Raw genomic sequence first — 57,671 nt, forward strand, 5'->3', positions numbered from 1 at the left:
TATCTTCATCAACGTTATACAATGCCAACAGGACAATCAATTGCAACTTTAACCGATATTGGTACCGAAGAATTAGCTCATCTTGAAATTGTGGCCTCTTTAATTTATCAGTTAACAGATGGTGCAAGTATTGAGGAAATTAAAGCTGCTGGTCTTGATACTAGCTATGCAGGACGAGGAACAGGGATTTTCCTAGCTGATCCAAATGGCGTTCCATGGAATGCAGGTTATGTCGCACTTAAAGCTGATCCAGTAGCAGATTTAACAGCTGATATGGCGGCTGAACAAAAAGCAAGAGCAAGTTATGAACATTTACTTGATTTAGCTACAGACGAAGATGTTCGTCAGGTACTAAGTTATTTAAGAGAACGAGAAGTTGTTCATTTCCAACGTTTTGGAGAAACATTAATGAATGTTCAAAATCATTTTGAACATGACCGTTATTTCTTTATGAATGATCAAGATTAACCTTTTCCTAGGTAATAAAAAAAAGCTTCCATCTAGGAAGCTTTTTTATTTTGTGATGAACTGAGACATATTTCTTTTATAAAATACCATTAAAAACTTAAGAAATTACGACAATATTCCTTAAGTTTTTCTTAACATAAAAAGGCCCCCAAAGAGAGGGACCTTTTTTTACTAAGCAATCAGTTGTTTTGCTCTTGTAATCGCATCTTCAAATCCGCGGCAAACATTTGCGCGACCGATGTGTTTGACTAAACCAACACGTTTGATAACTTGATATGGTCGATCTGCGACTTCAGACAAGACTAAAACCGTATTTGAACGTTCACAATTATCATATAATAAATCTAATGCATGAACAGCTGTAGCATCAATAACAGGTACATTTCGCAATCTTATAATTAATACTTTAGATGGCCCCTGTAACGACTGAATTGAATCTAAAAATTTATCAGCAGCTCCAAAGAAAAATGGGCCATTAATTTCATAAACTAAAATTTCATCTGATAATACCTCTTTTAATTCATCATCTAACAATTCACTGTCTTCATGATCATCCATTAAATCTAATCCATAAACATCCGTTACATCTGTCATACGTTTTAAGAATAAGAATGATGATAAAACCATCCCAACACTAATAGCAAGTGTTAAATCAAATAATACTGTTAAAAAGAAGGTCGTTAATAAAACTGCGACATCACTTTTTGGTGCATGCAATAATTTTTTAAACATACGCCACTCACTCATATTATAAGAAACCATAATTAAAATTGCAGCTAACGTAGCTAATGGAATTAACTTTACTAACGGCATTAACACTAATAAAATAAATAATAATGTTAACGCATGAATAATTCCAGCAATTGGAGTACGTCCTCCATTTTTAATGTTTGCAACTGTTCGTGCGATTGCCCCCGTTGCAGGCATTCCACCAAATAATCCTGATGCAATATTAGCAATCCCTTCTGCTACTAATTCCATATTTGATCGATGTTTACTCCCAATCATACCATCCGATACAACAGCTGATAATAATGATTCCATCGAACATAAAAATGCAATCGTAAATGCCGGTGCTAATAAAACTTGAATCTTAGCCCATGTAAAGTGAGGAATTGATGGCATTGGAAATGAAGAAGATAAATTTGCATACTGACTTCCGATAGTTTGCACATCTAACTTTAAGACAGATACCAGAAATGTTGTTACAACGATCGCAATTAAAGACCCTGGAATCTTTTTATTAATTTTAGGCCAAATAATTAAAATAGCTAAAGCTAACGAACCTATAATAAATGGTAACAACCTTGCTTTATCAAATGACTCAAAATAATAAATCCATTTCTCAATAAATTCTGTTGGCACAGTCCCGATATTCATTCCAAAGAAATCTTTAATCTGTGAACTAAAAATGGTAACTGCAATTCCACTTGTAAATCCTACCGTAATTGGATACGGGATATACTTAATCATACTACCTAATTTACAGAGTCCAAATAAAATCAATATAATTCCAGCTAAAATCGTAGTAATCAATAACCCCTCAGTTCCATGAGTAGCTACGACTCCATAAACCACCACCATGAACGTAGCACTCGGTCCCCCGATTTGGACACGACTACCTCCAAGTAAAGAAATAAAAAAACCAGCAATAATAGCAGTATATAACCCTTGTTCAGGTGAAACCCCCGAAGAAATTGCTAATGCAATTGAGAGTGGTAAAGCAATAATAGCAACAATTAATCCAGCTATTACGTCTTTAATAAACTGCTCCTTATTATAAGTTTTCATAACAGATAATAATTTAGGTTTTAGTCTTGTTGACACGGTAAAAATATCTCCCTTCCAATTCTCACATCTGGCACAATATATTTATTTTAACACCATAGCTCTTGTAGCGATAGGAAAAAATTAGTTATTTTGTTAATACTATTTCATAGAATTTAAAAACAGGAAAAAGCCTCCATAAAGATTATGAAGGCTTTTTTTATATAACATCAACGCTACTAATTAGCGATCTTTAGGCATTGCCGCACCAGGAGCTGTTTTTTCAGCACGAATTGGTTTACCATTAATTAATTTTGAGTTTAATTTACGGATAATGTTATTAGCGTGTGCTTTATCAACATTAATGAATGTGAATTTTTTATAAACGTCGATATCTCCGATTGCACGTGCAGGAATATCAGACTTTTTAGTTAACATTCCAACGAAGTCTTTAGCCTTAACTTTTTGCTTAGAACCAACGTTTACGAATAAACGAACTTCGTTTTTACGCATTCCTTTAGCTTTTGGATTACCTGCTGTAACTTCTTCGATATGAGCATATTTCTTAGTGCTTTGACCAATTTTCATTTGTAATAAACCAGCCGCAACTTGTTCAATTGTGAATCCTTTTTCTAAGATTGCAGCGATTAATTCGTTTTCTTTAGAGAAATCTTTTCCTTCTAAATTAGCAACGATTTCGTCAATAACATTAGTAGATTTTTTCGCTTGAATTTCTTCTACTGATGGAATTGGCATTTTAGACATTTTTGTTTTTGTGTAATCTTCAATACGACGGATACGGAACATATCTTTTCCGAATACAAACGTAATTGATAATCCAGTCATCCCCGCACGACCAGTACGTCCGATACGGTGAACATAGTTTTCTTCATTTAATGGGATATCGTAGTTGAATACTGCTTCAACGTTACTTACGTCGATACCACGAGCAGCGATATCAGTTGCAACTAAGATATTAACATTTTTACGACGGAAGCTGTTCATAACGCGGTCACGTTGAGCTTGTTTTAAGTCTCCGTGTAACCCTTCAGTTACGTAACCTTCTTCTTGTAATTTAGAAACTAATTCATCAACTTCACGTTTAGTATTAGTGAAGACGATAGAAGAAGTTAATCCCATCATATCGATACAACGAATCATCGCTTGAACACGGTCTTGGCGTTTAACTTCAACGTAGTATTGATCGATTTTTTTGTTTGATAATTCTTCTGAAACGACTTTAACCACTTCAGGATTTTTTTGATAAGTTTTAGCAATGTTCATGATTTCACGAGCCATTGTCGCTGAGAACATAACTGTTTGACGAGATTCAGGTGTTTTTTCTAAGATTTCTTCGATATCATCTTTGAATCCCATGTTTAACATTTCATCAGCTTCATCTAAAACTAACATTTTTAAGTTTTCTAGTTTTAAAGTGCCGCGGCGCATGTGGTCCATAACTCGTCCTGGAGTTCCGACAACGATTTGAACACCTTTTTTAAGTGCGCGGATTTGAGGATCATATGATTGTCCTCCATAAATTGATAAAATGTGAACATCACGGTTGTTACGTGAGAATTTTTTAGATTCTTCATGAACCTGTACCGCTAACTCACGAGTTGGACATAATACTAATGCCTGAACATTTTTATTTTTAGGATCAATTTTTTCAAGGATTGGTAACATAAATGCTGCCGTTTTCCCTGTTCCTGTTTGTGCTTGTCCGATAATATCTTTTCCAGCTAATACTACTGGGATTGCTTCTGCTTGGATTGGTGATGGTTTAACGTACCCGATCTCCTCAATTGCTTTTAATGTTGATGGTGATAAAGCAAGATCTTTAAATGTAATTTCTGTCATTCTTTGCTTCCTTTCTATTTAAACACAAAAAAAACGTAAATGAGCAGACGAACATCACTTACGATAGTGTCATGTTTACGAAGTGTCAATAAATTATACACTATTTTAAACCCCTTTGCAACCTAACACGTCGAATGATATCGTTTCCTAGCTAATATTCTGTGCTTATTCTCTCTTTATTTTTTTAACGTAACTACAATCTTATTTAGTATGGACCAATTACCTGATTTATTTTCATCAGAACATAAATAAAAACAAAAATCTTAACCATTTAATAATTCCAAAACAATGCTCCTATCAAGGATTGTATCTTATTAATCACATGTGACATCTATCAAAAATGTGATATAATGTTTCAAGATAAATTACACGGAGGTGTTTTAGCATGCTTACAGTATCAAACGTTGGTTTACGATATGGTGATAAAAAATTATTTGAAGAAGTTAACTTAAAATTCACTCCAGGAAATTGCTACGGAGTAATCGGTGCAAACGGAGCTGGAAAATCTACGTTTTTAAAAATTTTAGCGGGTGAAATCGAACCTAATACAGGTCATGTAAGTTACCCAAAAGATATTCGTATGTCAGTTTTAAAACAGGATCATTATCAATACGATGAATTACCAGTTTTAGAAACAGTAATTCGTGGTAATGAACGCCTATTTGAAATTACTCAACAAAAAAATGCGTTATATATGAAAGAAGATTTCTCTGAAGAAGATGGAATTTTAGCAGCTGAACTTGAAGGTGAATTTGCTGACTTAAACGGGTGGGAAGCAGAATCAGATGCTGCCTCTTTATTACAAGGTTTAGGTGTTCCAACAGAATTACATGATAAATTAATGAAAGAATTAACAGGGGCTGAAAAAGTCAAAGTATTATTAGCTCAAGCATTATTCGGAAACCCTGGAATCTTAGTACTCGATGAGCCTACCAACCACTTAGATATTCAATCAATTAACTGGTTAGAAGAATTCTTAATCAACTTCGAGGGAACAGTTATCGTTGTATCCCATGACCGTCACTTCTTAAATAAAGTGTGTACTCATATTTGTGACGTTGACTTTGGGAAAATCAAATTATTCGTTGGTAACTATGATTTCTGGTATGAATCAAGCCAATTATTAAATCGTATGGCTAAAGAACAAAATAAGAAAAAAGAAGAACAAATCAAAGAATTACAAGAATTCATTGCACGTTTCTCTGCTAATGCTTCTAAATCTAAACAAGCGACATCTCGTAAAAAATTATTAGATAAGATTACATTAGATGACCTTGAACCATCAAGTCGTCGTTATCCATACGTTGGATTCAAACCAGAACGTGAAGTTGGGAATGACATTTTATTCGTTGAAGGATTAACAAAAACAATCGATGGAGTTAAAGTTTTAGATAACGTAAGCTTCATGGTTAATAAAGATGACAAAATTGCATTTATCGGTGATGAAATTGCCGTTACAACATTATTCAAAATCTTAAACGGTGAAATGGAACCAGACAGTGGAAAATTCAAATTTGGTGTGACAATCAAAACAGCTTATTTCCCTAAAGACAACTCAGAATTCTTTAATGGATCTGACTTATCATTAGTTGACTGGCTACGTCAATATTCTGATGACCAAACAGAAAGCTATGTTCGCGGATTCTTAGGACGTATGTTATTCTCTGGTGAAGAAGCCCTTAAAAAAGCTTCAGTATTATCAGGGGGAGAAAAAGTACGCTGTATGTTATCACGCATGATGTTAACAAATGCTAACTTATTAATGCTTGATCAACCTACAAACCACTTAGACCTTGAATCAATCACAGCGGTTAATAATGGATTAAAAGACTTCTCAAGCAACGTCTTATTCGCATCACATGACCACCAATTTATTCAAACAATCGCTAACCGCATCATCGACATCAAAGAAGACGGAACAATCGTTGACAAACAAACAACATACGATGAATATTTAGCATTAGCATAAAAAACTAAGTGTTACACTTAATCTTCCAAATCCCATGTACAAAATGTACATGGGATTTTTTTCTTCTCAACATTAATTTCTAGACGTTAAAAGGGGCTATTTCATTATAGCCCCCCCTTAAAATTATCTTTATTTAAATGTTACCCTCACCATCACTGGATAATGGTCTGACAAATAAACACCATCAAAACAGTCTGCCCAAGCAACAGCTTTAGAGGCATTTACACTTTTAGTCGCAAAGATATAGTCAATTTTAATCTTTATTTTTCCATAGTCATGGAAGGTATAATCTAATTTATCAGTCAAATCATTCAATTCGATTATCTCATTATTGACGATAGCTTTAATTTCTTCGTCTTGTGGTTCAGAGTTCATATCTCCCATGATTAGGGTTGGCAGCGAGATATTTTGTTCACGTAAGTGTAAATCATTTAATAGTTGCTCACTACTTTGTACTCTTATGCTTGATTGCATGTGATCATAATGCGTGTTATATACACGGAAAATCTGATTTGTGAGTTGATTTTTAAACACGGCTACATTGCAAGGTCTTGCCAATGTCATCATCTCTTTTTTACTCCCTGGCTTATAGGGAGTATCAGAAAACCAAAAAATATCTAAACTCATTAAATCAAGTTTATTTTTATTGTAAGCAATCATCACCATTTCCCCACTCATCTGCTCATCTCGACCGCATCCAACAAAAACATAATCCGTTAACTGTCGTTTTAAATCCCTCAAACTAATTTCAGTTAACTCTTGAAATCCAATCAGATCCGGAGCTTCACTTTTAATTTTATGGACCACATGAGAAACACGATTTTCCCATACATTAAGTCCATCATCTACTGTAATTCTTAAATTAAATGTTACAATTTTCAATTCATTATCCATGATTATCCCCCACATTTTTATAAGTTCAAGTTTCCCCCTTATCATACTCTCCTCCCCTGTTTCTATCAATGAACTATTTATAGGATTTTATTGATTTTTATAGTTCATTTAACCATCATATTTTTAGAGATTTTGCCTTAATTCGCTTCACTGTATAAAATTTTTAATACTGCCATATAATGAATTAACAACTGATTACGTTTTATGGGGGAATATTTATGATTACATTGAAGGAGATAACAAAAGATAATTTTTGGGATTGCATTGAATTAACAGTTTCTAAAGATCAAGAAGATTTCGTTACTTCAAATGCGATTTCCATCGCTCAGTCTAAAGTGCAACCAGAATGCATCCCACTTGCCATTTATCATCATGATATCATGGTCGGATTTGTGATGTATTGTCTTGATGTGGATGATAATGAGTATTGGATTTATCGTTTCATGATTGATGAAAAATATCAAAATATGGGATATGGAACACAAGCATTAGAGCAGGTCATAGAACGAATTAAAGAAGATAAGACTCATCATAATATTTTCGTTGGAGCTCACCGTGACGGTGAAGTTGCAATTAACCTTTATAAAAATTTTGGTTTTGAATTTAATGGCCAAATCTTTGGTCATGAGCATGTGATGGTTTTAACTTACTAATGACGATTGCCTCCATAAATCCTTACCACTATCCAAAGAGAGGAGATAAATGATCTTCTATCTTTGGATTTTTTTAATTGTGGATAATCACAAAATATCCTATATTCATCAAAAGAAAAACTATATAGTAAAAATTCATTCTCTCTTATACTAGTTCTGTAAACGATTTATAGGAGGGGTAACTGATGTATTACATGGGGATTGATGGTGGTGGAACAAAAACAAGATATGTGATTGCCAATCAAGAGATGGATGTCTTAGTGGATTTTGAAAGTGAGACGATACATATTCATCAAATTGGGGCGGATGAACTAAGAAATCGTCTTGAATCTCATATTAAACTAGCTTGTAGCAAAATTGATATCCAACCAACAGATTTAAACTTTGTCTTTATTGGGGTTCCAGGTTATGGAGAAAGTCAAGCAGATAAAGAAGTCATTGATGATATCTTAGCAGAAGTAATGCAAGAGATTCCCTATCAAGTGGATAATGATGGCGTTGTGGGATGGGCAGCAGGATGCGGGTGTCAGCCTGGAATCAACATTGTAGCGGGAACCGGTAGTATCGCAAATGGTCGAAATAAGGAAGGCCTCTCTCTTCGGTGTGGAGGTTTTGGTCCAAATATCGGAGATGATGGAAGTGCACACTGGATTGGACTTCGTGTCATTAATGAGTATACGAAACAAAAAGACGGGCGCCATGAAAAGACATGTTTAGTCGATATCATTGAAGAAGCTTATGACATTACCTATTTATACGAAATTGTGGATATCGTCTTTAATCGACTTAAACTTTCAAGGCCTGACATTGCAAAATTCTCAGCAATTGGGGCAAAAGCCGCCCAAAGCGGATGCATCGCCTGTCAAAATCTATTCCACCAAGCGGCACATGAACTTGCCTTACACATCAAAACATTAGCTAAACAATTGAATTTAACGGATTCATTTGCCGTCTCATATTCAGGTGGAGTTTTCAAATCAGGCGATACTATCTTAGTACCACTCGCTAACGAATTACAAAACTTAGATTGCAAGATTCAAGCACCGCTTCTAGAACCTTGTCTTGGGGCTGTCTTACTTGCTTATCAACTTGAAGGTAATAATGTGACAGATGAATTAATTCAAAAACTACAAGCACACTAAAAGAGGTGGAGAAATCTCCATCCCTTTTAACGTTTAAAGAAATATTCTTCCTGCTCCTCAAGCTCTTTATCCGAATTTTGACGCCATTTTCCTCTTTAACCCCACGTATTAATCCTTACGAAAGAGTTTCACCTACTTTGAAAATTCCATCCTTTCATTTAATGCAGGTCTCCTACGGCAACATTTATGATACTCGTCCACTAGAAGAGAGCTCTCTTAAAAAGTAAGATCATCCCTCAACTACTAGGAAATTCGATAAAAGTTTTCAAATAAGGACCTTATGCATGTTATCATAATGATATGAGGGATTAATGCTGTTTTTTTGCGCAGTAATCACTAAGAAAGGAAAGTGATCAATATGAAACGAATGATTTTATTCATTTGTTTATTAACTCTAGTGGGGTGTGGAAAGTCTGATAGCTTATTAAATTATAAAAATTCTTATATTGGGGATAACTCAGCGGTTGGAAATATTCTAAGTTTATTACCTGTAAATCTTCAAGATTATACATTTAGTCTGCAAACCGCATCAGAGCCTTATGAATTAACAGTCAATTATTCTAATACTAAACTTACAAACGATGATTTAAATTATAGTGCTGATATATTATTTACACTGATTCAAAATGTTGAAATCATTCATTTTGAATCAGAAAATTCATCATCAACTTTCTTACGCCCATCTGATGAATTCTTACAAAAAATAGAAAAAGAACTAACTCAAGCGAGTTAGTTCTTTTTAAGTTACAACAGTAACCATAATAATCAATGCGATACTAAATAGTAGGTAAGCGAAAACTCCATGATTAAGCCATACAAGTTGCATTAACTTACTTTCTGGAATCGTTAAATCTCCTTGCACAAGCTCAACTTTTTTACGATTTTTGATGATTAATATCGTTCCAAACGTAATCAAAATAACAACAATAACGCTAGCTATCTGAGCCCTTAACAAGTCGCTTCCATCTCCGATTAACATGGGTAAGATGAGTGAACCCATGGCGTTGACAAACATATGAATTCCTATTGAATATTTAAGTTGATTTGTTTTTAAAACGATGTAGGCCAAAATGATACCGAGTCCAACGGCATAAAATAGTTGTGATAAGTTTCCATGGTAAAAACCGAATGCAATCGCAGTAAAGATAATAGCCACTTTATCTCCATAAATACGTACCCGATCAAGTAGTATTTTCCGAAATAAAAGTTCTTCAATAATTGGCGATAAAACGACAATACATAACAAGCTAAGCCACGGACTTCCAGTTAAAATCACCTGTTGAACGGGATTTACAATGGATTCTGTCTTAAACAATTCTATAAAGCTCAGCAAGAAGGTCGTTAAAAAATTCAAAAGAATCATCACAGCATAAGAAATTAATCCATATTCAACGAGTTGCCGTAGTGTTAATCGTTTCTTTTCTTGCGAAACAGCTGTCGGTATTTTTTTCATCATACAATAAGCTAATGGAAATCCAATTAAGTAAAAACTGACTGCGATTAAGAAAAAATTAGCCCAATCTGTCATTAATAAGTTTGGATCAACAGCTGACATAAATCCCGCTACAATGAGTTGAACAACATTCACAGATAAAATACTAAAAGTTAGGGCAAATCCAAGACGACTAAAAACTTTTCTAGTCTCAATATAAGAGTAATTCTCCACTACTCCCTCCCCCCTTCTAATAATCCTTATAATTTTTAAATTCTTCTTTCTCTTTTTTTATTTCTCGTCGACGCTCCACTATTTTATAAGCTAGTAATCCTACCACCCCAATGATACAAACTAAGTAAAATCCAAGCACCACACATACGAGAATTTCCATTTTTATTTCACCACCACTGCTGTTCCATAAGCCACCATTTCTGCAGCCCCTGCCATCACAGCTGATGACATTAAACGGACACCAACAATTGCATTAGCGCCTAGACTTTCAGCTTCATCAGCCATGCGACCGAATGCAATTTGACGCGCTTCAATTAACATCTCGTTGTACCCTTTTAATTCTCCTCCAACAATAGTTTTTAATCCCGCTCCAATATCTTTTCCAATATGTTTAGAACGGACAGTGCTCCCCTTTACTAATCCCTTTACTTCAATAATCTCTTTTCCGACAATCGTATCTGTTGTGACAATTAACATACAAATCCCCTCCTATCTACTAAATTATATGGTGAAAATCACTGCCTTATGTCACATCCTAAATGAAAAAAGAGAAATTCCCTTTATTCAGGAAACGTCTCTTCAGATTATCATTTAAAATAATTGATATTCTTCGATAAACTCCAAAATAGAAGCAAGATCTGCTTCAGTATGACAAAACACCTCCACACATTCAATAGCGCTGATTGGTGATTCCCATGTTAAATAATTTTGGAGTAAGACATTGCCACGCAAATCATGCAAATCTCCACCAGGAACCTGAATTTTAACTGGTGCCTGGCAACGGTCAACGAGTTCAAAGAAAGCCTCACTGTCTTTAATTCCCTTTAGCATTAAAGCTATATTTACATTATCCATAAAATCCCCTCACTTTTTAATTCACGTTATACTATAATGATAGCGACACTGTGATTTCCAAACAATAACAGTAAAGACCAATCCTATAACAAAAGCGACAAAGGGGAATTATTCCATGCCTATTCAAATATACGACCTAAATCTTGATAAAAAAAATCGCGAACTCGAAGTTCGCGGGACACCGTTATTTCCTTGCGGGGCCTATTTTTCAGATATCATAAGTAATGTAACAGGTGATATTCCCTGGCACTGGCACGATGAATTCGAAGTCATTGTCATTAAGAAAGGTCCAATTAAAATTAGCGTCAGCGGAACTGATTACTTACTTCAAACAGGTGAAGGACTATTTATTAACTCCAATGTTTTACACTCAGTCTATGTCTTTAATGATCAACCTTGTTTATTGAATTCACTCGTATTCCACAAAGAATTAATCTGTGACACAAATGAAAACATCTTTAAACAAAGATATATTCAACCTTTAGCAAATTGCAACGCTCTACCAAGTATCCCACTTTATCCTCATATCAAGTGGCAACGAATTGCAATCGATTGTATTCTTACCGCTTATGAAGCCTACGAATCGGAGAAGTTTGGTTACGAGCTATTTATAAGAAATCAACTCTCACACCTTTTTTATCTTCTTGTCAAACACCATCAAGAAGCACTCCAACAACCTCAAATCGAAAACCAAGAAATGAAGCGTCTGAAAAAAATGCTAAACTTTATTCACGAAAACTACTCCAAAGGAGTCGAAGTAGGACAAATTGCTGCTAGCGCCAACATCAGTATAAGAGAGTGTCAACGATGTTTTCAAAAACACGTCCAAATGTCCCCAATGCAATATCTTTTAAAATACCGTATTTCAGTTTCAGCAGGCCTATTGCTTCAAACGGATGCAACCATTACCGAAATCTGTAACAAAGTCGGATTCGATAGTCCAAGTTACTATACAAAAATCTTTAAACGCTTCATGAATACTTCACCAACTGCTTACCGTAAAAAAACTATAGTAAGATAACTCTTCTAGCTTTTACACATCTCATTCTCCCATCAACCTCAAACCCAACATCACCCATAGTTACCTATCTTCACAACTTAAAGAACTTGAAGCCGACCTAATTATTAAACGAACAGTATACAACGAAACTCCACTAAGAGTTGAATACTCCCTCACCGATATCGGACGACAATTCCTTGACGTTATGGAAAATCTGTGTGATTGGGGATTTGATTACATTAACTACACAACTAATCTTTAAAAGTAAATTCGTTGGTTAATCCTCTTTCATCTATTAAAATAAAGTTATACACAGTTTGATTTTTAATAATAAGGAGAGTCTAATCATGGATTTAAATAAAAAATTATGTTATTGCTTCAATATTACAGTTGGAGATATTAAAGAAGAGATTGAAACAGGATCAACAACATTACAAGAAATTCAAACCGAAACAAAAGCAGGTTTAGCTTGTAAAGGATGTGTTAAACGCGTTCAAGAAACAATTAACTTATTATTAGAAGAAAAATAAAAATGAGGGAGCCACAGCACGGCTTCCTCATTTTTATTTCACGTCTTGTACTCTAATCTCTATATCAAAAGAACCTAATACTTCATTTGCGTTATAGGCAATCACGTAATTTCCTGAATGATCAATAAGGAAACTTGGACTATCTTTTGTTCCAGAAAAACTTGCCTTCATTCCAGCTTCATCAAACATCCCAAAATCTAAAATTCCTTGTTTAATATTGGTACGATAATCAATCGTTACGGTCATGCCTTCTTCTAAATAAGCCTGATACAGAAAGACTTGTTCAGTCGTTGACTCTGAAAATGAATGATGAAGTAATGTTTTTTCAAACCTATTACTATTAAAAACAGGTGATGGGAGTTGCTCAGACGGTACAACGATATCAAAAGGTTGATAATCTATCGGATTTACATTTTCTACAACTGGACTTTCATATGCAATATTGACATTTGAGCTTCGCACTCCCATAAATGTAGCCATTCCAATTAGCGGTAAAATACTAATCAGTAATGAAATAATGACAATCACAATAAAAGTTTTCTTATGCTTTAAAATAATCTTCATCCTAAACTCCCCCTTATTTAATATGTGCCGAACAACTCGGACAATAGTGCCACTCTGACTCGACTGTTCTTCCACAATTTGGACATTTTTCTTTCAACGCTTGACCACAATGAGGACATGTACTAAAATCCTTATTCACCTTCTCATTACAAGTCGGACAAAGATATGAGAAACTACGACTAATCAACAAATAAATAATTAATGGCAACGGAAGTAATATCGGATATACAATCGGAAAAATTGCAAAAATTGCCCAAACAATTGCCAAACGATCACCTCGATCCTTTGCATCTAAATAAATCCACGCGACCTGACCAATTCCAAAACAAACGACTACAAATAAAACAACTGACATTAAAATACTCATCACAATCATATATTTCCACCCTCTCTATACCGAACAATTAACAAAATCAACGAGGCAAACAACACATAAATGCCACCAAGCATTATAAACTCTCGATTAAATCCTATAAATTTAAAAATCAACATTTGTGCAAGCACACAGAAAACTCCCGCTATCATCATCAGGATCTTAAGACGTTTTCTTTGCCTTTGAAGCTTCAACTCATTAGCAACTCGAATAATCTTTAATGTATCAATCTCAGTTATCAAACCTTGAGCCTCTAATTGCTCATCCTTTAAAACATCCATCATCTACCCTCCTAACTTCTTTCTTATCTTTTGAATCGCATTAAAAATTCGCGACTTTGTCGTTCCTGTTGCAACTCCAAATAAATTAGAAATCTCTTCAATACTATAGCCATAATAATGTCTTAAAATAAAACTCATCCGCTGTTCTTCACTCATGTCCTGTAAGGCATTCATCGCTTCCTTAAACTGAACCTGTATTAACGCGTCACACTCACCTTCACTAAACACCGATTGAATAATTTCGTCATCGTAAACAATGCGACTTTGCTTTCTTACCTCGTTTCGATATAAGTTAGTCGCAATTTGAATTAAGTAAGTCAAAAATTTACTTTCTCCACGAAACTTTTCAATATTTAGTGTCGCTTTAAGTAATGTTTCCTGAACTAAATCCTCCGACATTTGAATATCCCCAGTTAATTTAATGAGATAACCATAAACCGTCTTATAATGCATCCCAAACAATATATTTAAGCAGTGCCGATCACCTGAAATCGCCTGTTTCACAAGCTGTTCCTCATCCAACCCTCTCACCTTCTTTCACTAATAAGACACGCGAGTTTAAAAAAAGTTCATTAAAAAAAAAAAGAACACCAAAAGTTCTGTGTTCTTTAACTATAACTTGTTTATTTAATATTTTCTATAATTTTCTAATTGTTCTCTCTCCATTTTCTTCTCTTTCAAACGTTCTGTAATTTTAAAGATTAAAAAAATACCAAACACTAAAAAATTAAGCAAATACCAACCAATAATAAATTTAAGCATTATTTAATCACAACCGCTGTTCCATAAGCGACCATTTCAGCCGCCCCTGCCATCACTGATGATGACATTAAACGCATTCCAACAATCGCATTTGCCCCTTGAGCTTCTGCATCTTCAACCATACGTCCAATCGCAATTTGGCGTGCCTCCGTTAACATCTCATTATATCCAGTTAATTCCCCCCCAACTAGATTTTTAAATGAGGCTCCGATATCTTTACCAATATTTTTTGAACGAACCGTACTTCCACGCACTAAACCTTTTACCTCAATAATTTCTTTCCCTGAGATACTATCTGTTGTCACAATTAACATAGACTATTCCTCCATTATGTTTTCAATTCTTTAATTAGATGATTGTCTAATTATTTAATAGCATTATAGCTCTTTGACCTATAAAAGTCAATAAATAACAGATATTTTTTACAATGTCGATTTCGACACTATCTGAAAAACTTGAAAAACTAGGAGTTACAGGAGTATAATAAGTAAATGTATAGTTACTTTGCTATTGTAAATAACAACAATAGTCTTTGAATCAAATCTTATTAACAGGAGTGATACCCAATGGGTCGTAAGTGGAATAATATTAAATACGGAAAAGCTGCTAAAGATGCTGCCCGTTCAAAAGTTTTAGCTCGTTTCGGAAAAGAAATTTACATGGCTGCTAAAAATGGAGATCCAGATCCAGAATTAAACCGTAACTTAGCATCAGTTATTGACCGTGCTAAAGTTGCAGGGGTTAACCGTGAAATCATCGACCGCGCTATCAACAAAGCAAAAGGTGGATCAGACGAAAATTACGATTTCATCCGCTATGAAGGATACGGACCAAATGGTGCTGCCGTTATCGTTGATACATTAACTGACAACGTAAACCGTACAGTAGCTGAAGTACGTTCTGCATTTAACAAAAACGGTGGAAAAATCGGAGTAAGTGGTGCCGTAGCATTCATGTTCGAAGCAACAGCATTATTCGGATTCAACGGAAACTCAGCTGATGAAATTTTAGAAGGATTAATGGAAGCAGACGTAGACGTTCGTGACGTTGAAGAAGAAGATGGAGAAATCACAGTATACGCAGACCAAGATCAATTCCATGCCGTACAAACAGCATTAAATGGAATGGGAATCACAGAATTCGAAGCTGCAGAATTAACAATGTTACCAACATCAACAGTAGAATTAGATGGTGATGCATTAGCTAAATTCGAAAAATTAATCGACGTACTAGAAGACTTAGACGATGTACAACAAGTTTACCACAACGTAGAATTACCAGACGAAGAATAATAAAAGGCTAAGAGATGTGCTTAACACTCGTAGAAAGTAAGGAGAGTCCGCCGTGTCGTAAGACACAAGAGGCTCTCGAACTTTACCAGAGTGTTGCATCTCGAATCTAGATTAAATAAAAAGCTAAGACGAACAGATAACTCCGAATAAAAGTGCTTAGCCACCGAAGTTCTTGAAAGTACAATTGTGGATAAAACTTTATAGAGGAGTTATTCATCGAAGCTGGATTAAATAAAAGGCTAAAGCTAATACTTTAGCTGTTCAAAAAATGTAAGGGAGTGATAAGTGTCTCGTTTTTAGAGACACTTATCACTCCCTATTTTTTAAAACAAACTAATTCAAAAGGAATTTTTTGGTTAATCTTATACATTTATTCTGAAGAGACAGTGAGCTAAAGCTAGATTTCCATCCCTTGTACCAAGCTATTCCTGTGCCTGATTTATGCTTTTATCTTACACTCCACGTACTTTGTACGTGATTTTTTATGATTGAGTTATTACTCTTTTATACTTAATAGTCAATTGTACATTTCACAGAAATTCATTATTTTAAGTGTATATCACTCCTAATACTCTGCACTCTATTAATGAAAACAACTCATCATCTGTTTAAAGTAAGTACTTTGTAGGATATAATAACAGTATCGAATTCAAAATATGAATTCCTAAAAAGGAGCTCTGAGCATGGAAATTAAAACAAAACATAAGAAATTTAATAGTTTTACAGATTTATATAGCTTTATGATAGATAGTCACTTAGAAGAAATAAGTGTCACAATGAAATATCCTGACGGAACAAAAAGTTCTGGAATTATGCCAATTGACATGGTTTTATCATTCACTTCAATTGAACAAATTAAAACTTTTGATAAAGAGTTAAAAGAATTATCAACTAAATACAATGAAGATTTAGCTAAAGTTCGTGAAATTGCAGAAAACTGTAATGAGTTGAATTATTTCGAAGATGAAGATGGTGAAATTCAAGCTCAATTAGATGCAATCGAAGCAAGCAATGAGCTCAAACAAGCAGTCACTGAATTAGTAAACGAAAAATTACATGGTTAAAAGCACGTGAAAGTTCAAGTTTCCTTTACCCTTTCGTTTTATGAAAGAATGAAGGAAGTAGACTTTATAGAGGGGTTAGTGATCAAAGGTGGATTAAATCCTGTTTATGCTTTGATTTTATATCCTACGATGCCTGAACGTAGTTCTTTATTTTTTAGGCTGTTTTAAGTCATCTTATTGGTAAATAAACCGCTTGGTATCAAAAGTTATTGGCTTTCATTTTTAAGAATTTTATCTGTTTTAAATGACTAGATAGTTAATAACAACATTTTCGTCTAATAGCGCCATTTTTTAACTCAAAAAAAGCACTAGATAAATCTAGTGCTTTTTTCTATTATTTTTTAAAATCCCAAACATCTAATTTTACGTTTTTAGTGCTTCCTACACTCTTAATAGCTTTAACTTTTCCACGAGATGTTAGATAACTCTAATATTTATTGTCTATTTTGATTTTTCTGCTTTGAAGTAATTTTTTTTAATACTAATTCATTGTACTCATTTAGTGATTTTTTTCTCTCACTCATTGCTTTTTCATTTATTTTAACTAATTTATTATAATCTAACTCATAACCGCTTTTTTGAAGAACTCTAATAAAATAATCATCTAATTGAATAATCATAATATCACATCCTATAAATCAAACTACATAATATTATTTTATCATCACTATATTTTTTGTCTAATTATGTGCTTTTTTCTGTTTTTTACAAGATATATCTAATAAAATGTTTATTTTTAACTGATTTACTCCTAAATAGCCACATAAGATTTTTTAAACAAAAAAATAACATTTCAAATTAGATTGATAACTGCATTCGTATCCTATCGAAACCATTAAAAATATAGATTAAATATTTATTAACAGAATACTTTAATTTAAAAATGACCATTCAAGTGCTTTTTTCTCACCTCTCACGAACACTTTTAACATTTAATTTTTTTTTAAGATAAAATAGAACTGTAGTCAAAAGAATAACAAATTGACATACGTCCGCTAATTTTTCCAATATTAGATTCTTATATTTATGACTAACCACTTTAAAAACAAAAAAAGAGCTGATTTCCTTCAGTTCTTTTTTGTTTTTTAAATTAATTTACAATAATATAATCTCATCATGAATATAATCGAAACTATCACTTTTTCACACTTATTGCAACAAAAACATTTTATATTTCCTACAAAAAAAGCACCTCTATGAATGTATAAATTAATCTCAAATTTATCTCAATTCATTTAGGTGTTTTTTCTTATTTTCACATATAAAGGAATACAGAATGAAGGTATTCTTTTTTATCCAAGTAAAAAATCAAAAATATTTTCTAAATCACTCGTTGTTCCTTTATACATCTCAGTATACTTACACTTAGTACATGTAATCGTTGTAAAGCGTTTGTTCTGAACATCAAACATTTTGGAAAGCCCACCACCTGTTGCAGCAAACTCATCCACTTCATAGGAGCGATTTTGACATTTTGGACAAATATAATTTTTAATTTCCATCAGTTAAGAGACTCCTTTTTAAATCTAAGTTTTTTATTTCATTACTTTATCTTGATCCTGAATCTCAACATATCCCTTCATTCCATCAGTTAATTCAACCTTTAGTTGTCCATCATTTGATTCAAAATAAAAACCATATGGTTTACACTCTGGTGAAAATTTAACTGTTCCTAAAACCGTTGTATTTAAGTGGTCTAATGTAAAAACATCACCATTTAATAAACTTGCAATAACCTCATCTAATCGATTACGGCAATCAAAACGTTTTGCTTTCTCATCATAAGTTAACTGTACATGAAGATTTGTACCCATCAAATCACTCCTTCCGAAAAATCATTCTTATTGTGCCTAAAATTATCAAAAATAAAACCTATTTTACTTTACTTAATCTCCCAATTAATACTTGTAACCGCGCCGCCAAATTTTAAAATAGGCCCTTTAGTGCATAAAATCGACAAATTATCAAATAATATATCTAGATTCCACTCGGAGTCTCCTCTTTTGCTCTGTGCACGCGAAAACCCCCGTACGTTGGTCGGGGGTTTTTTAATATTCATTAAATCTTCAGAATTTCTTGCGGTTTTCTTCATTTCTGTTTGCTATACTAAATGCATGGTACAGATTTTTTATAAATAAGGAGCGTGCTTTTCATGTTACAAAACATTTTAGATAATATATTCCTAGGAGTCATCCTCCTGATTATCGTTGGTATTATCTACTTACCGTTCTACTTTATCCTACGAAAAAAACAAATCCCTATTCTTAGACAACTTAGCTATTTAGGACTGGCAGGAATCATATTCATCATCCTATTTGCAACTATCCTAATAAGCATAATCGGAAGTGGATTAAACTTTAACCCACCTTATCATCGCCTTAACCTAATTCCATTTAGCTGGCTATTTGATACCTTCACAATGAGCCAGGTCATTTCGAATATAATCATGTTTATCCCCCTTGGATTTTTACTACCAATTGTATTCAAAAAATTTCGTTCTTTTTTTAATACCACACTTTTTGCTTTTGCTTTCTCATTCTTCATTGAATGCTTCCAGTACTTTATTGGGCGTTCATCAGACATTGATGATTTAATTCTAAATACACTTGGAGGCATCATTGGATATGGAATTTTTATTCTTTTTAATAAATGGTTATCAACCCAAAACTGGTGGAAAAACTTACTTCAATAAAAAAAATCTCTAAGACCTTAGGTCTTAGAGATTTTTTTTATGCTCCAAAGAAGAAGAAATAGGCTAAAACGACAATACCCAGGATAATGCGGTACCATCCAAATACTTTGAAGTCATGTTTCTTAATATATCCCATTAAGAACTTGATTGCAAAAATTGAAACAACAAATGCTACAAATGATCCAAGAGCTAACGTAATTAATTCAGCACTAGTAAAAGCAAATCCGAATTTAACAAGTTTTAATAAACTTGCTCCAAACATAACTGGAATAGCTAAGAAGAACGTAAACTCTGATGCAACATAACGAGAAGCACCAATTAAAATAGCTCCTAAAATCGTTGCTCCTGAACGAGATGTTCCTGGAATTAAAGCAAGTAATTGGAAAACTCCAACCATTAAAGCAAATTTGTATGTAATTTGTGATAAATTCGTTACCACTGGCTTACGACCTTTATTACGATTCTCAATAACAATAAATAAAACCCCGTAAATAATTAACATTAAGGCAACAGTTTGATAATTATAAAAATGTTCATCTAACCAATCATCAAATGCTAAACCAATAACTGCTGCTGGTAAACATGCCACAATAATCTTAAACCAAAGATTCATCGTATCTTGTTTGATTTTAAAGCCACCCTTAAACTCAAATGGGAAGATCTTATTCCAAAACATAAAGATAACCGCCAAAATTGCCCCAAGTTGAATGACAACAAAGAACATCTCCATAAATGAAGCCGACATATTTAACTTAATAAATTCATCAACTAAAATCATATGACCTGTACTACTAACAGGTAACCATTCCGTAATCCCCTCAACAAATCCAAGGAAAATTACTTTTAAGTATTCAATAAAACCCACAACTAACCCTCCTGTTTCAACTTTTCAATTATTAAAATTTCAATGTAAAATATAACCTACCTAATGATACTATGAATTAAACATTTAGAAAATACTTTCTAAGGAAATTAAGTTTATTTCACACGACTTATTTTAATAAAATAATAGATAAAATACCATAATAATCAACTTACAAATACACTTCTAACCTTACATCTCTGTAAGGAAATAAAGAAAACGCGAAGGTAATCCTTCGCGTTTTCTTTATTTAAGCAATACTCTTTTTTTATAATTTTTGATCTTCAACTGAATCTAGCCACGCTTTAATGTCTGAAATAATAGAGCTTACGCATCCATCTTCAAATGGTGATTTTAAATTTGCATATGATACAAGTCCGAGGAACGATTTTGTCCCACCTACCTCGCATAAACGAACGTAGTCATTCCATGCATCTTCACGATTATCGTGCATACGTTTCCAAAATTGTAGGGCACAGATTTGAGCTAATGTGTAGTCGATATAATAAAATGGACTATTGAAAATGTGTGCTTGTTGGAACCACCAACCACCACGTTCTAGGAAGTCACATCCTTCATAGTTTTTGTGTGGCAAGTATTGTTTTTCAAGATTACGCCAAGCCGCTTTACGTTCTGCCGGTGTTGCTTCTGGATTTTCATAAACGAAATGTTGGAATGCATCCACAACAATTCCATAAGGAATAAATTTAATCGCTGATCCTAAGTGAGTAAATTTATATTTGTCCGTATCCTCTTTAAAGAATAATTCCATCCAAGGCCATGTAAAGAACTCCATACTCATTGAATGAATCTCACAACTTTCATACGTTGGGAAGTTTAACTCAGGTGTTTCAATCCAGCGTGAAGAATAAACTTGGAAAGCATGTCCCGCTTCATGCGTTAAGACATCAATATCCCCTGCTGTTCCATTAAAGTTAGAGAAGATAAATGGCGCTTTATATTCAGGAATATAAGTACAATATCCTCCACCCGCTTTCCCCGGTTTATTCACTAGATCTAATAACTCACTTTCTACCATGAAATCAAAGAATTCTTTTGTTTGTGGAGAAAGTTCATGATACATTTTCACACCATTTTCTAAAATCCACTCTGGACTTCCTTTAGGTGTCGCATTACCTGTTTTAAATTCGAACTTTTCATCAAAATAACGAAGTTCCCCATAACCCAAACGCTCTTCCTGTCTTTTATATAAAGAACTTGCTACTGGCACAATATAATCTAAAACTTGCTTACGGAAGTTTTTAACCATCTCTGGATTATAATCACTGCGCATCATACGAGTATATCCAAGTTCAACGAAATTATTACATCCTAATTTTTTAGCAATACGTGTACGAACTTTTACTAACTCATCATAAATACGATCGATTTCAGCTTCATTCTCTTCAAAGAAATGGTATTTAGCAACTGAAGCCTCTTCACGGACCTGACGATCTTCACTTAATAAATATTTACCCATTCCTGGTAACGTACGCTCTTCACCATCAAATGGAATTTTAGCTGATGCTAATAACTTTGTATAAAGACTAGATAATTTATTTTCTTCCTGTAAATCCGCAATAATCTCAGGCGAGAATGAACGTAAATTAAACTCTGCAATCGTAAAGAATTGTTTGCTTAACTTCTCTTCAAGTTCAGCACGAAATGGTGATTTAACGATTGCATGATAAAAAGCAGACGTTGCTTCTTCATAAAGAGGACCCTGTTCATCCCAATACGTTTGTTCAGAGTCATAAAACTCATCTCGTGTATCAATACTATGGCGAATCGAAGATAAGGTTGCCATTGTTTCTATATGAGAACGCATGGCATTAATTTTGTTCACAATTTCTAATTGTTCCTCTGCATTCGTTGCAGCCTCAAACTTATAAACTAAAGCACCAAATTCATTTTTGAATTGTTCATAATTTGGTCTTTCATACTTAAAATCATTAAATTTCATCTTATGTCTCTCCTTATTAAGAAAAATTTACTATGAATATTTGCTAGTTTACCGACTTTAAAAAATAACTTAATTTTAAATTATTTATTTCCCCTAAAATCGTCACCTAACAAATTAGTATTTCTCCTATTATACTATATCTCCTTATGTTTTGCATGATTTTACCATTTGTTTTTTTTGACAAATCTATGTTAAGGTTTGACGTTAAAAATTTCATAGGACATTCAAAACGTGGAACCCCCATATAAACTAAGGTTCGAGACGATTAAGCATGCAATAGCTCAGATACCTCATCATGTATTCATATCGGACAAATGACACTTTGCTGATATATCAAACTATGTTCCGTAAACTTAGAAATAATTATGAAGTAAGTTCTCATTTCTAATTTCTTGAACTGTGAGATAGCACTAATAAATTCTATTAATAAAATTGTTAAAGTCATACTAGGATATTTTCCTTTTAAAGGATAATAAAGCTTAGTAATAACTATTAAAAAATTGATTTCAATTAAAAAAAGCGACATTCTTAACGAATGTCCCTGTTTAGCTCTTTAGTTTCTATATTTATAAATTGCAAATGTTTTAGTATTTGTAACCTTATCTCTAACTTCTATGTCAAAATTTGATCCTGTTTTAATACCAATTACAATATCAATTAATGCGGTCTGACCAGGTTCAACCCACTCAACTGATTTATTTGTGGTGATGAGTGGATATAAAGTTACACCGTTACCTGTTTCATCATAAATTAAAAAGTTTGAGTCACATAAAGCTTCTCTTTTTGTTCCAATATTTTTACCTTCAATCGTAATAATTGCAACTGTCTCTACCGCTCGATCAGGCATTTCACTTTCCATATACTCATTACGCTCATCTGTTAGCGCGATTGATTTAATGTTAATTTCAAATGGTTCCTCACTAAATTGCGCTAACACAGTAAATGGTGTCCCTAGTTCAAGCTCATCTAAGTATGAAGCCGTCACAAGCGATGATTCAAAAATGGTCTCAACAACTGTTTCGGTATCAATTGTCGCAAAAGGCTCATCCTCTGTATTATGAGCCACATCAATTTTCAAAATATCCCCTGTTGTAATTCCAACATTTATTTTAATCGTCCGTCTACGACCAGGTGCTATGGCTGCATAACTTGAGAATTCGAGATCTAAATCATAACCCGACATGGGATATAAGTCTAACCTCTTCCCTGTTTCATCATAAAAATGAAAATAGGACTCATTTAACAACACGACTTCATCTGATATATTAATTGCCTCAATAGTTACAATTGCGACATTATCCACCGCCTCATTGAACTCATTACGTGCATCCGTTAACGTCACATCGGTCACAGCAATTTCTAACACCTCTTTTTCGTCATGGATTAACTTAAATGTCTGGCCTAGTGGAATGGTTATTTTTCCGATCGTTGTTTTCTCTTCAATGGGTGTTCCATTGATTGTAACCTCATCCTCTGTTTCAGTTGTTGAACACCCTATTATAAAACAGGTCAGTGTTAAAATAACTAATAATGCTTGCTCTTTTTTCATCATTATCTCCCCCTCTTGTTGAATCATATCGGATTTTAAGATAACGTGCAATAAGTATTAACCGACGTCATGGCCTAGATAGCGAGTGTAATGAAGGTAAAAAGCAAAATACTACATCTTCTCAAATAGTAATTAAGCATTTTAAAGATGTGGATAACCCACTAATAGGGTTATTCACATCTTTTTATTGATATGAAAGATTATCATTCATAAAACATTGACTATTTTATCCAAATAAACTAGAATATTACCTTGTCAGGTGTCTTGTCACCTGTAAAGTTTATTAGGAGGCGGCTGTATGAAAAATAAAATTGCTGGAACTCTTTATGGAATGGCAATCGGTGATGCTATGGGAATGCCCTCTGAACTTTGGAGTCGAAAAAAAGTCCAACAGTTTTTTAGGGGCATTACAGATTTCTTAGATGGACCTTCGGAAAATGAAGTGGCTTATCAGTATAAAAGAGGACAATTTACAGATGATACTGCACAAGCTTTAATCATCCTAGACTCTTTAATAGCCAATCATTTCAACGTTTTGCCAACTGATATCGCAACTAGACTTCTTGCTTGGGCAAAAAAAGAACAAGCTTTTGAAAAAAACATTTTAGGGCCCACATCTAAAGCCGCCTTACTTAGTTTTAAAGAAGGAAAAAATATAGAATCGATTACGAATCAATCTGGGACAAACGGTTCTGCAATGAGGATTCCTCCTGTTGGCTGTTTATTCTTACCTGATGAAAAATCAGAGCTCATTCAATATGTAGCGCATATTACAAAGGTTACGCACAGTAGTGACATCACGATAGCTGGTGCCTGTATGATTGCTCACGCTGTAAGTTGTGCCATGATCTACAAAGACTTTGATGAAATTTTACAATCTGTTTATAGTATTGAACAAGAGGCACGTGCTCTTGGGGCTGATACTATTAATCCATCTCTTGTTGCAAGAACGAAGCTTGGCATTGAATTTGCTAAACGTTATAAAGACCAAGATGAATCGTTCTTAGAGGCTATCTATCAAATCATCGGATGTGGTGTAACAATTAGTGAATCAGTTCCTGCTGCTCTTGCAATTGCTTATTATGCGAAAGATGTAAAACATTGTAGTTTACTTTGTGCAAATCTCGGGGGAGACACTGATACAATCGGAGCGATGGCTTGTGCGATTTGTGGTGCTTACCAAGGATACACAGCACTTGATTCATCATGGGTTGAACTTATTAATGAGGCAAATGATGTCAATTTAATGGAATATGTAGATGCATTAGCAAAACAAAGGGGGGGCGTAATGTGAAAACTTTACTGCTTGGGAATGCGATTGTAGATGTTATTTTAAATATCGACGTCTTACCTAAAACGGGTGACGATATTTTTTGCCAAAAACAGAGCGTCACAATTGGTGGATGCGCGTATAATGTTGCAACGATTTTAAATCACTTTGATGTAGAACACGATTTGGCTGTTCCCGTTGGTTCTGGGTCTTACGCCTCAATGATTAAGGAAGAATTAATCAAACATGGCTATCCCGTTCACATCGAGGAGCAAACTGTGGATAACGGATATTGCCTTTGTTTAGTTGAACATCACGGAGAACGGACCTTTATAACAGTTCCTGGTGTTGAAGCTAACTATCAAAGACGTTGGTTAGATGCTTTTAGTGGGGAACAGTATGATAATATCTACATTTCTGGATACGAGATGGAAGGCTTAAGTGGGGCTATTATCAGTCAATGGCTAAGTACGCAAGAAATAAAAAATCTATACTTCGCTCCAGGTCCACGTATTACATTTATCGAACAAGAAACAATGGAACGTTTATTTAAGCTACATCCTATTTTACATATTAATCAGTCTGAAGCTTTAAGCTTCACAAAAGAGCAAGATTTAAATCTTGCTGTGAGAAAACTATACGCTTTAACTCATAACGAATTATTTATCACACTCGGGGAACACGGTGTTCTACATTTTGATGGGGAAAATCAAATGATTATAGAAGCACCTAAAACCACAGTTGTTAACACAATCGGAGCGGGTGATAGCCATCTTGGAGCAATCATTGCACTAAGATCACTCGGTTATGAGACAAAACAATGCTGTGAGATTGCCAACAAAGTTGCAGCCAAAGTCGTGAGCTTACAAAGCAGTAAATTTGAAGAAGAATATTTCAATAAGGGGGATTTTTTATGTCAGCATTAGTGATGAAAACAAAAAATTATTTTAGTGATTGGAGCATTTTTGAAATTTCATGGTTAATTATTTCAACGTTAACGATGCTTATTTTAAGTATTGTTTGGGGTGATACTCCAATGGCATTAATTAGTGGTGTAACAGGAATTATTTCAGTTGTTCTTTGTGCAAAGGGAAAAATTTCAACCTATGCTTTCGCTACAATAAATGTTGGCCTTTATGCGATTATTGCTTATCAAAATCGACTTTTTGGAGAAGTCATGTTAAATGGATTTTACTATCTTCCAATGAATCTTGTTGGATTTTATATGTGGCGTAAACAAAAAAATGATGAGGGGACCGTTATTGCTCGTCGCTTAACTGCTAAACAAATTTTTCTACTCGTTATCGGTCTAGTGATTGCTATTTTAGCTTATTGGAGAGTACTTATCGCTCTTGGTGGAAATCTACAACTAATTGACTCAACAACAACAATTCTATCGATTGTTGCTTTCTTATTACAAATTGGACGCTTCACAGAACAATGGATTTTATGGATGATTATCAATGTGTTCTCTATTATGATGTGGACACTACTTCTTGGAACTCCTGATGGCTCAGTAACGATGATTATCATGTTCTCAGCCTACTTAATTAATGGAATTTATGGATACCGAAATTGGCTGAAATTGAGTAAAAATAAATAATAAAAAGCTCTAGCATTTAATAAATGCTAGAGCTTTTTTAATATCATCATTAGATAGTAAAATCAAAATGAGTGTGGGTGAAAGTAAATCAGTTTTGCTAACTATCCACTAATGATGAAAGATTTTTTAACATGTTTTAATTAATTCTAAGTTACCTTCAATTGTATATTTAATTCCTTTTGGTAAATAGACTGTTTCTTCTGGATTTAATATAATCGTTTGATCATCAGTTTTCATTACACCGCATCCTTTAGTTGCTGTATAAGTATAAAAATCGCCGCATACTTCATCAGAATATTGTCCATCAACAATAATTTTTTCAACATTGAAATATGGAGTTTCTAACTTAGTGAAGTTTTCGATTTTACCACCATTTGTTTCTGGGTTATAGTCGATGACTTCTAATGCTTTTTCGATATGCATTTCACGGTCACGTCCCCAATCATAAAGACGGTAAGTAACATCGCTACTTTGTTGGACTTCAAGTAGTTTTATACCACCTTTAATCGCATGAATGGTCCCCGCTGGAATATAAATCATATCTCCAGCTTTTACACTGATATCTCCTAAGTAATCTGCTACGCTTCCCTCTTCAAGGATTTTAGCGAATTTTTCTTTGTTTAATCCATCTTTAATTCCACAGATTAGTGAAGCTCCTTCTTCTGCTTCTAAGATGTACCAGCATTCTGTTTTTCCGTTGTCATTTTCATACTTACGTGCAAACTCGTCACCAGGATGAACTTGAACTGATAATGATTCATCTGCTTTAATGATTTTGATTAAAATGGGTAAATCTTTCTGTAAATAATCATGTAAATTTTCGTTAGTATCTACTAAAGTCGAGCATCCGTTACGATGTGTAGAGAGATTCCATTTTTCATAACCCCAAACTTTTTCGCTATAAAATGGATTTAATTTTATAATTTTTGTCATTTCTTCATCCTCCTAGCTCCCATTAGAGTTTCAAAAGGGAGATTTTTATCTCCCTTTAGTTATAACTTATTTTTTCACTAATTCATATAAATTAATGAATTCTTCTGCCATATCTAAAACTGTCATTCCGTTCATTAAATGGTCTTGTGAGTGAATTAATAAAACTGAAATTTCATTTTTTGAACCATTTGCTTCAGCTTGAATTAAATTTGTTTGGAAACGATGAGCTTTATTCACTTCAGCACGAGCTTCCGCTAATAATTCTTTTGCTTCTTCAAATTTTGCTTCTTTAGCTAATGAAATAGATTCCATGGCCATGCTACGTGCATTCCCTGCATACATAATAATTTGAAAACAAACTTCTAAAATTTCTTCTGCATTCATATCTCTTTCTCCTATCTAATCTAATTTATATTGTGTAATAAAATTGCAATAGCTTCCCATTAATCCAGCATCATTTAAAAACTTACATCGATCAATTTTCACATAGTCTGTTAAATCTGATGAGAAACTTGGTGTGTAGGAGCTAACCCTTTTCGTAATTTCTTTAATCAATCCATCTTGTTGAGAAATTGCACCACCAATTAAAACTTTATCTGGATTTAGAATATAACAAATATTATAAATCGCCATTGCTAAACTATCATAAAACTTATCAATGTTATGTTGGCATATTTCATTTCCAAGCGCTGCGCGTTTGAAAAGTTCAACTCCATCAATTTCTTCACCTAACTCATTTACTGTTTTCTCAATTAACGCTCGAGTTGATGCATAGTTACTTAAGATATCATTTTCTGGCATTGAAGATTTGATTCCATGAATAAACATGAAACCAAACTCTCCCGCCATAAAACGATTTCCATTATAAATTTTATTATTAATAATAATTCCGCCGCCAACACCTGTTCCAATTGTTAAACAAACAATATTATCGTATCCTTTTCCATTACCGAGTGTATGTTCCGCAATTGTTGCACAATTTGCATCATTTTCAACTGTTACGAAAAGATTATACTTTTCTTCAAAATATTTCTTTATGTTTAGACCATTGAATCCATCAATAATATTGCCTGACTCGATCACACCTAACTTTGTATTTACAAATCCAGGACTACTAATCGTAACACCTATAATGTCATAACGCATTTTATAATCCTCAATGACACGGCACATTTCCTTCAAAACATCTTGTCCATTATGAATATTTGTTTTAAAGTAACTCTTCTCTAGAATTTGTTTGTCGATACTTAAAACGGCGTATTTAACATTGGTTCCTCCGATATCAAAACAAACAATTGATTTCAAGATTTAGAATCCTCCTTGCTCTGATAATTCTTTAAACCAACGACCACTTTTCTTAATTGTACGTTTTTGTGTTGCTAAATCTAATGCAATTAATCCATAGCGATTTTTGTAAGAATTCGTCCAAGACCAGCAATCAATGAATGTCCATAAATGGTATCCACGGCAGTTAGCCCCTTCTTCAATGCCTTTATGTAACCATGCTAAATGATCTTTAATGAATTCGATACGATAATCATCTTCAATAACACCTTCAGCATTAATATATTGTTCTTCTCCTTCGACACCCATTCCATTTTCTGAAATATAGAATTCAATATTTCCATAATTATCTCTTAAATTGATACAGATATCATAGATTCCTTTTTCGTAAATTTCCCATCCACGGTATGGATTCATTTTACGACCTGGCATTTCATAGTTATCAAAGAACCAGTCTGGCATGAATACATCTTTATTAACTTCTGTTTCTTTTGCTTTAATACGACGTGGTTGATAATAGTTAACACCTAAGAAATCAATGGTATTATTTTTAATGATTTCTAAATCATTTGCTTCGTAAGTTGGTAATACATCATTTTCTTTTAATAACTCAACTAAGTCACTTGGGAATTCACCTTTTACTGAAGGATCTAAGAAGCTACGATTAAAGAATAAATCAGCAATATGAGCTGCTTTTACATCTTCAGCATTTTCAGTTGAACGTGGATAAGATGGCGTTAAGTTTAAGACGATTCCGATTTTTCCATCTTGTCCTAAAGCTTTATACGCTTCAATAGCTTTCGCACTTGCTAACATTGTATTAAATCCAACTTGTGCAGCACGTTTTCCATCGATTACATTTGGATAGTGGAAATCATATAAATATCCACCTTCTACTGGTACGATTGGTTCATTGAATGTTGTCCAATGTTTAACACGGTCTCCAAATAACTCAAAACATTTTTTCGCAAATGCTGCATAAGCATCAACTACTTCACGGCTTTCCCATCCACCAATTTCTTGCATGCACATTGGCATATCAAAATGGAATAAGTTCATAATTGGCATGATTCCTTCTTCTAATAAGGCATCAATCACATTATTATAGAATTCTACTGCTTTTGGATTAACTTCACCTACACCATTTGGAATTAAACGTGCCCATTGAATAGATGTTCTAAATGAATTGTGTCCTGTTTCTTTTAATAATTTGATATCTTCTTTATAGTTTGAATAGAATGTTGATGTATGTTCTGGTCCTACACCATTATGGAAACGTTCTGGTTGAATTTCAAACCAATGATCCCAAATTGTTTTACTCTTTCCATCAACATCTGCACTACCTTCACTTTGTGGTCCTGATGTCGCAGTTCCCCACCAAAATCCTTTTGGAAATTCATATTTTAAAGTCATAATAATACTCCTCTTCCTTATCAATTTTAATCTAATTAAATCAATTAAATCCTTAATCTTAGACTAAGGACTTAATTGATTTTTATTTTTTATTCTTCTGTTTCAAAGCTTTTTTCTTCTATAACATTACGTTTATCTAACGCTTTTAAGAATGGGAACCATACGACACCCACGATAAGCATTTGAACGATTTGTAATAATCCACCACGTAAAGAGTTTGTTGCTAGCATTCCACTGATAAATACTGGTGTTGTCCAAGGAACAGCTACACCTGTTGTCGATGGAACTAATCCACTAGACATTGCAAAGTAAGCAACTGATGTTGCAATAATTGGCGCTAAAATCCAAGGAATTGCAATAATCGGATTTAATACAATAGGTAATCCAAAGATAGTTGGTTCATTAACATTGAAGATTCCTGCTGGTAATGCTAATTTACCTACTTCACGTAACTGGCGGCTCTTCATGAATGCTAAAATCATAATTAATACGATTAATGTCATTCCTGTTCCACCTAAACCAACTGTGAATGTTTCCATGAATTGTTTTGTAACAACATTCGGTACCTCTAATCCCGCTTGGAATGCATTAAAGTTTTCAAGTGATAATGTATTCCAAATTGGGTCGATCACTGAGTTAACAATAATTTGTCCATGTAATCCAAAGAACCATAAAACTTGAATGGCAAATACTGCGATTAAAGTCGCTGCCAATCCTTTACCTAAACTTGTTAAAGGTATTTGAATAATTTCATAAATGAAATCATGCACATTTCCCCATGGTGTAAATGTAAATCCAATACGAATTAATAAGAAAACAGATAACGTCACAACAGCAGGGATTAAAGCAGCAAATGATTTTGAAACGGCTGTCGGTACTGATGGTGGCATTTTAATGATCCAGTTTTTCTTAACGACTTTAGCATATAACCAAGCAGCGAAGAATGAACCGAACATTCCAACGAACATTCCCTTCGCACCAAGGCGATCAATATTGAATACACCATTTAACATTTCACCTGTATCTCCAATTGGAGCATCAAATGGTGTTAATAAGAAGAAGGCTGTTAAAGAAATTGCAGCACCGAAAATCGGATCTACGTCTTCTTCTTTACTAAAGTAATAACCAATACCTAAACAAATGAAGATTGTTGCAATTGACATTGTCGCTGTTGATGCTGGAATTAACGCATTTTGTACAGCGGCTAATCCTGCATCTCCCAATAATTTATTTAAATACGGGAAGTTAGCAATGATTAACATAATTGAACCAAAAATAGTCATAGGAAATGCTAACATGAATGCATCACGTAAAATTTTTAATGCCTTATTGTTATTTAATTTTTCACCTATAACCATAATGGGTTGTTCAATTTTTTCAAAAAGATTCATAGTCTTTCCCCCTATAAGTTATTTCAGATGGTGTTTATTATTTATTATTAATTAAATCCATTGCTTGTTTTAAAACTGCTTTTCCATCGCAACGTCCATAACTTACTGGAGCAATAACTTCAACCGGGATATTTAATTCTTGCCCTTTTGGCGCATATTTAGATTTTAAGAAACGCATTTGAGGACCAAATAATAAAACATCTGCTTTTTGCATTTCAGCATCTACTTCACTTTGTCCAACTGCCCAAATTTCAGCTTCAATTCCTTGTGCTTGCGCAGCTTCTTTCATCTTGTTTACTAAAAGACTAGTTGACATTCCTGATGAACATGCTAATAAAATTTTCATATTTATCTTCCTCTCCTTGATAGGTGGCTATAATTAATATTTGTACCTACCTATTTGTTTTATGTCTATATTATAGCACTTTCATTTTGTTTTGCAAGTGTTTTCTTTTGGTTTTTTTATAAAAATAAAGCTGTTTCATCTTTAGTTTACCCAAATAGGCTTATAACTATATTTAGATTTTGTTGTGAACTACTTCTAAAAAATAAAAAAAAACGCTAGTTTAACTAGCGTTTTTCACCTAAAAAAGCTGCACCGATAATTCCCGCATCATTTCCAAGCGTTGCAACTACGATATCTGCAAATTTTTCATTTTTATATAAAATATGTTTTCTAATTTCAGTGTCTAAGCCATCCAAAATAATATCGCTTGATTTAGAAACTCCTCCACCAATTGCAATAATGTGAGGATCAAGGGTATTGATTATACCCGCAATCCCAATAGCTAAATATGACTTAAATCGTTGAATAATTTGTTTAGCTATTTTATCTTCCTCTCGATAAGCATCAAATACCATTTTTGCTGTAATAGTCTCTAGTTTCCCCTCACATTTAGCATAAATTGAGGTATTCTTATTTTCCGCTAATAAATGTTGGGCATATTTAATAATAGCTGTCGCTGAACAGAAAGTTTCAAAGCACCCGTTATTTCCACAATTACAATTAAAATAATTTTCTCCAATCACAACATGCCCAATTTCTGAGGCCATTCCATGAGCTCCTGTAAATGGAATTCCATTAATAATAATTCCTCCACCAACACCAGTTCCAAGTGTTAGCATAACAGCGATAGGATGTCCTTTCATACTTCCAAAATGACTTTCTGCAATAGCTGCTACTGTTGCATCATTTTCAACATAAGTATTAACAGTTGGGAACATTTCTTTTAGCTTATCCACAATATTAACCTGGTGCCATCCAAGGTTAACACATGTTACTTCACCCTTTTGATTGATAAAACTAGGAATTCCAACACCAATCGATCCAATTTCTTGCATCGTTAAATGAGATTCATCTAATAAACTCATGACAAGATTAAAAATATCTTGCATAACCTTATCAAAACCAGCCTCAGAATCTGTCACACAATCTCTTTTCACTATAATTTCGCCAAATTCATTGACGATTCCTGCTTTAATTCCTGTTCCTCCGATATCAATTCCAACAAACTTCATTCTCAAACACACCCCTATTAGAAATTAGCTAATTTTAATAATTTTGTATTTTTATAATTATGAATGACCTTAGATACCTCAAATACAGTTCCATTCGTTAAAAATACTGTATTTTCAATTACTAAAGTCGGATCATTTTCTGATAATTGTAATAACTGTGCCGATTCACTATCCAACTTATCAGCATAAATAATCTTATCTGCAAATCCAATGCTCAATTTTAAATCATTGATAATAAAACTATAAATAGACCTATGAGCAATTTCTTCGCTCATATAAGGAATCACATTTTTATTTAAATAAGTATATTCAACCGCAAATGGCTCCTCGTTAACATATCTTAATCGTTCTAAGAAATAAATATCCGTTCCAACATCACACTTCATCTGTTTAGCTAAATCTTCATCTGCATTAATGACCATGAGATTTATTAATTTGCTTTCAATTTTTTTATCAGGAAAATCTCTCGTAAGTCCTTTTAAATTTTCTAAACTCACATAATCTTGTAATGAAGCCTCTCTAATAAAAATACCACTACCTTGCACTTGGTAAACATAACCTTTATTAACAAGCATCGCAATGGCCTTTCTAATTGTTGTTCGACTTACCTGATATTTTTCAATTAAATCTTCTTCACGAGGTAATTTTTTCACTTCATTATACTTCCCCGAAAGTAAATCCGCTTCAAGTTCTGATACTATTTGCTTATATTTTGTACTCATAAAATAACACCTTCTGCCTCAAATATCTTAAATACATTATAACAAATCAAATATAGGTTTACAAATTATAATCAGAAAACACTTTTAAATTAAATGATATAGATCCTATTTCATCTGTTATAAAACGAAAAGCTGGATAAACTTATCCAGCTTTTCGTTTTATAATAAATCTAGTAAATTATTTTCTAAAATATATTCCTCTAAAATCCAGCCATTCTCATAAATTTCAGTCGCAGCATCAATTCCGACATAGCGTAAATGCCAGGGTTCATATTGATAACCCGTTAATAACGTTTTATCCTCTGGATATCTAATAATAAAACCAAATCGATGTGCATTCTCAGCTACCCATTTCCCTTCTTCTGTTTCACCAAACTCAACCGTTAACTCTTCATTAACAGAATCCGATGTAATATCAACTGCGAGTCCCGTTTGATGTTCACTATGACCGGCTCTTGCACTATAGGTATCAGCTGCTTCTCCACCATCTGTAAAAACATATCGATCATATAAGGCAACTTGAGTTACATATGAACGATATCCACTGCGGGCTGTTAAATTATAACCATATGATTTGGCGACAATAAACATTTGCTTCAGTGCATCCGCTGCAGATTTTCGTAAGTAATTAGACTCATTAGTGCTATCCCTATTATAAAGAGGAACTTCTAGTAACACTAAATCATCTGGTTCATACTCATCAGATAAGCGATAATTCTTATTGACTAAAACCGTTAAATTTTCTGGATTGTTAACCCAGACAATTTTTTCATAGAAATTTCCCATCACAAAGGCATGTAATTCTTCCTTTTTATGATTAAAGTAATTCACAACACTTAATCCTACTACAAAAAATAAGACAGTTGAAATTACCATGAGTCTAAGTTGTTTTTTCGAACAATATTGATAAGCCAATTTAATCACCTACCTCAATTCAAATTTTTTAATTGATTTATTATGGACCATTTATTTACCTTTATTTCAACTTTTTAAAAATTCGTGTCACAAAAATCACCTTTTGAGCGTTATAAGATTGTAAAGAAAATTTATTCATTTAATGCTACACTTAAATTTAACGTATGACGAAAGGGGAATGAATGGTGACTCATGAACAATTAAATGCTTCATTCTCAGATGGGGGAGAAATCGAGTTAAATGAAGCAATCACCCTATATGGCCAAAATCTCATGAGATATTGTCACAATATTTTGTGTGATTATCATGAAGCTGAAGATGTCGTACAAATGACATTTGTTAAAGCTTATCAAAAAAGGCATCAATTTAGGAGCGGTAGTTCATTATCTGCTTGGCTTTATCGTATTGCTTATCATCACTGCATGGATATTCTTAGAAAGCGAAAGCTTCTCTTCTTTCTCCCAAAGCAAGAAAATGATCATCACATGAGTGAAGAAGTTAAAGAGGCATTAGCAAAGTTATCCACAATGGAGCGCGCGTTAATTTTCAACCGCATTATCGAGGAGCGTGACTACAAAGAGCTTGAAGTTATTTACAATCTGCCCGCTGCCACGCTTCGTAAACGATATGAACGTGCAAGGAAAAAGTTATCTGAACAATTAATTGAAACTTTACCAAATGGGAGCGTGATGATGAATGAAATTTAATACCCAAGAACAACAACTAAGACAATTACTTGAGCAGATTGATACACCAAAGGTCGACAACTTACACGAAAAGGTTCACCAAAGACTGACTCAAAAATCACCTTTTTCTAAAGGACTAAAAATGACATTAGCCACTTGTATTTGTCTATTTTTAGCACTTCCTGTTGCTGCCTCAACTCCAACTTTTCAAAAGCTCGTCTATCTTATCAGCTCTGAAATGATTGATGCCCTTCAACCGATTAATTTAGTGAGCGAAGATAATGACATCAGACTCGAAGTATTAGGCGCGTTAAATGATGAGGAACAAGTCGTTATCTACCTCACACTACAAGATTTAAACGGAGATATCTTAGACGAAACACTCGACATTTACAATTACACACTTGATGGAGTCAGTATTTTAAATATACAAACCATTGATTACAATAAGGAAACAAAAACAGCAACCCTTCGCTTACAAGGTAACGGTGGAAAACACCTAAACGGAAAAAGCATCCGTTTTGGAATTCAATCATTCTTAACCAATAAAAAATTCTATGATAACATGGATGTTCCTTTAGATTGGAATGAACTGTTATCCACAACTCCCGAAATTATCACGTTGGGTGAGCATGATTCCTCAGGTGGTAGTGGTCTGATTACAGTGAATGACACAGCTATTCAAGTGTTAAAACCTAATCAAATGGACATTAAAATTCCAGGTCTTGATTTCGTAACCATTACAAATGTTGGTTATGTCAATAATCGCCTTCATATCCAAACAAGATGGCTAGAAGATAACATCGATGATCATGGTTATTTCTATTTCACTGATTCATCTAATCGTAGAGTCAATAATAAAAGTTGGAGCATTAGCTATGGTGTTAATGAAAACAATGAAACTGAATATGGGCGTATCATGACAGAATATATATTCGAAATCTCTCCAGAAGAACTTTCCACTTTCAATCTCCACGGAGATTTTGTTTCAAATGATACTTATACTGAAGGAAATTGGAATGTGAAATTCAAACTAGACTCAACAACTGAGATGTTTACTCAAAAAACAGATATTAAACAAGGGAGCACCACAGTGGCTGAAGTAAAAATTTCTCCTCTTGGAATCACGTTAAATATCGTAGGAGAATTAATACCTGAAGATTGGCAAGTTTCTTTAATTTTAAAAGATGGCGCTAGAAAAACACTTTCTTCAAGAACTTCGATGACCATTCAAGATGAAACAACATTAAAGTTTTCTGACCCAACCTTATTAAAGCTTGAAAATATTGAAGCTATCCAAATCAATGACACGATAATCCCCCTACCAGAATAGGAGAACATCATGCTAACTATCTTTTATACCTTTATCGGATTATTCATCCCCTGTCTCCTACTTGGAACACTACTCTACTTACTTGTCGTTCTTTGCCTATGGTTCACTAAAAAACGACAATACTTTACCTTCAAAAGATGCCTTATCGAATTTACATTTTGTTGTTATTTGATTGCCCTCGCTAATCTAACTGGACTTTTTAACATTAGACTTTCTTATTTCTTCAGTTTTCATGCCACACCTAACCTAATCCCAATCCTCAATACACTACGTGAAGTTTTTGAGTACGGACCTTACGTTTTAAAACAAGTTTTCTTAAATGTTGCCCTATATGTTCCATTTGGAATATTAGTTTCACTATTACTAAGAAAACCTACATTACTTCAACTCCTACTATTAGCTGGATGCACATCCTTACTAATAGAAACTCTACAATATTTTGGAAGACGATTTGCTGATATCGATGATTTACTTTCTAATATAATAGGAGCCTTACTCGGATATCTTCTGATCAAACTCATCAAAAAAGCCATTGACTAATCAACGGCTTTTTCTTTTAAGCAATATATTGTTCAATATAATTAGGAATCTCTTCAGGATTTAAATCCAAGATAAATCCTAATTCTTCATTCAATAACTTTTCGGCTATTTCAAAAACTTCATCATCACTTTTATTTAATCGTGTTCCTTTAAAATCTTCTAAAGTTCGATATGAGTAAATTGTCTTGACAATCGTGATTAAGTCACTACAATTTCCTTGCTTCACCATACATCGGAATTTCTGGTTTCGTTCTCGATCATCTTTTATCCATAATAATTCTAAATCAGGAATTCCTTGAATTAATTGATTTACTTCATCCTTTGAATGAACCATTCTGATAGTCTCATTACCGTGCGCAACAGAAACTTTAATTGTCATTTCCGGTGAAGAAATAGGACTTAAAATATAAAAGGACTGTGCCGGATAATTTAGAAAACATTCTTCCTTAATTCCTTTTACCTTACATACCCCTGTTAATCCATATACAATATAGTCATCAATTCTGAACATTTTAATCACGTCACCTTTCTCACAACTTATCATTGCTTTAACATTCTTAAAACCGAACTTGACTGTATTTAGTTGGCTATTTCATTACTTTAAAAAAAATAGAATGTAAGAAAAGTTTTCTAAAGTAAATTGCACCTCTTATCTATTATATACCATTGGCTCTATAAAAAATGCCTATTTTCGTAATTACTAGGGAAAAAAAGTTATTATACGTCACATGATTTAATAAATTGTTCTCATAGAAAACTCTAAATAATACATTCTCCAATATAAGTGGGAACATCATCTGGATTTATATTTAAAACAAATCCAAACTCTTCATTTAGTAATTTTTCAGCTATTTTAAAAATTTCATCATCATTTTTATTTAATCTTTTTCCTTTATAGTTATCTAAATATTTATAGGAATAAATGGTTTTAATAACAATAATCCACTCATCACAATTTGCATTTCGTAACATCTGACGAAATAGATTGTTTCGTTCACGTTCATCAAAAATCCATAATAACTCTAAATCAGGTATTTTCTGAATTAACTCTTTAACTTCATCCGTAGAGTGAATAGGTCTAATATTTTTAATCGTATTTAAAACTGGAATCTTAATCGTCATTTGAGGTGAAAAAACAGGCTCTAATACATAAAATGATTGCTGAGGATAATCTAAGAATTTTTCTTCTTCAATTCCAATCACTTTACAAACTCCCGTTAGCCCATACATAATATAGTCATTCATTCTAAACATTTTTAATCACGTCTTCCTTTCTGACTGTATCTCGTAATGATGTCACTTCTATTTTATCAGTTTTTCAAAATTGGATGTAAGCAATAAATTTTCTACTCTTCCTCTTTTTCTACTTCATTAGACATCAAACACAATCCAAACAATACATTTTCGACTTTAATTGACAGAAATACTATCATCCTAAATCGAAAAATGTCTGCCGAGATAAATTTCTTAAACATATAAAAAATGAACCATATGGGATGGGTTCATTTTTTATATGTTTATTTCAGCTTAGGGGAATAAATTTATTCTCTTATCATCAGGATAAGAAGAATTTAGGTCGAGAGTTTTTTCTCAATAGATAGTGTCTTCCTCACAAGGGATGTGAGGAAATAAACGACTTCATTACAAAATTAAACATTTTATCTACTCCAATCATGATTCAAAAAATTGATTAATTCCATTTACCATTCCTGTTACAAGTTTATATTGGTAAGCATCACTTTGAAGAAGTGATAACTCTGATTTATTGGTCATATACCCTAACTCAACTAAGCAAGCCGGCATTTCTGTTTTTCTGGTCACCACTAATTCATCATAAGCACGAATTCCTCTATCTCTTGCACCTGTAGTTTCAACTAATTCAGTTTGAATGAATTGAGCTAATACCTCATCTGACTCTGTTTTAGTACTTTCATTATAATAAACTTCAATTCCACTAACCGTTGAATCATCGATATATGAATTTTGATGGATACTAATAAATAAATCTGCCTCTACTTCATTAGCAAACTCTGCTCTTTCAGTTAGCGTTAAATACGTATCATCACTTCGCGTCATCATCACTTCATATCCTTCTTCTTCTAAAGCACTCTTTAGTTTTAACGCAATCTGTAAGTTAAGATCTTTTTCATCAACATTTGAAATGCTACTCCCTGGATCTTCATCTCCATGACCCGCATCAATGACAATCAATTTTTGTTTCTCTTCTTCTATACTTCGTGCGAAAACTTGTATCTCTGATGTAGCAGGCTCTATCAAGTCTTCCTTTTTTAATTTTATATTCGTCAATACACCTATAGCTGTTAAGAGTAAAATAAATAAACTCATTTTTATATATTTAAATCGGGGTTTTTGTTTGCTATTTCTATATCGCATTTTCATCCCTCTTTTCGTCAATCTCTAACATATTGAGACAATTATATCGATTGCATCTATGAAAGATTTAAAAAAGTTATATAGAAGTTGTAAAGTTTTAAAAAGATGCATCCTAAGATGCGTCTTTTTTTAATTTAACGTCGACCAAAACCCAAGTGAACATCTCACGATACGTAATGTATAAGGATTTACTTCTAATAAAAAAGATTGTTCTTTTGTTTGCTTATCATAATACGTTAACTCATAATTATTAGAAAAATCAGAGCTTCCAATCTCAAAGCTAAGGGTATCAGGATTAATTCCCATAACCATCTCAATATAATTTTGACACATAGCTATCACTTCCTCTACCTCAACTTTATCACCATCAGAGAATCGAGTTCCTTTTGAACAATCATCAATCTCTAATAGTTGACCACTACTAGCCGTTAAAATGACTTGATAATCATAAGTTTCACCTTTCATTTCAACAATAAAAATTCCTTCACTCAATTCATCATTTAAACTATCAATCACTTCTTCTGAAAAAGAAAAGAGGTACGGCTTATGTTTCCATTCTAAAATGAGATTTTCCATTGTTTCAGATTCATAAAACTGAACAGCGATAGCAACATTATCAAGTTGTAAACTTTTTTGAAGGTAGCTATTCACAGCTTTAATACTAATATCTTTAATCGTATCAACTGAAACAATTCCATTGTAATTAGAACTAATATCTAACGCATTTGTTTCAATCTTTTGACTCATCAAAGTATCAAGTTGAATCGTATTAAAGAGCCGAGAACATCCACTAAGAAATAAACATCCTAAAATAAAGATTATTTTTCTCATAATGCTTCCCCTCCTATCTTTAGAAACTTGACCATTATTTTTGTGCCTTGATCAATCTGACTTTCAATTATTAATTCTCCCTGATGTAACTGAATAATTTTTTTACAAATTGCTAACCCAAGACCTAATCCATTATTTCTCGTCGTTCTGACTTCATCTACCATATAAAAGGGTTGCGTTATTTTATCAAGATGTTGCGGTGAAATCCCGCATCCCTCATCTTCAACGATTAATAAAATTTCATTCTGTAGCGACTCACAACGAATCGAAATGTTATGGTCTTCTTGAGATGCTTTTATCGCATTTTCAACTAAATTAATAATCAGAGATTTCATTAAATCTACATCCATTAAAAACTCACCATCTTCACAATTAACAATCAAATTCAAATGATACGCTGAGGTCTTCATTTCAAGAATAGGTAAAATGGATTCAATGACATCTTTTAAATTTCCTCTTTGAAGTGGAAGATTTTCCTTCTCAAGTAATACTAAATTCATCAATTTAACTGAGATTGTTTCCAATCGTTTTCCTTCATTATAAATAGTATCTAATGCTTCTAAAAATAACTCTTCATTGTATGGCGATTTTCTTAAAAAATCAGTATACCCAAGAATTGAAGTTAATGGTGTTCTCAGTTCATGGGTAAAGTCATTAATAAAATTTTGTTTATCTTCGTTACTTTTAGCAAGCTCGTTAATTTTAATTTCAATTGCTTGAGCCATCTCATTAAAATCGTGAGCTAAACGTCCCATTTCGTCATGAGTACGAATCTGAAGTCGTTCGTTATAATGGCCACTTGCAATAACTTTCGTCGAATGAACCATTCGTTCAATCGGTTTTGTAATAGATTTGCTCACTGCAAACATTGAAATAAAATAGATTACTAACGCTAGGGCATCAAGTAAGATAAAAAACTGATATTCCTGAATTCTATTTATATATAAATGAGTTAAATCTCTTACATAAGAAATTCGATAAATCGTCTGTTCTACTGGAACTGAAATGGATGAAAACAAATAAGTTTTCCCCTCAATTTCCCTTAATATATAATTAATTTCATCTGTCTTAATTTGATCATATTCAATACGTCTATCAGGCAATTTAAAATCAATATTCGTATAAATCATCTCATTACTATCATTAATAATTTCTATGTAATTTATTTCTTTGCCACTCCCATAAACAACATTTTGAGCATATGACTTTAATAACTCTTTGGTATAACTTTCATCATTATAAATCTTAAAAACAGGCCCCATCGCGACAATGCCTTTATAAATAGAATCCGTCTGACTAAGCGTACTTTCAACTTCTTGATTTAGCATATTAGAATGATTCTCTTCAATAATGAGCACCCCAGATATATTAAAAATAATCGTAAAGACAATCATCGAATACAATGTAATCTTAATCCAAATCTTCACGATTAATCCTCCAAACGATATCCAATTTTATAGACTGTTTTAATCTCCTCTTGTAACCCTAACTTTTTACGTAGCGCATTAATATGCATATCAACTGTCCGAGTTTCACCATAATAATCAATTCCCCATACTTTTTCAATTAACTGTTCACGGGATAAGGCAATATTCTTATTTTTTAACAGTGTTAAAAACAAATCATATTCTTTCACTGTGAGATACACGACGTTACCATTTAGCTCAACTTCACGCTTTTCATCATTCACCGTAATATTTTTATATGTTAACAATTTATGAACTTTACCATATCTTCTTAAAACTGCTTCAATACGAGCTAATAACTCTATCGCTTCAAAAGGCTTGACCATATAATCATCTGCCCCTAAACGTAGACCGTCTACCTTATCCATCGTCGACGTCTTTGCTGTTAAAAAAATAACCGGAATATTTAAGGGACGTATTTTTTCCATTAACTTAAATCCATCCATTCCTGGAATCATCACATCAAGTAAAATAAGATCAAACTTTTCTTTTTGAATTCGCTCAAAAGCTAATAAACCATCCTCAACTGATTCCGTTAAATAGCCCGCTAAATTCAAATTTAATTTAATTAAACGCGCAATGCTCAAATCATCTTCTACAATTAAAACCTTATGTTCCATATGATTACTCCTTTCTCCTTTGATAATTATACTTCTTTTTGTTACCTGGGAAATAAATTTCCTGTCGAATTTAATCGTAATATGAAGTATACTTTCAGCTAACTCATCAATACTATGAGTAGGCGTATGCCTAATTTTTAAGATGGGGTGAAATACTATGCTCAGAAAACTCGATCATCAGTTCATGGGTGGTGCAGTTTACGATTGGCTTGAGTCAACATACCACTTTTCCTATGCTGATTACTTCGATCAAGCGAATCTTAATTTCGGTGTCTTACGTGTTTTAAATGATAATATGATTGCACCACATAGTGGATTTGAAGCTTGTCCCCATAAAGATATGGAGATTTTAACATACGTCATCTCTGGAACGTTAACTCATACTGATAGTATGGGCAATACCACTCACTTAACTCGTGGACAAATGCAATACTTAAGCGCTGGTACCGGTACAACACATCGTGAGTACAACGATCAAGATGAACCGCTTCGACTTCTTGAAATGTGGATTACTCCAGATAAAAAAGGACATCAACCAACATATGGAGTCTATCACTTTGATTGGGATGCACGTCATAATGAATGGTTACATATGGCATCTGATTTAACAGATGATGCCCCTATTACCCTAAATCAAGACGTTAATATCTATACGATTCTTTTAGACGAACATAATACGGCTGATATAAATGTTGGGGTGAATCGTCAAGCTTACCTTCTTCAAATCGAAGGCTTCTCAGAAGTGAACGGGATTGCATTAAAAGAGAAAGATTCTCTTGAAATTATAGAAGATCATGTTCATATTGAGGCGACACATGACTCACATTTTATTGTCATTGAAATGAAAAAAACAGATCATCCATATATGTAAAAAAGGCTTGAACATTTTGTTCAAGCCTTTTAATTTTTATTACATAAAGATTGAGATTCCAGGTCCTAATGGTAAGTTGAATACGAACCAGATAATTAATAACAGTGTCCATCCAATTAATAAAGAGATTGAATAAGGAACCATTGTTGAAATTAAAGTACCAATTCCTGAATCTTTATCATATTTATGAGCGAATGTTACGATTAATGCGAAGTAGCTCATTAATGGAGAGATTAAGTTAGTTGTAGAATCTCCGATACGATAAGCCATTTGCGTAAATTCTGGTGTGAATCCAACTTTCATTAACATTGGAACGAATACTGGAGCTAAGATAGCCCATTTAGCAGAAGCTGATCCCATGAAGATGTTGATAAATGCTACTACTAAGATAAATAAGATAACTAATGGAATACCTTGTAATCCGATTGCTTGTAACATATCAGCACCTTTAACCGCGATGATTGTTCCTAAGTTAGTATAACTGAAGTAAGCAACGAATTGAGCAGCGAAGAATACTAACACAATGTATGATCCCATTGAAGCCATACTTTTACCCATTAAGTTCATAACGTCTTTATCATTCTTAACTGTTTTAGCACCAACACCATAAGCGATACCAACTAATCCGAAGTATAATGCAATGATGAATACTAATGAATCCATAAATGGTGATTTTAAGATTCCTTGTACACCTGGATCAGTTCCGCGTAATAATCCATTTGCTGGACCCACTAAAGCAATAATTCCTACTAGGATAACTAATGCTGCGATACCAGCGAATTTTAATCCGCGTTTTTCTTCTTTTGTTACAGTCATTGAATTTTCTTCGACTGTTGCATCACCTTTATAAGCTCCTAAACGTGGTTCAACGATTTTCTCAGTCACGAATGTTCCGATAACTGTGATTAATACTGTTGAAGCAATTAAGAACCACCAGTTCGCTTCCATCCCAACTACATAGTTTGGATCAAATAACTTAGCTCCTTCAGTTGTTAATCCTCCAAGTAATGAATCAGTAGGACCAACCATAACGTTAGCACTGAATCCTCCAGATACCCCAGCGAATGCCGCTGCAAGACCTGCCATTGGATGACGTCCAACACTTAAGAAAATAATAGCTCCAAGAGGAATTAATACTACGTATCCAGCATCAGATGCGATACTTGATAAAACCCCTGCAAGTACAACAACTACCGTAATTAAACGTTTTGGTGTACTCATAACTAATTTCTTTAATAAAGCTGAAATGAATCCAGTTCCTTCAGCAAGACCAACCCCAAGTAATGCTACTAAAACTGTACCAAGTGGGGCGAATCCAGTAAAGTTACTTACTGCTGATTTAAATAAATATTGAACACCTTCTTTTGAAAGAAGACTATTTACTGTTACTGTCATTTCCTCAACAACATTCGTTGTACGATTAATCCCCTCGTACGTTACCGAAACTCCTGATGCTGCTAAGATTGCTGATAATACAACGATTACTCCACATAAAATTAAGAAAATTGTTGCTGGATGCGGTAACGCGTTCCCAATTCTCTCTACTCTATCGAGTATTGTTACTTTTTTCTTGCCGTTTTTCTTACTCATATGCTTACCTCCTTGTAAATTTAGCTCTTCTCCCTATGAGGCGAGGTAGTTTAAATGGTTAAACATAATTAATTATACCCAGAAAAGATTACCACATACTAGCGGAAATATATTCCAAAAAACATCAATTTTACATCATTTTGATACAAAATAAGCAAGAAAATACCACTAAAAGTACACATTTTTTTATTTTTTCAAACTTTTAACAAACAAAAAACAATGATAATAAACTTTAATTTCTAATTTAAGCCTACAGTGTAACCAATTACGCCATCGCCTAATATATTATTAATAATGCTAAATATAAGGAGATGAAGCGATGAGTTATCAAGAGGACTTAGATATCTTTTACGATAAAATCAACGTTGAATATGCTACCTATGTTGCGACTACCCTCGCCAACTTTGGTTCTAATGAAGAACTTGGTTTTAGAACAGCCGGATCTCAGGCAGAAACTGAGGCCAGCAACTTCATATTTCAAGAATTTATAAATATTGGCCTTCAAAACGTCAGAAAAGAACAAGTTAACATTGATTCCTGGGATTTTAAAAATGCCGCTTTATATTATGTCGATAAATTACAACCTAAAAAAATTACATTAAGTTCTTATGCAAATAACTGTATCATTGCCAACAAAGAATTTGAACTTGTTTATGTTGGACGTGGAACTCGATCTGATTATCAAGATCTCGATGTTAAAGATAAGTTGGTATTAATTGATTTAGATGAATATATCGGATGTCAGGTCGGAGTCTCAGCCTATCAAGCTAAAAAAAATGGAGCTTATGGAATCATTGTTGCTCCATTTGAAAATGACGATAAAATTATTACAGAATCTCTTAACTATGATAATTTTATTGCTCCTGCTAACATCCCTACTTTTTCAATGAGCTTAAAAGATGCTAAAGCGTTGAAAAAACGACTTGGGAAAAGGGAAAGTTTATCTGTGATTTTAAATTGTTATAATACGGTTACTCCTGATCAGCAGTCGTATAATGTGATTGGGGAAATTCCTGGTGAGCAATCGGATGAGTTAATTTTGGTAATGGCTCACTATGATGGAATTTTTCATAGTTTCCATGATGGAGCGAGCGGTTGCGGATTATTGCTCAGTTTAGCGAGAACTTTAAATTTGAGTGATTATAAGCCTAAAAAGACAATTATCTTTATTGCTCATAGCGCCAGAATTTGGGGGATGACGAATTCTTCGTTTAATTGGTCAGTCGGTAGTTATCAGCAAATAAGGTTTAATCATCCAGAATGGGCTGAAAAAGCTTTTATTGCAATTAATTTAGAAGGATTTGTCGCACAAGATGATTGTGATTCCCATATGATGAAAACAACTTATGAATACCAACGGATCATTCAATCTATTGAAAAGCTTGTCCGGGGATGTCCCTATAAAAAAGGAGCACTCGTTGATGCTCCAACGACTATTTTAAGTGATGATTTTCCTTATTCTCAAAGTGGGGTTCCGACCGTGATTAGTTATCGTCCAGATAGTGAGTACGTCAAAACAACGTATCGAACTAATTACGATTTGATTCAAAATCATTTTAGTCCCGCAGCTTATTTATACTGTCACAAGCTTTATGGAACGCTCATTATCCTCTTCGACCAAATGAAGATTAAGCCTTTTAACTTCGAGGCTTTGTTTGAGGCTCTTGAAAATAGTCTTGATTATGAGACATACCATCAGTATAAATCGCTATATCTTGAGATGCATAAAGCGAGATGGAGTGCTAAGAAATTGTATGACTATTTGAATCAGAACGAGTTTAGCAATCAAGAAATCAATTATTTGAATAAGCAACTTCACTATATTTATCTAGAGATTCAGGAATGTTTTGTGCGCCTTTCATGGAACGGATCCAGTATTTTTCCTCATGAGGCTCATCAAGAGAATATTTTTCAACTTCGTGAAGCAATTCGGTTATTGAAAAATCAAAAAGTTCCTGAAGCTATTATCGAACTATGTAAAATTGATTTAAATTTATTTAATTATTATTACGATAAAGACACATTTGATTTTTATGTGAACCAATCGTTATATGAAGACGATCGTCATCTTGCTTGGGGGAAAAATCTTTTACTTACCCATCTTGATTTATCAGATATTATTGAAACATTACGTCATAAAAGTAATTGGGAGAACCTCTATCCCGTGATTGAACAACTCAATCAAATTTTAGTTAATGAACAAAATCAACAAGCAAAGGTTGTTAACGAAGAAATTCATCATCTTAAAAAATTAAATAGCTGGATTAAATCCTTATATAAAAAATAATGACCATCTCTGAAGAATTTGATATCATTAAAAACGTACTATTAAAGTGAGGTTATAAAGAGATGCAAGCATTTAATGCAAAAATAATAGAAGCAAAAACAAAGGGTGGAGCTTATATCGAGATTCCATTTAATGTTGAAGAAGTTTATGGCGCTAAACGAGTAAAAGTTATTGCATCATTTGATGGAGTCCAATATCGTGGATCACTTGTAAAAATGGGAACTGATTGTCACATCATTGGGATTAAGAAAGAAATTCGTGAACAAATCGGTAAAACAATCGGTGACACTGTTACGGTGACACTAAAAAAAGATGAACTGCCTCGTATTGTCGAACTACCTGATGAGGTCAAATCGTTCTTTGAACAACATCCACAACATCTAGAATTTTGGAATTCTTTATCTTACTCAGTTCAGAAAAAAAACATTGATTCAATCAACTCAGCAAAAAAAGAAGAAACGCGTGCTAAACGATTAGCCACACTACTTCAAAAAATACAAAATAAAGAAAAGTAAGAGAGCAGATTATTCTGCTCTCTTACTTTTTATGAAATTAATTCTTCTATTTTAAAATTTCATCTAATAATGCCGGATAATCAGTGAAGATTCCATCTACGCCTGCTTGAATTAGCTTTCTCATATAGGAAGGTGAATTCACGGTATACACATTCACGAGAATACCATTAGCATGAGCTTCTTTAATTAAATCTTCAGATACCCATCTCAAATTAGGATGAATAGCATCAGCTTTTAAAACTTTCGCAAACTCAATGACATTTTCAATGGGTTCATCATACAACAGGCCTGTTTTAATCCGTTCATCGAGTTCTTTACAAATACGAATCGATTCAGGATTAAAACTTGAAATCAAAATTTGATCGACTAATCCATATTGATGAATTAATGAGATGACATCCTCTTCAATTCCCACATAGTGAATTTCATCTGTTTTTAATTCAATATTTAAAATCACGCTATGTTGCTTGATTAACTTAAAGACTTTCTCAAGCGTTGGGACATTACAGTTATCCACTGTTTGAAATAATAATTTTCTCGTCTTTAGGGCTTGTAATTCTTCTAACGTAAAATCTTGAACAAGACCTTTTCCTCTAAGTGTTCTCTCAACATCCTCATCATGAATAACGACTAATTGATTATCCTTACTTTTATGAACATCAAGCTCAATTCCTGTCGCTCCTGCTTTAATTCCTTCTAAGAAAGCAAGTAACGTATTTTCAGGAAAATCTCCACTCGCTCCTCGGTGAGCAAAATTAATCATAAACACACCTCACATTTTTAAACTTTACGACGATCCCAATTTAAAAACTATCCTTATAAAATAACACATTGTCTCCTGAAATGAAGTCGTTTTTCTAAATTAATTTCAAATTTTTTAAAGCGTTGTAAATACCATTCTCATGGATGCTATCCGTTACGTAAGTTGCTCTTTCCTTTAATAAATCACAACCATTCCCCATCGCAATTGAATAATCCACCTCAGCAAACATCTCTAAATCATTAAATCCATCCCCAAAAGCATAGTACTCCATCTCCTTACCACTTTGATGTGACTTAAGATAACGAATTGCGCTCCCTTTACTACAATGTTTATTGAAAATATCGTATCCGTCCTCAATATCAATAAGCTTTACAAAACTAAACTGTGGATAAGATTGACGCATCATTTCAATTTCACTATCCTTAATATATGCATTAATTTGAAAGACTTCATACTTTTCAATTTGATTTAAAATATCTTCTTCTAAGTATCCTAACGGCATATTGTATTTAATTGAAAACTCTGCTACCCAGGCCTGATTTAGTTTTCCTTTACTCTCATGAAGAAAATGAATACAATAGGGCGTTTGATTTTTTTCAAAAACCGTTAAAAGATCTCTGACTAACCTTTGATTCATGTATTCTTTATAAATCACTTCATCATTCACAGTAATTAAGGAACCATTAGCAGAAATAATCGTTTTAAACATGTCATAAAAAGATTCTTGTTTAACCATAGCCAAAGATCTTCCTGTTGCTATGGCTATATTAATATTTTTCTTTTTTAAAGATTTAATTGCCTGTATGGTACTTTTTGAAATCATATTTTTTTCTCGACAGACGAGTGTATTATCCACATCAAAGAAAATTGATTTATTCATTTACATTCCCTCATTTTTAATTGTTTGCTTTATTATATTTTTCTAACGCCGTATTAATTGTTTTTGCAATGTTAGAAACTGCTGTCTGTGAATCAATTTCATTATTTAAAACTTTTTCAATATTTTCTTCAATTGAAGCACGAGCTTCTGGGAATACGCCTAAAAGGGCTCCTGATTGATTATTAGATTCTCTTAGTTGATTAATCGCTGTTAAAAATTCAGGATTTTTTTCTAAATGTTCTTGCATTGATTCAATGCCATAAGCGTCTTTAGTAACAGAGAAATATCCTGTTGCAGCTGCCCATTTTGCTTGGCTTTCTGCCGACACCATGAATTTAATGAATTCAAAGGCAGCCTCTTGTTTCACATCGCTTCCTTTATCCATGATCCATAATGAGGCCCCACCAATTGAAACACCACCTTCATCAGTTGAAGAAACTGATGGTAAATAAGCAGTCCCTAAATCAAATGATTCACCTACTTTTGATTTAATATCTGTTAAAGAAGCAGTTGATCCAATAATCATCGCAACCTTCCCAGAGCCAAACGCATCTAAAACAGCATCATCACTACGCCCTAAATTTAAAACATATCCTGAATCAATTAAATTTTTCCATCCCTGAATAATATTGAATGCCCCACCATTTTCATCAAAAACAACCGACGTCGCAATCCCATCACGTCCGTTTCCTTCATTCGCATAATCAAGACCTTGTTTAATTAAGAATTGTTCAAAAAACCATCCATATACTCTCATTGAATACCCATAGCGAGTCTCTGTCTTTAACATTTTAGAAAATTCAAGAATTTCATCGAAGTTTGTTGGTGCTACTTCAGGATCTAATCCTACTTCTTCAAATGCCGTTTTATTATAATAAAGAATTGGTGTCGACGTATTAAATGGCATTGAATATAACGTTCCATCAATTTTATAGTAATCTAAAATATTTTCTTCGAGGGAAGAAATATCATATCCATCACGATCAATCAATTCTTGCATTGGCGTTGCATACCCGCTATCGATCATCCATTTTGTCCCAACTTCATATAACTGCATAATATCTGGTCCTGAGTTTCCTAGAGCAGCACTTTTTAATTTATTAATCGAATCATCATATGAGCCTTGATACTCGGCCACTACTTTAATGTTACTTTGAGAACTATTGAATTCAGATACTAAAGTCTCAATCGCTTCTCCACCTTTCCCCCCCATAGAGTGCCAAAACGTCACCTCAGTTACTTTACTGGTCGATTTCGTCGCATCAGTTGAATTTAATACTTCATTTCTTCCACTACACCCTACTAATAATGATGTTGCTAAAATACTAGCCCCTGCTACTGGTAATAATTTACGTTTCATTATCTATTTCCTCCCTTTTTATCCTTTTACTGATCCCGCTGTCATTCCTTGAACAAGTGATTTTTGTCCTAAAATAAACACTAAAATAGATGGGATTAAAATTAAAACTGCCCCTGCTAATACCACACCATAATTGCTCCCTTCAGCAAACTGAAGCATACTGATTCCGATTTGTACGGTTCGATTATTTCCATTATTAATCGTTAACAATGGCCATAAATATTGATTCCATGTACTAATGAATGTATAAATCGATAAAGAAGCAATCGCTGGTTTTGAAATTGGAATTAAGATTTTGATTAAGAACATGAAGTTACTACACCCATCAATTCTTGCTGCCTCAATTAAATCTTTAGGTAACGTTAAGTAGAACTGGCGAATTAAAAAAATCCCCATCGCTGATGTTAAAAATGGAACAATTAACACCTGTAAACTATCTGTCCATCCCCATGAACTTACCGTTAAAAAATTCGAAATAATCGTTGTTTCCCCTGGAATCATCATTGTTGATAAAACCATTAAGAATAATAATTTCTTTCCTTTGAAATCGTAGAAAGCAAAAGCGAATGATGCTAAACTCGCGGTAAAAACTTGGCCGATTGTAACTAAGATTGAAACAACAAAACTGTTTACAATAAATCTAAATAAAGGAACACTATTGATTGCCGTGTGATAATTTTCAAGTGTAACCTTACTTGGTACTAGCTTAGGTGGATACTGTGAAATCTCTCCCGGTGTCATGAAGCTTAATGACACCGCATATAGAAGTGGTCCAATAATAATTACTCCAACCACAAGATTAACAATCGTTAAAATAACTCGATTTTTTTTAGATGTTTTCATTATTGATAATGCACTCCTTTTTTCTCAAATTTGAATTGTATTAAAGTGACAATCATCATGATGAAGAATAAGACAATGGCTTGCGTACAAGCTGTTTCAAATCGTCCGTTAAAGAATGCTTCTCGATAAATGGAATGAACTAAAACATTCGTTGAATCTCCTGGGCCACCTTGTGTTAATAATTTGATTTGGCCAAAAGCCTGAAAAGCATTGATTAAATTCATGAAAATTACTAAGAACATTTGAGGCGATACCATTGGAATAATGATATTTTTTAATTTTTGAAAAAAATTTGCCCCATCAATTGAAGCACTTTCTAATAGTTCTGCTGGAACATTACGGAGGCCTGTCGTTAAGAAAATAAAGTTGAGTCCAAGATTTAACCAAACCGTGACGACGGCAACTGAGAAAAGAGCATACTTCGGATCAATTAACCAACCGATTTCTTGTCCTAACACAAAATTTAAAATGCCGTTGGTAGGATGGAAAATCATCGTCCATATAGCTGCGGCTGGAGCTGATGCAACCGCCATCGGCAATGAAAATAAAAGTTCATAAACTCGATTTCCTTTTAATTGATTGTTTGTGAGTAAAGCAAGAATAAATCCAAGAATAACGGCTGGTGTTGCGACCATTAAGACAAACTTGAATGTTACCAAAATTGAGTTATAAAACTCTGGTGATGTGAATAACTCAATATAATTTTCTAATCCGACAAATGATTTAATTTCTCCTCTTAAGTTAGTCGTGGATAAACTTAACATAATAGTTTTAAGAAATGGATAAAACACGAAAATCAAAAAGATGATAAAGGCTGGTGCTAAGTAAAAAAATGGCTCCATCTTTTTAATAAGATTCCGTTTGTTTTTAGTTACACTAATCCTTTCTTGCCCTCCCGTTTTAATCTTTGTAGAAATAATTGATTCTAAAAGCATTAATCTTCCTCCCTAGTCACTCTTTTCACACGATACTTAAACTATAGCAGTAGAAATTTAAGAGAAGATGAATGAATCGTTAATAAAAATTAATAATATTAATTTTCTGTGAATTAGACTGTTCAGTGTAAACCATTAGTAAAAAATTGTAAAAATACTATTTTTTCTTTATCCTTCATAAATTTAATTCACTCAAAAAAGACGATTAGTTTTATAACTAATCGTCTTTTTTTGACATCTTCAATTGACTCATCATCCAACTTCTTTTCCTAATGAGACTAAATATTAATGATTTACCTTATTTTCATCAGATAACATATCTTCTTCCGTTAAAATAATTAGATTATTGATTTGATTCGCATTTAAAATAGCTATCTCTCCATACTCTTTAACATATGAAATGAGTGCTTCATCTAACGTACCAAATGAATTTAATAGGTTTGAACTTTGACTCATCTGATAATCGTCTCCGCCTGCTACCATGAAATCATTCATGGCAACCACATATGTTTGGGTTAACTCTAAAGGTTGCTGATTAAACTGAACGGATAAAACTTCATAGCGATCAGGACATCCCGCTTCTTGAACTAATTTAGCTTCAACTAAGAGACCTGCAAAATGAAGAAATCTTCCACTACCTATTACTAATCCTTTATTTAGAATTTCAATAAGTTGTTTCCCAGTCATTTCAACCGTTACGATATGATTACTAAAGGGTAAAACCTTCAATACATCACCTTTCGTAATCATTCCAACATCTATTGAATCACGAATTGTTCCACCATTGATGAGTGAAATATCAGCTTGTGTTTCATTTAACATAGCAGCAGTTAATAAATGACCTAAATTCGTATGGCCATTTAAAACAGAAGAACGACCTCCCTCTAATTTAATAGCCGTTGTGCCAATAACTTCTTCCAAAATTGATTTTTGGTTATTTTTTATCCTATCAATGACTGACTTGACTTCAGTATCCTCTTCACATTTTTCAAGTTGTTTCATCGAGATTTGATGTGGTACTAACTTAATTATTTCATCTGCCATCAAATCATACTGGATAGTAACCACGCCAACATTTTTAAAATGTTCACCCGTTGACGTTAATATGGTCCCATTTACGATTTCATATTGATTTAACTCAGAATGACTATGACCATCGATAATCAAATCAATATCATCAACCTGACTGGCGATTATTGTCGATTTAATCCTACTATCTGTATCAATTCCCATATGCATTAGGCCAATAATCACATCAACTCCCCTCTCTTGTAACACTTGAACCATTAATTTAGCTTCTGCTACAATCTCTTCCTCTGTCCCAAATGTTAAGCCCACTACATTTTCAGGATTCGTTTTAGTCACCGTTTCAGGTGTCGTCAGCCCAAACAATCCAACACTCATTCCTCCAATCTCTTTGACAAAACAATCCCCGTAGCGTAACTTCCCCTCTATCGTTTTTACATTAGCCGCTAATAATTCAACGTCAGCTACTTTTCCAAGCTCAACTAGTCTATCTTGTCCATAGTTGAAATCATGGTTCCCAGGTGACATCGCATCATATCCAACAACCTTTAATACCTGTGCAACACTTTCCCCTAATTCTACTGTAGCAAATGGCGTTCCATGAAATATATCACCGGCATCAAGAACAAGGTATCCTTCTGCTCTTGTATACTCATTAGCTAGATTGATAAAATGTTTAAATTTTGCAAATCCGATATTTTCATCCACACCTCCATGAATATCATTCGTATGGAAAATATTAAGATCTACAATCGTTTCATCATCTGATCCAACTTCTATCCCATCTAAAGCGCCTAAATCTTGTTGCACTAGCGTCAAAATATAAAGCTCATCCTTAGAGCTACTCATCATGATTAATAATAAAAATATGAAGTTTCCTATACTCAAAAGTTGTTTTCCCATCTTCATTCACATCACCTCTCTAAAATAGATGGTCTACTGTATATAAACAAAAATGTTTTTGACAAGCAGCTGGGGATTATTCTATATGCCAAACACTGGATTACCTACATTTTAGAATTAACCTAATTTTATAAAACTTTTTGATACTAGATTCCTTGCGCTGCATCATAAGCTTGCTAATTCGTAGCTTTCTTTCACTGATAAGTAAAAAGTTTCTCAAGTATTAAAAACTTATCTGAACTTATATATATAAATTACCAAATAGTCAAAGAATTATTAATGAAAAAGGCTATCTATATAGATAGCCTTTTTCATTAACGCTCAGAATATTTCATAACTGTATCATTTAAATATTGTCTAAATATTTTAAAGACATGTAATGAAATGCCTTGTGGATAACTTAAAACCTTTAATTCATGCCCCTTATACTCTAAACGATATGCGGGATGGACATGAGGATAATCATTCAACTTGAATCCCACATTTTCATAAAAATGAAGACGCTTAATTGAAATGTTATCCACAGGTGGATCAATTTCAAGAATAAGAGTCTTTTGAAGCTCCCTTAATTCATGTAATACTTTTGTTCCAATTTTTTGACCCCGAACCTCTGGATGTACGGCTAAATGTTCAATATAAATAAACTGTGGATAAATCCAATATCCTACGATTGCAATAACACGCTCTTCTTCTACAATAGCTATAAAATAAAATTCCTCATCTTTCATTGCTGCTTGCTGATCTCTTAGTAAACGTTGTTCAAAAACCGGAAAACTTTGTTCATAAATCGCCCATGCCTGATTAAAATACTTCTCATCAGATGAACGTAATCGAATCCATTTCATGAAATCCCTCCTTATTACTCCTTATTGTAACAAAAAAAGCAGACTATTCTGCTTTCTCTAACTTAAATACTGAAATTTGTGGCACATTAAATAATCGAAACGGTACTTTTGTATTTCCAATCCCGGTATTTACATAAAGTAATGTCTTTCGATTATTTCCAAAATCATAAAGCCCACGCACATAATCCTCTGCCAAAGCTGTCGTTAATAATGGCCCATAAAATGGAATATAAACTTGTCCTCCATGGCTATGACCAGCTGTTGCTAAATCAATGGGGTAACTGAGGAAATCAGAAATTAAATCTGGTTCATGAATCAGTAGCAAATTCAAGTGATCATTACTGATTCCTTGCATCGTTTTATTTGAATTATAGTACCCAATTAAAGCATCATCAGCACCGAATAAACTGATAGTTGTTCCTTTAACTTCTAAAGTCCGACTGGAATTTACAAGCACTTCAAACCCTGCCGACTCCATTAAATCTTCATAAAAACGTTCTGCACCGCCTCCGTAATCACGATTTCCAAAAACCGCATATTTACCATTTGTTGCTTTTATTTTAGATAAAATCGTCGCAATCTCATCAATTGACCCATCATACTCCGCTGCATTATCCATTAAATCACCTGTGAACAATACAAGATCCGCCTGTTGTTCGTTAATCTTATCTACAACCTTTTTAAGATCTTCTGTTGTAAAAAAATCACCGACATGAGTATCTGAAAATTGCACAACCGTAATAGGATTGCCCGCTACTTGCTCAAATTTCATATCATATTGCTTCACACGTAATAAATGAGGTTCTACATAAGCAGAATAAAAACCAATCAAAATGCCGACAACCATCAAGATACCAAATAGTTTCGCCATTAATCTCATGTATTACCCCTCTTTTTCTAACTATGTTTACTATGTTAAATGACTCTAACAACACTTTATTCTACTCTTTTCACGCTATAAAGACAAACGAAAAGAATGTCTCATTATTAGATTATTTGACATATCAAAAAAACCTCATGTTAATCATGAGGTTTTAATCGCTCTAAACGATGAACTAATACTTTAAATGTATTATCTTCTTTTATAAAATCATAACATCTATCCATATCTAATGACCTTAAAAGTAATATAGGTAACTGAGACGCAGCGGCACTTTCATGTAAATCCAACAGATTAAAAAATTCAGACTTTCCTTTTTTCTCTGTTGATGATAACTTATCGACTAGCATTCCTAAAAACGATAACGTTTTTTCTTTATTTTTCAATCTTGCATAAAAATTAGCAGCCTCTAGAGCATAACCTAATCCTAATTCTCTTTCTAAATCAAATAAATTTACAAGTTCAGGCTGAATAAGTAATAATTTTTCTGCCAACTCCAAGTTGTCTTCCTTAATGGCTAAATTCTCATAATTAGATAAATATAACGTAATAGATTGAAGTGCTCTCATTATATTAGTTTGAATCATCTTTTTAGCTTCATCGTAACGTTTTTGACGGATATATATTGGAATTAATAAATCATCTCTGTTCAATTCAGATTTTGGGATTTTTAATAATACTTCTTCTGCTTTTTTCTCATCTTCCGTCATGCCATAAAGACTAGCTAAAAGAAAATGAGCCTGTTCTTGTACTTTGATATCTGAACTAGTGGCTGCTTCTTCAAACAGGGCAATTGCTTTATTCATCATTTCTAAAAAATCTGACTCTTCTGTTAAAAAACTAAATGA

At 33.4% G+C, this 57,671-nt stretch carries 63 protein-coding genes (2 of these 63 only partly in view); 20 read left to right on the forward strand and 43 right to left on the reverse strand.

The window, feature by feature from the left end; translation table 11 throughout:
• Positions 1-468, forward strand: partial view of a manganese catalase family protein gene (locus tag HLK68_RS04485; protein WP_006784752.1) — the 3' portion only. 123 nt of this gene lie to the left of the window's left edge; 468 of the gene's 591 nt are visible here — the last part of the coding sequence; its start codon lies beyond the left edge, outside the window; its stop codon occupies positions 466-468.
• 171 nt (positions 469-639) lie between these two features.
• On the opposite strand, the gene HLK68_RS04490 is transcribed toward HLK68_RS04485, so the two are convergent.
• Positions 640-2,295, reverse strand: a complete 1,656-nt coding sequence (locus HLK68_RS04490; RefSeq protein WP_006784751.1) for a SulP family inorganic anion transporter — start codon at positions 2,293-2,295, stop codon at positions 640-642.
• Positions 2,296-2,478: 183 nt separating this feature from the next.
• The gene (locus HLK68_RS04495) at positions 2,479-4,095 is read right to left on the reverse strand and encodes a DEAD/DEAH box helicase (RefSeq protein WP_006784750.1); all 1,617 of its coding nucleotides are present in this window, start codon (positions 4,093-4,095) and stop codon (positions 2,479-2,481) included.
• Between the two features lie 385 nt (positions 4,096-4,480).
• Between HLK68_RS04495 and HLK68_RS04500 the strand changes: the two genes are divergently transcribed.
• A complete protein-coding gene (locus tag HLK68_RS04500) occupies positions 4,481-6,064 on the forward strand; it encodes an ABC-F family ATP-binding cassette domain-containing protein (protein WP_006784749.1) in 1,584 nt (527 codons plus the stop codon).
• Positions 6,065-6,193: 129 nt separating this feature from the next.
• Here HLK68_RS04500 and HLK68_RS04505 read toward each other — a convergent pair whose 3' ends face one another.
• The gene (locus HLK68_RS04505) at positions 6,194-6,958 is read right to left on the reverse strand and encodes an endonuclease/exonuclease/phosphatase family protein (RefSeq protein ID WP_009606401.1); all 765 of its coding nucleotides are present in this window, start codon (positions 6,956-6,958) and stop codon (positions 6,194-6,196) included.
• Between the two features lie 218 nt (positions 6,959-7,176).
• Between HLK68_RS04505 and HLK68_RS04510 the strand changes: the two genes are divergently transcribed.
• From HLK68_RS04510 to HLK68_RS04520, 3 genes are all read left to right on the forward strand, one after another.
• Positions 7,177-7,611: a GNAT family N-acetyltransferase gene (locus HLK68_RS04510; RefSeq protein WP_006784747.1), complete on the forward strand. Its 435-nt coding sequence runs from the start codon at positions 7,177-7,179 to the stop codon at positions 7,609-7,611.
• A gap of 185 nt (positions 7,612-7,796) precedes the next feature.
• Complete coding sequence (locus HLK68_RS04515; RefSeq protein ID WP_006784746.1) at positions 7,797-8,753, forward strand: N-acetylglucosamine kinase; 957 nt, start codon at positions 7,797-7,799, stop codon at positions 8,751-8,753.
• Positions 8,754-9,111: 358 nt separating this feature from the next.
• Positions 9,112-9,486: a DUF4825 domain-containing protein gene (locus tag HLK68_RS04520; RefSeq protein ID WP_006784745.1), complete on the forward strand. Its 375-nt coding sequence runs from the start codon at positions 9,112-9,114 to the stop codon at positions 9,484-9,486.
• A 6-nt stretch (positions 9,487-9,492) separates the two neighbouring features.
• Here the strand turns inward: HLK68_RS04520 and HLK68_RS04525 are convergent, their stop codons facing one another.
• The 4 genes from HLK68_RS04525 to HLK68_RS04540 all read right to left on the reverse strand — a co-directional run bounded on the left by HLK68_RS04525 (position 9,493) and on the right by HLK68_RS04540 (position 11,274).
• The gene (locus tag HLK68_RS04525; RefSeq protein ID WP_006784744.1) at positions 9,493-10,419 is read right to left on the reverse strand and encodes a CPBP family intramembrane glutamic endopeptidase; all 927 of its coding nucleotides are present in this window, start codon (positions 10,417-10,419) and stop codon (positions 9,493-9,495) included.
• Positions 10,420-10,435: 16 nt separating this feature from the next.
• On the reverse strand, positions 10,436-10,579 hold the full coding sequence (locus HLK68_RS04530; protein ID WP_009606408.1) for a hypothetical protein: 144 nt from the start codon (positions 10,577-10,579) through the stop codon (positions 10,436-10,438).
• 2 nt (positions 10,580-10,581) lie between these two features.
• Positions 10,582-10,896, reverse strand: a complete 315-nt coding sequence (locus HLK68_RS04535) for a YbjQ family protein (RefSeq protein ID WP_006784743.1) — start codon at positions 10,894-10,896, stop codon at positions 10,582-10,584.
• A gap of 114 nt (positions 10,897-11,010) precedes the next feature.
• Positions 11,011-11,274, reverse strand: a complete 264-nt coding sequence (locus HLK68_RS04540; protein ID WP_006784742.1) for a hypothetical protein — start codon at positions 11,272-11,274, stop codon at positions 11,011-11,013.
• Between the two features lie 115 nt (positions 11,275-11,389).
• Between HLK68_RS04540 and HLK68_RS04545 the strand changes: the two genes are divergently transcribed.
• The 3 genes from HLK68_RS04545 to HLK68_RS04555 all read left to right on the forward strand — a co-directional run bounded on the left by HLK68_RS04545 (position 11,390) and on the right by HLK68_RS04555 (position 12,804).
• Complete coding sequence (locus tag HLK68_RS04545; RefSeq protein ID WP_006784741.1) at positions 11,390-12,295, forward strand: AraC family transcriptional regulator; 906 nt, start codon at positions 11,390-11,392, stop codon at positions 12,293-12,295.
• 49 nt (positions 12,296-12,344) lie between these two features.
• Complete coding sequence (locus HLK68_RS14795) at positions 12,345-12,536, forward strand: winged helix-turn-helix transcriptional regulator (RefSeq protein ID WP_353888891.1); 192 nt, start codon at positions 12,345-12,347, stop codon at positions 12,534-12,536.
• An 85-nt stretch (positions 12,537-12,621) separates the two neighbouring features.
• The gene (locus HLK68_RS04555) at positions 12,622-12,804 is read left to right on the forward strand and encodes a (2Fe-2S)-binding protein (protein ID WP_006784740.1); all 183 of its coding nucleotides are present in this window, start codon (positions 12,622-12,624) and stop codon (positions 12,802-12,804) included.
• Positions 12,805-12,837: 33 nt separating this feature from the next.
• Here the strand turns inward: HLK68_RS04555 and HLK68_RS04560 are convergent, their stop codons facing one another.
• From HLK68_RS04560 to HLK68_RS04580, 5 genes are all read right to left on the reverse strand, one after another.
• The gene (locus HLK68_RS04560) at positions 12,838-13,368 is read right to left on the reverse strand and encodes a hypothetical protein (RefSeq protein WP_006784739.1); all 531 of its coding nucleotides are present in this window, start codon (positions 13,366-13,368) and stop codon (positions 12,838-12,840) included.
• Positions 13,369-13,381: 13 nt separating this feature from the next.
• Positions 13,382-13,744, reverse strand: coding sequence for a zinc ribbon domain-containing protein (locus HLK68_RS04565; protein ID WP_006784738.1), 363 nt, complete (start codon positions 13,742-13,744; stop codon positions 13,382-13,384).
• On the reverse strand, positions 13,741-14,022 hold the full coding sequence (locus HLK68_RS04570; RefSeq protein ID WP_229040198.1) for a hypothetical protein: 282 nt from the start codon (positions 14,020-14,022) through the stop codon (positions 13,741-13,743). The genes HLK68_RS04565 and HLK68_RS04570 overlap by 4 nt, the downstream gene beginning before the upstream one ends.
• Positions 14,023-14,025: 3 nt before the next feature.
• Entirely contained in the window at positions 14,026-14,544 is a 519-nt protein-coding gene (locus HLK68_RS04575) for a sigma-70 family RNA polymerase sigma factor (protein WP_006784736.1), read from the reverse strand.
• A 239-nt stretch (positions 14,545-14,783) separates the two neighbouring features.
• Entirely contained in the window at positions 14,784-15,098 is a 315-nt protein-coding gene (locus HLK68_RS04580; RefSeq protein WP_006784735.1) for a heavy metal-binding domain-containing protein, read from the reverse strand.
• Between the two features lie 252 nt (positions 15,099-15,350).
• On the opposite strand from HLK68_RS04580, the gene HLK68_RS04585 reads away from it, so the two are divergent.
• Positions 15,351-16,076 (forward strand): YebC/PmpR family DNA-binding transcriptional regulator, encoded by a 726-nt coding sequence (locus HLK68_RS04585; RefSeq protein WP_006784734.1) that lies wholly within the window; start codon positions 15,351-15,353, stop codon positions 16,074-16,076.
• Between the two features lie 683 nt (positions 16,077-16,759).
• Positions 16,760-17,140: a hypothetical protein gene (locus tag HLK68_RS04590; RefSeq protein ID WP_006784733.1), complete on the forward strand. Its 381-nt coding sequence runs from the start codon at positions 16,760-16,762 to the stop codon at positions 17,138-17,140.
• Between the two features lie 434 nt (positions 17,141-17,574).
• Here the strand turns inward: HLK68_RS04590 and HLK68_RS04595 are convergent, their stop codons facing one another.
• From HLK68_RS04595 to HLK68_RS04605, 3 genes are all read right to left on the reverse strand, one after another.
• Positions 17,575-17,760 (reverse strand): hypothetical protein, encoded by a 186-nt coding sequence (locus HLK68_RS04595; RefSeq protein WP_040763972.1) that lies wholly within the window; start codon positions 17,758-17,760, stop codon positions 17,575-17,577.
• A 672-nt stretch (positions 17,761-18,432) separates the two neighbouring features.
• The gene (locus tag HLK68_RS04600; RefSeq protein WP_006784732.1) at positions 18,433-18,642 is read right to left on the reverse strand and encodes a zinc ribbon domain-containing protein; all 210 of its coding nucleotides are present in this window, start codon (positions 18,640-18,642) and stop codon (positions 18,433-18,435) included.
• Positions 18,643-18,675: 33 nt separating this feature from the next.
• Complete coding sequence (locus HLK68_RS04605; protein ID WP_006784731.1) at positions 18,676-18,954, reverse strand: hypothetical protein; 279 nt, start codon at positions 18,952-18,954, stop codon at positions 18,676-18,678.
• Between the two features lie 338 nt (positions 18,955-19,292).
• Between HLK68_RS04605 and HLK68_RS04610 the strand changes: the two genes are divergently transcribed.
• Positions 19,293-19,832: a VanZ family protein gene (locus HLK68_RS04610; protein ID WP_006784730.1), complete on the forward strand. Its 540-nt coding sequence runs from the start codon at positions 19,293-19,295 to the stop codon at positions 19,830-19,832.
• Positions 19,833-19,869: 37 nt separating this feature from the next.
• Here HLK68_RS04610 and HLK68_RS04615 read toward each other — a convergent pair whose 3' ends face one another.
• From HLK68_RS04615 to HLK68_RS04625, 3 genes are all read right to left on the reverse strand, one after another.
• Positions 19,870-20,697, reverse strand: coding sequence for an undecaprenyl-diphosphate phosphatase (locus HLK68_RS04615; protein ID WP_009607430.1), 828 nt, complete (start codon positions 20,695-20,697; stop codon positions 19,870-19,872).
• 265 nt (positions 20,698-20,962) lie between these two features.
• Entirely contained in the window at positions 20,963-22,657 is a 1,695-nt protein-coding gene (locus HLK68_RS04620) for a M3 family oligoendopeptidase (protein ID WP_132942745.1), read from the reverse strand.
• Between the two features lie 553 nt (positions 22,658-23,210).
• Positions 23,211-24,206 carry a hypothetical protein gene (locus HLK68_RS04625; protein ID WP_229098556.1) on the reverse strand — a complete coding sequence of 332 codons (996 nt, stop codon included), beginning with the start codon at positions 24,204-24,206 and terminating at the stop codon, positions 23,211-23,213.
• A gap of 298 nt (positions 24,207-24,504) precedes the next feature.
• On the opposite strand from HLK68_RS04625, the gene HLK68_RS04630 reads away from it, so the two are divergent.
• From HLK68_RS04630 to pnuC, 3 genes are read left to right on the forward strand one after another with little or no spacing between them, the layout of a single operon-like run.
• Positions 24,505-25,500 (forward strand): ADP-ribosylglycohydrolase family protein, encoded by a 996-nt coding sequence (locus tag HLK68_RS04630; RefSeq protein WP_006785971.1) that lies wholly within the window; start codon positions 24,505-24,507, stop codon positions 25,498-25,500.
• Positions 25,497-26,402: a PfkB family carbohydrate kinase gene (locus tag HLK68_RS04635; protein WP_006785970.1), complete on the forward strand. Its 906-nt coding sequence runs from the start codon at positions 25,497-25,499 to the stop codon at positions 26,400-26,402. The genes HLK68_RS04630 and HLK68_RS04635 overlap by 4 nt, the downstream gene beginning before the upstream one ends.
• The gene (pnuC, locus tag HLK68_RS04640; protein ID WP_006785969.1) at positions 26,390-27,079 is read left to right on the forward strand and encodes a nicotinamide riboside transporter PnuC; all 690 of its coding nucleotides are present in this window, start codon (positions 26,390-26,392) and stop codon (positions 27,077-27,079) included. Before HLK68_RS04635 ends, pnuC begins: the two co-directional genes overlap by 13 nt.
• Before the next feature lie 126 nt (positions 27,080-27,205).
• Here pnuC and HLK68_RS04645 read toward each other — a convergent pair whose 3' ends face one another.
• The 9 genes from HLK68_RS04645 to HLK68_RS04685 form a co-directional block, all read right to left on the reverse strand.
• Complete coding sequence (locus HLK68_RS04645; protein WP_132942565.1) at positions 27,206-28,012, reverse strand: type I phosphomannose isomerase catalytic subunit; 807 nt, start codon at positions 28,010-28,012, stop codon at positions 27,206-27,208.
• Between the two features lie 66 nt (positions 28,013-28,078).
• Entirely contained in the window at positions 28,079-28,396 is a 318-nt protein-coding gene (locus HLK68_RS04650; RefSeq protein ID WP_006783849.1) for a PTS lactose/cellobiose transporter subunit IIA, read from the reverse strand.
• Between the two features lie 15 nt (positions 28,397-28,411).
• Positions 28,412-29,317 (reverse strand): ROK family protein, encoded by a 906-nt coding sequence (locus HLK68_RS04655; RefSeq protein WP_006783850.1) that lies wholly within the window; start codon positions 29,315-29,317, stop codon positions 28,412-28,414.
• Positions 29,318-29,320: 3 nt separating this feature from the next.
• Positions 29,321-30,709 carry a glycoside hydrolase family 1 protein gene (locus tag HLK68_RS04660; protein WP_006783851.1) on the reverse strand — a complete coding sequence of 463 codons (1,389 nt, stop codon included), beginning with the start codon at positions 30,707-30,709 and terminating at the stop codon, positions 29,321-29,323.
• 89 nt (positions 30,710-30,798) lie between these two features.
• Positions 30,799-32,100: a PTS cellobiose transporter subunit IIC gene (gene celB, locus HLK68_RS04665; RefSeq protein ID WP_006783852.1), complete on the reverse strand. Its 1,302-nt coding sequence runs from the start codon at positions 32,098-32,100 to the stop codon at positions 30,799-30,801.
• A gap of 37 nt (positions 32,101-32,137) precedes the next feature.
• Positions 32,138-32,446: a PTS sugar transporter subunit IIB gene (locus tag HLK68_RS04670; RefSeq protein WP_006783853.1), complete on the reverse strand. Its 309-nt coding sequence runs from the start codon at positions 32,444-32,446 to the stop codon at positions 32,138-32,140.
• A 224-nt stretch (positions 32,447-32,670) separates the two neighbouring features.
• The gene (locus HLK68_RS04675; RefSeq protein ID WP_009607461.1) at positions 32,671-33,618 is read right to left on the reverse strand and encodes an ROK family protein; all 948 of its coding nucleotides are present in this window, start codon (positions 33,616-33,618) and stop codon (positions 32,671-32,673) included.
• Positions 33,619-33,635: 17 nt separating this feature from the next.
• A complete protein-coding gene (locus HLK68_RS04680; protein ID WP_006783855.1) occupies positions 33,636-34,340 on the reverse strand; it encodes a GntR family transcriptional regulator in 705 nt (234 codons plus the stop codon).
• Between the two features lie 159 nt (positions 34,341-34,499).
• Positions 34,500-35,255, reverse strand: a complete 756-nt coding sequence (locus HLK68_RS04685; RefSeq protein WP_006783856.1) for a M15 family metallopeptidase — start codon at positions 35,253-35,255, stop codon at positions 34,500-34,502.
• Positions 35,256-35,440: 185 nt separating this feature from the next.
• Here HLK68_RS04685 and HLK68_RS04690 point away from each other — a divergent pair, with 185 nt between their 5' ends.
• Genes HLK68_RS04690 through HLK68_RS04700 form a run of 3 tightly spaced genes read left to right on the forward strand, consistent with a single transcriptional unit; the run spans position 35,441 to position 37,814 of the window.
• The gene (locus HLK68_RS04690) at positions 35,441-35,962 is read left to right on the forward strand and encodes an RNA polymerase sigma factor (protein ID WP_425598133.1); all 522 of its coding nucleotides are present in this window, start codon (positions 35,441-35,443) and stop codon (positions 35,960-35,962) included.
• Positions 35,952-37,274 (forward strand): DUF4179 domain-containing protein, encoded by a 1,323-nt coding sequence (locus tag HLK68_RS04695; protein ID WP_132942746.1) that lies wholly within the window; start codon positions 35,952-35,954, stop codon positions 37,272-37,274. The genes HLK68_RS04690 and HLK68_RS04695 overlap by 11 nt, the downstream gene beginning before the upstream one ends.
• 9 nt (positions 37,275-37,283) lie before the next feature.
• A complete protein-coding gene (locus HLK68_RS04700; protein WP_055164369.1) occupies positions 37,284-37,814 on the forward strand; it encodes a VanZ family protein in 531 nt (176 codons plus the stop codon).
• A gap of 16 nt (positions 37,815-37,830) precedes the next feature.
• Here HLK68_RS04700 and HLK68_RS04705 read toward each other — a convergent pair whose 3' ends face one another.
• The 6 genes from HLK68_RS04705 to HLK68_RS04730 form a co-directional block, all read right to left on the reverse strand.
• On the reverse strand, positions 37,831-38,325 hold the full coding sequence (locus HLK68_RS04705) for a CarD family transcriptional regulator (RefSeq protein WP_006783860.1): 495 nt from the start codon (positions 38,323-38,325) through the stop codon (positions 37,831-37,833).
• Between the two features lie 248 nt (positions 38,326-38,573).
• Entirely contained in the window at positions 38,574-39,068 is a 495-nt protein-coding gene (locus HLK68_RS04710) for a CarD family transcriptional regulator (protein WP_009607464.1), read from the reverse strand.
• A gap of 417 nt (positions 39,069-39,485) precedes the next feature.
• Entirely contained in the window at positions 39,486-40,208 is a 723-nt protein-coding gene (locus HLK68_RS04715; RefSeq protein WP_006783934.1) for an N-acetylmuramoyl-L-alanine amidase family protein, read from the reverse strand.
• 129 nt (positions 40,209-40,337) lie between these two features.
• Complete coding sequence (locus tag HLK68_RS04720; RefSeq protein ID WP_006783933.1) at positions 40,338-41,039, reverse strand: hypothetical protein; 702 nt, start codon at positions 41,037-41,039, stop codon at positions 40,338-40,340.
• Entirely contained in the window at positions 41,036-42,466 is a 1,431-nt protein-coding gene (locus HLK68_RS04725) for a sensor histidine kinase (RefSeq protein WP_006783932.1), read from the reverse strand. The genes HLK68_RS04720 and HLK68_RS04725 overlap by 4 nt, the downstream gene beginning before the upstream one ends.
• 2 nt (positions 42,467-42,468) lie before the next feature.
• Positions 42,469-43,125, reverse strand: a complete 657-nt coding sequence (locus HLK68_RS04730) for a response regulator transcription factor (RefSeq protein WP_009606522.1) — start codon at positions 43,123-43,125, stop codon at positions 42,469-42,471.
• Between the two features lie 157 nt (positions 43,126-43,282).
• On the opposite strand from HLK68_RS04730, the gene HLK68_RS04735 reads away from it, so the two are divergent.
• The gene (locus HLK68_RS04735; RefSeq protein ID WP_006783929.1) at positions 43,283-43,996 is read left to right on the forward strand and encodes a pirin family protein; all 714 of its coding nucleotides are present in this window, start codon (positions 43,283-43,285) and stop codon (positions 43,994-43,996) included.
• A gap of 39 nt (positions 43,997-44,035) precedes the next feature.
• Here HLK68_RS04735 and HLK68_RS04740 read toward each other — a convergent pair whose 3' ends face one another.
• Complete coding sequence (locus tag HLK68_RS04740; protein ID WP_006783928.1) at positions 44,036-45,586, reverse strand: AbgT family transporter; 1,551 nt, start codon at positions 45,584-45,586, stop codon at positions 44,036-44,038.
• A 319-nt stretch (positions 45,587-45,905) separates the two neighbouring features.
• Here HLK68_RS04740 and HLK68_RS04745 point away from each other — a divergent pair, with 319 nt between their 5' ends.
• Together HLK68_RS04745 and HLK68_RS04750 are read left to right on the forward strand one after the other, a co-directional pair.
• Complete coding sequence (locus HLK68_RS04745; RefSeq protein ID WP_009606521.1) at positions 45,906-47,873, forward strand: M28 family peptidase; 1,968 nt, start codon at positions 45,906-45,908, stop codon at positions 47,871-47,873.
• A 62-nt stretch (positions 47,874-47,935) separates the two neighbouring features.
• Complete coding sequence (locus HLK68_RS04750) at positions 47,936-48,388, forward strand: YdeI/OmpD-associated family protein (RefSeq protein ID WP_006783926.1); 453 nt, start codon at positions 47,936-47,938, stop codon at positions 48,386-48,388.
• Between the two features lie 46 nt (positions 48,389-48,434).
• Here HLK68_RS04750 and HLK68_RS04755 read toward each other — a convergent pair whose 3' ends face one another.
• The 9 genes from HLK68_RS04755 to HLK68_RS04795 all read right to left on the reverse strand — a co-directional run.
• Positions 48,435-49,151, reverse strand: a complete 717-nt coding sequence (locus HLK68_RS04755; protein WP_006783925.1) for a glycerophosphodiester phosphodiesterase — start codon at positions 49,149-49,151, stop codon at positions 48,435-48,437.
• Between the two features lie 94 nt (positions 49,152-49,245).
• Positions 49,246-50,031, reverse strand: a complete 786-nt coding sequence (locus HLK68_RS04760) for a Cof-type HAD-IIB family hydrolase (protein WP_006783924.1) — start codon at positions 50,029-50,031, stop codon at positions 49,246-49,248.
• A 16-nt stretch (positions 50,032-50,047) separates the two neighbouring features.
• Positions 50,048-51,391 (reverse strand): ABC transporter substrate-binding protein, encoded by a 1,344-nt coding sequence (locus HLK68_RS04765; RefSeq protein WP_006783923.1) that lies wholly within the window; start codon positions 51,389-51,391, stop codon positions 50,048-50,050.
• Positions 51,392-51,409: 18 nt separating this feature from the next.
• Positions 51,410-52,234 carry a carbohydrate ABC transporter permease gene (locus HLK68_RS04770; RefSeq protein WP_006783922.1) on the reverse strand — a complete coding sequence of 275 codons (825 nt, stop codon included), beginning with the start codon at positions 52,232-52,234 and terminating at the stop codon, positions 51,410-51,412.
• Positions 52,234-53,169 carry a carbohydrate ABC transporter permease gene (locus HLK68_RS04775; protein ID WP_006783921.1) on the reverse strand — a complete coding sequence of 312 codons (936 nt, stop codon included), beginning with the start codon at positions 53,167-53,169 and terminating at the stop codon, positions 52,234-52,236. Before HLK68_RS04775 ends, HLK68_RS04770 begins: the two co-directional genes overlap by 1 nt.
• 285 nt (positions 53,170-53,454) lie before the next feature.
• Positions 53,455-55,098, reverse strand: coding sequence for a bifunctional metallophosphatase/5'-nucleotidase (locus HLK68_RS04780; protein WP_238843637.1), 1,644 nt, complete (start codon positions 55,096-55,098; stop codon positions 53,455-53,457).
• Positions 55,099-55,412: 314 nt separating this feature from the next.
• Entirely contained in the window at positions 55,413-55,943 is a 531-nt protein-coding gene (locus tag HLK68_RS04785; RefSeq protein WP_006783919.1) for a GNAT family N-acetyltransferase, read from the reverse strand.
• A 43-nt stretch (positions 55,944-55,986) separates the two neighbouring features.
• On the reverse strand, positions 55,987-56,823 hold the full coding sequence (locus HLK68_RS04790) for a metallophosphoesterase (protein WP_006783918.1): 837 nt from the start codon (positions 56,821-56,823) through the stop codon (positions 55,987-55,989).
• 140 nt (positions 56,824-56,963) lie between these two features.
• Positions 56,964-57,671 carry the 3' portion of a helix-turn-helix domain-containing protein gene (locus HLK68_RS04795; RefSeq protein WP_006783917.1) on the reverse strand. It continues 363 nt past the right edge of the window, so 708 of the gene's 1,071 nt are visible here — the last part of the coding sequence; its start codon lies off the right edge, out of view; the stop codon is at positions 56,964-56,966.

This window comes from Turicibacter sanguinis (genome assembly GCF_013046825.1).
GTDB classification, from domain to species: Bacteria; Bacillota_I; Bacilli_A; order MOL361; family Turicibacteraceae; genus Turicibacter; species Turicibacter sanguinis.

Bases quoted from the DNA above. Each gene is read 5' to 3' on its own strand.
- HLK68_RS04495 (WP_006784750.1), bottom strand. From the start codon at position 4,095: ATGACAGAAATTACATTTAAAGATCTTGCTTTATCACCATCAACATTA.
- HLK68_RS04500 (WP_006784749.1), top strand. From the start codon at position 4,481: ATGCTTACAGTATCAAACGTTGGTTTACGATATGGTGATAAAAAATTA.
- HLK68_RS04505 (WP_009606401.1), bottom strand. From the start codon at position 6,958: ATGGATAATGAATTGAAAATTGTAACATTTAATTTAAGAATTACAGTA.
- HLK68_RS04510 (WP_006784747.1), top strand. From the start codon at position 7,177: ATGATTACATTGAAGGAGATAACAAAAGATAATTTTTGGGATTGCATT.
- HLK68_RS04515 (WP_006784746.1), top strand. From the start codon at position 7,797: ATGTATTACATGGGGATTGATGGTGGTGGAACAAAAACAAGATATGTG.
- HLK68_RS04520 (WP_006784745.1), top strand. From the start codon at position 9,112: ATGAAACGAATGATTTTATTCATTTGTTTATTAACTCTAGTGGGGTGT.
- HLK68_RS04530 (WP_009606408.1), bottom strand. From the start codon at position 10,579: ATGGAAATTCTCGTATGTGTGGTGCTTGGATTTTACTTAGTTTGTATC.
- HLK68_RS04535 (WP_006784743.1), bottom strand. From the start codon at position 10,896: ATGTTAATTGTCACAACAGATACGATTGTCGGAAAAGAGATTATTGAA.
- HLK68_RS04540 (WP_006784742.1), bottom strand. From the start codon at position 11,274: ATGGATAATGTAAATATAGCTTTAATGCTAAAGGGAATTAAAGACAGT.
- HLK68_RS04545 (WP_006784741.1), top strand. From the start codon at position 11,390: ATGCCTATTCAAATATACGACCTAAATCTTGATAAAAAAAATCGCGAA.
- HLK68_RS04555 (WP_006784740.1), top strand. From the start codon at position 12,622: ATGGATTTAAATAAAAAATTATGTTATTGCTTCAATATTACAGTTGGA.
- HLK68_RS04560 (WP_006784739.1), bottom strand. From the start codon at position 13,368: ATGAAGATTATTTTAAAGCATAAGAAAACTTTTATTGTGATTGTCATT.
- HLK68_RS04565 (WP_006784738.1), bottom strand. From the start codon at position 13,744: ATGATTGTGATGAGTATTTTAATGTCAGTTGTTTTATTTGTAGTCGTT.
- HLK68_RS04570 (WP_229040198.1), bottom strand. From the start codon at position 14,022: ATGGATGTTTTAAAGGATGAGCAATTAGAGGCTCAAGGTTTGATAACT.
- HLK68_RS04580 (WP_006784735.1), bottom strand. From the start codon at position 15,098: ATGTTAATTGTGACAACAGATAGTATCTCAGGGAAAGAAATTATTGAG.
- HLK68_RS04585 (WP_006784734.1), top strand. From the start codon at position 15,351: ATGGGTCGTAAGTGGAATAATATTAAATACGGAAAAGCTGCTAAAGAT.
- HLK68_RS04590 (WP_006784733.1), top strand. From the start codon at position 16,760: ATGGAAATTAAAACAAAACATAAGAAATTTAATAGTTTTACAGATTTA.
- HLK68_RS04595 (WP_040763972.1), bottom strand. From the start codon at position 17,760: ATGATTATTCAATTAGATGATTATTTTATTAGAGTTCTTCAAAAAAGC.
- HLK68_RS04600 (WP_006784732.1), bottom strand. From the start codon at position 18,642: ATGGAAATTAAAAATTATATTTGTCCAAAATGTCAAAATCGCTCCTAT.
- HLK68_RS04605 (WP_006784731.1), bottom strand. From the start codon at position 18,954: ATGGGTACAAATCTTCATGTACAGTTAACTTATGATGAGAAAGCAAAA.
- HLK68_RS04610 (WP_006784730.1), top strand. From the start codon at position 19,293: ATGTTACAAAACATTTTAGATAATATATTCCTAGGAGTCATCCTCCTG.
- HLK68_RS04620 (WP_132942745.1), bottom strand. From the start codon at position 22,657: ATGAAATTTAATGATTTTAAGTATGAAAGACCAAATTATGAACAATTC.
- HLK68_RS04625 (WP_229098556.1), bottom strand. From the start codon at position 24,206: ATGAAAAAAGAGCAAGCATTATTAGTTATTTTAACACTGACCTGTTTT.
- HLK68_RS04630 (WP_006785971.1), top strand. From the start codon at position 24,505: ATGAAAAATAAAATTGCTGGAACTCTTTATGGAATGGCAATCGGTGAT.
- pnuC (WP_006785969.1), top strand. From the start codon at position 26,390: ATGTCAGCATTAGTGATGAAAACAAAAAATTATTTTAGTGATTGGAGC.
- HLK68_RS04645 (WP_132942565.1), bottom strand. From the start codon at position 28,012: ATGACAAAAATTATAAAATTAAATCCATTTTATAGCGAAAAAGTTTGG.
- HLK68_RS04650 (WP_006783849.1), bottom strand. From the start codon at position 28,396: ATGAATGCAGAAGAAATTTTAGAAGTTTGTTTTCAAATTATTATGTAT.
- HLK68_RS04660 (WP_006783851.1), bottom strand. From the start codon at position 30,709: ATGACTTTAAAATATGAATTTCCAAAAGGATTTTGGTGGGGAACTGCG.
- celB (WP_006783852.1), bottom strand. From the start codon at position 32,100: ATGAATCTTTTTGAAAAAATTGAACAACCCATTATGGTTATAGGTGAA.
- HLK68_RS04670 (WP_006783853.1), bottom strand. From the start codon at position 32,446: ATGAAAATTTTATTAGCATGTTCATCAGGAATGTCAACTAGTCTTTTA.
- HLK68_RS04675 (WP_009607461.1), bottom strand. From the start codon at position 33,618: ATGAAGTTTGTTGGAATTGATATCGGAGGAACAGGAATTAAAGCAGGA.
- HLK68_RS04680 (WP_006783855.1), bottom strand. From the start codon at position 34,340: ATGAGTACAAAATATAAGCAAATAGTATCAGAACTTGAAGCGGATTTA.
- HLK68_RS04695 (WP_132942746.1), top strand. From the start codon at position 35,952: ATGAAATTTAATACCCAAGAACAACAACTAAGACAATTACTTGAGCAG.
- HLK68_RS04700 (WP_055164369.1), top strand. From the start codon at position 37,284: ATGCTAACTATCTTTTATACCTTTATCGGATTATTCATCCCCTGTCTC.
- HLK68_RS04705 (WP_006783860.1), bottom strand. From the start codon at position 38,325: ATGTTCAGAATTGATGACTATATTGTATATGGATTAACAGGGGTATGT.
- HLK68_RS04710 (WP_009607464.1), bottom strand. From the start codon at position 39,068: ATGTTTAGAATGAATGACTATATTATGTATGGGCTAACGGGAGTTTGT.
- HLK68_RS04715 (WP_006783934.1), bottom strand. From the start codon at position 40,208: ATGCGATATAGAAATAGCAAACAAAAACCCCGATTTAAATATATAAAA.
- HLK68_RS04720 (WP_006783933.1), bottom strand. From the start codon at position 41,039: ATGAGAAAAATAATCTTTATTTTAGGATGTTTATTTCTTAGTGGATGT.
- HLK68_RS04730 (WP_009606522.1), bottom strand. From the start codon at position 43,125: ATGGAACATAAGGTTTTAATTGTAGAAGATGATTTGAGCATTGCGCGT.
- HLK68_RS04735 (WP_006783929.1), top strand. From the start codon at position 43,283: ATGCTCAGAAAACTCGATCATCAGTTCATGGGTGGTGCAGTTTACGAT.
- HLK68_RS04740 (WP_006783928.1), bottom strand. From the start codon at position 45,586: ATGAGTAAGAAAAACGGCAAGAAAAAAGTAACAATACTCGATAGAGTA.
- HLK68_RS04745 (WP_009606521.1), top strand. From the start codon at position 45,906: ATGAGTTATCAAGAGGACTTAGATATCTTTTACGATAAAATCAACGTT.
- HLK68_RS04750 (WP_006783926.1), top strand. From the start codon at position 47,936: ATGCAAGCATTTAATGCAAAAATAATAGAAGCAAAAACAAAGGGTGGA.
- HLK68_RS04755 (WP_006783925.1), bottom strand. From the start codon at position 49,151: ATGATTAATTTTGCTCACCGAGGAGCGAGTGGAGATTTTCCTGAAAAT.
- HLK68_RS04760 (WP_006783924.1), bottom strand. From the start codon at position 50,031: ATGAATAAATCAATTTTCTTTGATGTGGATAATACACTCGTCTGTCGA.
- HLK68_RS04765 (WP_006783923.1), bottom strand. From the start codon at position 51,391: ATGAAACGTAAATTATTACCAGTAGCAGGGGCTAGTATTTTAGCAACA.
- HLK68_RS04770 (WP_006783922.1), bottom strand. From the start codon at position 52,234: ATGAAAACATCTAAAAAAAATCGAGTTATTTTAACGATTGTTAATCTT.
- HLK68_RS04775 (WP_006783921.1), bottom strand. From the start codon at position 53,169: ATGCTTTTAGAATCAATTATTTCTACAAAGATTAAAACGGGAGGGCAA.
- HLK68_RS04780 (WP_238843637.1), bottom strand. From the start codon at position 55,098: ATGGGAAAACAACTTTTGAGTATAGGAAACTTCATATTTTTATTATTA.
- HLK68_RS04785 (WP_006783919.1), bottom strand. From the start codon at position 55,943: ATGAAATGGATTCGATTACGTTCATCTGATGAGAAGTATTTTAATCAG.
- HLK68_RS04790 (WP_006783918.1), bottom strand. From the start codon at position 56,823: ATGAGATTAATGGCGAAACTATTTGGTATCTTGATGGTTGTCGGCATT.